Origin of the sequence: Paenibacillus oryziterrae (assembly GCF_042610485.1) — a bacterium.
GTDB lineage: Bacteria > Bacillota > Bacilli > Paenibacillales > Paenibacillaceae > Paenibacillus_AQ.
The window spans coordinates 171815-227950 of sequence record NZ_JBGJZO010000003.1 but is presented as its reverse complement, the minus strand read 5'-3'; the positions used below and the strand labels follow the sequence as shown (position 1 = coordinate 227950).

The 56136-nt window shown below is 49.3% G+C and carries 64 protein-coding genes (1 of these 64 running past the window's edge); 5 read left to right on the top strand and 59 right to left on the bottom strand.

The features are described 5' to 3' along the window. Positions 1-306 precede the first annotated feature (306 nt). Genes proB through proC form a run of 3 tightly spaced genes read left to right on the top strand, consistent with a single transcriptional unit; the run spans position 307 to position 3605 of the window. Positions 307-1410: a glutamate 5-kinase gene (gene proB / locus ACAN55_RS05755; RefSeq protein ID WP_379129336.1), complete on the top strand. Its 1104-nt coding sequence runs from the start codon at positions 307-309 to the stop codon at positions 1408-1410. Positions 1411-1447: 37 nt separating this feature from the next. Beyond that, positions 1448-2695 (top strand): glutamate-5-semialdehyde dehydrogenase, encoded by a 1248-nt coding sequence (locus ACAN55_RS05750; protein WP_379129334.1) that lies wholly within the window; start codon positions 1448-1450, stop codon positions 2693-2695. A 31-nt stretch (positions 2696-2726) separates the two neighbouring features. Continuing rightward, the gene (gene proC, locus ACAN55_RS05745) at positions 2727-3605 is read left to right on the top strand and encodes a pyrroline-5-carboxylate reductase (RefSeq protein WP_379129331.1); all 879 of its coding nucleotides are present in this window, start codon (positions 2727-2729) and stop codon (positions 3603-3605) included. Positions 3606-3663: 58 nt separating this feature from the next. Here proC and ACAN55_RS05740 read toward each other — a convergent pair whose 3' ends face one another. From ACAN55_RS05740 to panB, 18 genes are all read right to left on the bottom strand, one after another. Beyond that, entirely contained in the window at positions 3664-4386 is a 723-nt protein-coding gene (locus ACAN55_RS05740) for a hypothetical protein (RefSeq protein ID WP_379129328.1), read from the bottom strand. Continuing rightward, positions 4383-5489 carry a hypothetical protein gene (locus tag ACAN55_RS05735; RefSeq protein WP_379129326.1) on the bottom strand — a complete coding sequence of 369 codons (1107 nt, stop codon included), beginning with the start codon at positions 5487-5489 and terminating at the stop codon, positions 4383-4385. Before ACAN55_RS05735 ends, ACAN55_RS05740 begins: the two co-directional genes overlap by 4 nt. A gap of 15 nt (positions 5490-5504) precedes the next feature. Further along, complete coding sequence (locus ACAN55_RS05730; RefSeq protein WP_379129324.1) at positions 5505-5996, bottom strand: hypothetical protein; 492 nt, start codon at positions 5994-5996, stop codon at positions 5505-5507. Beyond that, positions 5993-6526, bottom strand: coding sequence for an RNA polymerase sigma factor (locus ACAN55_RS05725; RefSeq protein ID WP_379129321.1), 534 nt, complete (start codon positions 6524-6526; stop codon positions 5993-5995). The genes ACAN55_RS05730 and ACAN55_RS05725 overlap by 4 nt, the downstream gene beginning before the upstream one ends. A 196-nt stretch (positions 6527-6722) precedes the next feature. Further along, on the bottom strand, positions 6723-7478 hold the full coding sequence (locus ACAN55_RS05720) for a DnaD domain protein (RefSeq protein WP_379129318.1): 756 nt from the start codon (positions 7476-7478) through the stop codon (positions 6723-6725). Between the two features lie 13 nt (positions 7479-7491). After that, entirely contained in the window at positions 7492-8787 is a 1296-nt protein-coding gene (gene asnS / locus ACAN55_RS05715) for an asparagine--tRNA ligase (RefSeq protein WP_379129314.1), read from the bottom strand. A gap of 21 nt (positions 8788-8808) precedes the next feature. Continuing rightward, positions 8809-10017 carry an acetate/propionate family kinase gene (locus ACAN55_RS05710; protein WP_379129312.1) on the bottom strand — a complete coding sequence of 403 codons (1209 nt, stop codon included), beginning with the start codon at positions 10015-10017 and terminating at the stop codon, positions 8809-8811. Continuing rightward, positions 10014-10886 carry a 3-hydroxyacyl-CoA dehydrogenase family protein gene (locus tag ACAN55_RS05705; RefSeq protein WP_379129310.1) on the bottom strand — a complete coding sequence of 291 codons (873 nt, stop codon included), beginning with the start codon at positions 10884-10886 and terminating at the stop codon, positions 10014-10016. Before ACAN55_RS05705 ends, ACAN55_RS05710 begins: the two co-directional genes overlap by 4 nt. 128 nt (positions 10887-11014) lie before the next feature. Next, positions 11015-12517 (bottom strand): AAA family ATPase, encoded by a 1503-nt coding sequence (locus tag ACAN55_RS05700; protein WP_379129308.1) that lies wholly within the window; start codon positions 12515-12517, stop codon positions 11015-11017. Continuing rightward, the gene (locus ACAN55_RS05695; protein ID WP_379129305.1) at positions 12510-13043 is read right to left on the bottom strand and encodes a hypothetical protein; all 534 of its coding nucleotides are present in this window, start codon (positions 13041-13043) and stop codon (positions 12510-12512) included. Before ACAN55_RS05695 ends, ACAN55_RS05700 begins: the two co-directional genes overlap by 8 nt. Positions 13044-13385: 342 nt before the next feature. Beyond that, positions 13386-13904, bottom strand: a complete 519-nt coding sequence (locus ACAN55_RS05690) for a cell wall elongation regulator TseB-like domain-containing protein (RefSeq protein WP_379129302.1) — start codon at positions 13902-13904, stop codon at positions 13386-13388. A gap of 36 nt (positions 13905-13940) precedes the next feature. Next, positions 13941-15236, bottom strand: coding sequence for an amidohydrolase (locus ACAN55_RS05685; RefSeq protein ID WP_379129299.1), 1296 nt, complete (start codon positions 15234-15236; stop codon positions 13941-13943). Continuing rightward, a complete protein-coding gene (locus ACAN55_RS05680; RefSeq protein ID WP_379129295.1) occupies positions 15226-15876 on the bottom strand; it encodes a redox-sensing transcriptional repressor Rex in 651 nt (216 codons plus the stop codon). Before ACAN55_RS05680 ends, ACAN55_RS05685 begins: the two co-directional genes overlap by 11 nt. 81 nt (positions 15877-15957) lie before the next feature. Next, a complete protein-coding gene (gene dinG / locus ACAN55_RS05675; protein WP_379129293.1) occupies positions 15958-18819 on the bottom strand; it encodes an ATP-dependent DNA helicase DinG in 2862 nt (953 codons plus the stop codon). Between the two features lie 118 nt (positions 18820-18937). Further along, positions 18938-19579 carry a tetratricopeptide repeat protein gene (locus ACAN55_RS05670; RefSeq protein ID WP_379129291.1) on the bottom strand — a complete coding sequence of 214 codons (642 nt, stop codon included), beginning with the start codon at positions 19577-19579 and terminating at the stop codon, positions 18938-18940. 124 nt (positions 19580-19703) lie between these two features. After that, on the bottom strand, positions 19704-20087 hold the full coding sequence (gene panD / locus ACAN55_RS05665) for an aspartate 1-decarboxylase (protein WP_379129289.1): 384 nt from the start codon (positions 20085-20087) through the stop codon (positions 19704-19706). Further along, a complete protein-coding gene (gene panC / locus ACAN55_RS05660) occupies positions 20080-20970 on the bottom strand; it encodes a pantoate--beta-alanine ligase (protein WP_379129287.1) in 891 nt (296 codons plus the stop codon). Before panC ends, panD begins: the two co-directional genes overlap by 8 nt. Before the next feature lies 1 nt (position 20971). Next, on the bottom strand, positions 20972-21838 hold the full coding sequence (gene panB / locus ACAN55_RS05655) for a 3-methyl-2-oxobutanoate hydroxymethyltransferase (RefSeq protein ID WP_379129285.1): 867 nt from the start codon (positions 21836-21838) through the stop codon (positions 20972-20974). A 67-nt stretch (positions 21839-21905) separates the two neighbouring features. Between panB and ACAN55_RS05650 the strand changes: the two genes are divergently transcribed. Continuing rightward, on the top strand, positions 21906-22052 hold the full coding sequence (locus ACAN55_RS05650) for a hypothetical protein (protein ID WP_379129283.1): 147 nt from the start codon (positions 21906-21908) through the stop codon (positions 22050-22052). A gap of 115 nt (positions 22053-22167) precedes the next feature. Here ACAN55_RS05650 and ACAN55_RS05645 read toward each other — a convergent pair whose 3' ends face one another. The 8 genes from ACAN55_RS05645 to ACAN55_RS05610 are packed head-to-tail and all read right to left on the bottom strand — an operon-like array spanning position 22168 to position 28512. Next, on the bottom strand, positions 22168-22968 hold the full coding sequence (locus ACAN55_RS05645) for a biotin--[acetyl-CoA-carboxylase] ligase (RefSeq protein ID WP_379129281.1): 801 nt from the start codon (positions 22966-22968) through the stop codon (positions 22168-22170). Further along, on the bottom strand, positions 22955-24433 hold the full coding sequence (locus tag ACAN55_RS05640) for a CCA tRNA nucleotidyltransferase (RefSeq protein ID WP_379129279.1): 1479 nt from the start codon (positions 24431-24433) through the stop codon (positions 22955-22957). The genes ACAN55_RS05645 and ACAN55_RS05640 overlap by 14 nt, the downstream gene beginning before the upstream one ends. A gap of 10 nt (positions 24434-24443) precedes the next feature. After that, positions 24444-25607, bottom strand: coding sequence for an N-acetyl-alpha-D-glucosaminyl L-malate synthase BshA (gene bshA, locus ACAN55_RS05635; protein ID WP_379129277.1), 1164 nt, complete (start codon positions 25605-25607; stop codon positions 24444-24446). A gap of 28 nt (positions 25608-25635) precedes the next feature. Next, positions 25636-26331 carry a bacillithiol biosynthesis deacetylase BshB1 gene (gene bshB1 / locus ACAN55_RS05630; protein WP_379129275.1) on the bottom strand — a complete coding sequence of 232 codons (696 nt, stop codon included), beginning with the start codon at positions 26329-26331 and terminating at the stop codon, positions 25636-25638. After that, positions 26328-26750: a methylglyoxal synthase gene (mgsA, locus tag ACAN55_RS05625; RefSeq protein ID WP_379129272.1), complete on the bottom strand. Its 423-nt coding sequence runs from the start codon at positions 26748-26750 to the stop codon at positions 26328-26330. Before mgsA ends, bshB1 begins: the two co-directional genes overlap by 4 nt. A gap of 16 nt (positions 26751-26766) precedes the next feature. Continuing rightward, positions 26767-27570: a 4-hydroxy-tetrahydrodipicolinate reductase gene (dapB, locus tag ACAN55_RS05620; protein WP_379129269.1), complete on the bottom strand. Its 804-nt coding sequence runs from the start codon at positions 27568-27570 to the stop codon at positions 26767-26769. Positions 27571-27603: 33 nt separating this feature from the next. After that, positions 27604-28125, bottom strand: coding sequence for a tetratricopeptide repeat protein (locus tag ACAN55_RS05615; RefSeq protein WP_379129267.1), 522 nt, complete (start codon positions 28123-28125; stop codon positions 27604-27606). Between the two features lie 57 nt (positions 28126-28182). Then, the gene (locus ACAN55_RS05610; protein WP_379129264.1) at positions 28183-28512 is read right to left on the bottom strand and encodes a nucleotide pyrophosphohydrolase; all 330 of its coding nucleotides are present in this window, start codon (positions 28510-28512) and stop codon (positions 28183-28185) included. Positions 28513-28612: 100 nt separating this feature from the next. On the opposite strand from ACAN55_RS05610, the gene ACAN55_RS05605 reads away from it, so the two are divergent. Next, positions 28613-29482, top strand: coding sequence for a YitT family protein (locus ACAN55_RS05605; protein ID WP_379129262.1), 870 nt, complete (start codon positions 28613-28615; stop codon positions 29480-29482). 98 nt (positions 29483-29580) lie between these two features. Here ACAN55_RS05605 and ACAN55_RS05600 read toward each other — a convergent pair whose 3' ends face one another. From ACAN55_RS05600 to ACAN55_RS05440, 33 genes are all read right to left on the bottom strand, one after another. After that, positions 29581-30429 (bottom strand): sporulation protein YpjB, encoded by an 849-nt coding sequence (locus ACAN55_RS05600; protein WP_379129260.1) that lies wholly within the window; start codon positions 30427-30429, stop codon positions 29581-29583. A gap of 85 nt (positions 30430-30514) precedes the next feature. Further along, positions 30515-31132, bottom strand: coding sequence for a DUF1405 domain-containing protein (locus ACAN55_RS05595; RefSeq protein ID WP_379129258.1), 618 nt, complete (start codon positions 31130-31132; stop codon positions 30515-30517). Between the two features lie 88 nt (positions 31133-31220). Continuing rightward, a complete protein-coding gene (locus tag ACAN55_RS05590; RefSeq protein WP_379129256.1) occupies positions 31221-32093 on the bottom strand; it encodes a menaquinol-cytochrome c reductase cytochrome b/c subunit in 873 nt (290 codons plus the stop codon). Between the two features lie 36 nt (positions 32094-32129). Continuing rightward, positions 32130-32801 carry a menaquinol-cytochrome c reductase cytochrome b subunit gene (gene qcrB / locus ACAN55_RS05585; RefSeq protein ID WP_219221168.1) on the bottom strand — a complete coding sequence of 224 codons (672 nt, stop codon included), beginning with the start codon at positions 32799-32801 and terminating at the stop codon, positions 32130-32132. Positions 32802-32807: 6 nt separating this feature from the next. Further along, positions 32808-33365, bottom strand: coding sequence for a Rieske (2Fe-2S) protein (locus ACAN55_RS05580; protein ID WP_379129251.1), 558 nt, complete (start codon positions 33363-33365; stop codon positions 32808-32810). A gap of 274 nt (positions 33366-33639) precedes the next feature. Beyond that, entirely contained in the window at positions 33640-34062 is a 423-nt protein-coding gene (locus ACAN55_RS05575; protein ID WP_379129249.1) for a DUF2487 family protein, read from the bottom strand. A 107-nt stretch (positions 34063-34169) separates the two neighbouring features. Continuing rightward, positions 34170-34349 (bottom strand): IDEAL domain-containing protein, encoded by a 180-nt coding sequence (locus tag ACAN55_RS05570; protein ID WP_036657134.1) that lies wholly within the window; start codon positions 34347-34349, stop codon positions 34170-34172. 18 nt (positions 34350-34367) lie between these two features. Continuing rightward, the gene (locus tag ACAN55_RS05565) at positions 34368-34874 is read right to left on the bottom strand and encodes a gamma carbonic anhydrase family protein (protein ID WP_379129247.1); all 507 of its coding nucleotides are present in this window, start codon (positions 34872-34874) and stop codon (positions 34368-34370) included. 10 nt (positions 34875-34884) lie between these two features. Beyond that, a complete protein-coding gene (locus tag ACAN55_RS05560) occupies positions 34885-35970 on the bottom strand; it encodes a hypothetical protein (protein ID WP_379129245.1) in 1086 nt (361 codons plus the stop codon). 89 nt (positions 35971-36059) lie between these two features. Then, a complete protein-coding gene (locus ACAN55_RS05555) occupies positions 36060-36647 on the bottom strand; it encodes a histidine phosphatase family protein (protein ID WP_379129243.1) in 588 nt (195 codons plus the stop codon). A gap of 216 nt (positions 36648-36863) precedes the next feature. Further along, the gene (locus tag ACAN55_RS05550; protein WP_379129241.1) at positions 36864-37457 is read right to left on the bottom strand and encodes an anti-sigma factor family protein; all 594 of its coding nucleotides are present in this window, start codon (positions 37455-37457) and stop codon (positions 36864-36866) included. A 5-nt stretch (positions 37458-37462) separates the two neighbouring features. Then, on the bottom strand, positions 37463-38050 hold the full coding sequence (locus ACAN55_RS05545; RefSeq protein WP_379129239.1) for an RNA polymerase sigma factor: 588 nt from the start codon (positions 38048-38050) through the stop codon (positions 37463-37465). 268 nt (positions 38051-38318) lie between these two features. Further along, positions 38319-38753: a hypothetical protein gene (locus ACAN55_RS05540; RefSeq protein WP_379129237.1), complete on the bottom strand. Its 435-nt coding sequence runs from the start codon at positions 38751-38753 to the stop codon at positions 38319-38321. Between the two features lie 45 nt (positions 38754-38798). Next, positions 38799-39233, bottom strand: a complete 435-nt coding sequence (locus ACAN55_RS05535; RefSeq protein ID WP_379129234.1) for a hypothetical protein — start codon at positions 39231-39233, stop codon at positions 38799-38801. Next, a complete protein-coding gene (locus ACAN55_RS05530; protein ID WP_379129231.1) occupies positions 39226-39441 on the bottom strand; it encodes a helix-turn-helix transcriptional regulator in 216 nt (71 codons plus the stop codon). The genes ACAN55_RS05535 and ACAN55_RS05530 overlap by 8 nt, the downstream gene beginning before the upstream one ends. Positions 39442-39890: 449 nt before the next feature. Beyond that, positions 39891-40985 (bottom strand): prephenate dehydrogenase, encoded by a 1095-nt coding sequence (locus ACAN55_RS05525; RefSeq protein ID WP_379129228.1) that lies wholly within the window; start codon positions 40983-40985, stop codon positions 39891-39893. 55 nt (positions 40986-41040) lie between these two features. Beyond that, on the bottom strand, positions 41041-42138 hold the full coding sequence (gene hisC, locus ACAN55_RS05520) for a histidinol-phosphate transaminase (RefSeq protein WP_379129226.1): 1098 nt from the start codon (positions 42136-42138) through the stop codon (positions 41041-41043). 55 nt (positions 42139-42193) lie between these two features. Then, positions 42194-43024, bottom strand: coding sequence for a tryptophan synthase subunit alpha (gene trpA, locus ACAN55_RS05515; RefSeq protein ID WP_379129224.1), 831 nt, complete (start codon positions 43022-43024; stop codon positions 42194-42196). Beyond that, a complete protein-coding gene (gene trpB, locus ACAN55_RS05510) occupies positions 43021-44220 on the bottom strand; it encodes a tryptophan synthase subunit beta (RefSeq protein WP_379129221.1) in 1200 nt (399 codons plus the stop codon). Before trpB ends, trpA begins: the two co-directional genes overlap by 4 nt. Next, complete coding sequence (locus ACAN55_RS05505; protein ID WP_379129218.1) at positions 44217-44894, bottom strand: phosphoribosylanthranilate isomerase; 678 nt, start codon at positions 44892-44894, stop codon at positions 44217-44219. The genes trpB and ACAN55_RS05505 overlap by 4 nt, the downstream gene beginning before the upstream one ends. Beyond that, complete coding sequence (gene trpC / locus ACAN55_RS05500; RefSeq protein WP_379129215.1) at positions 44887-45717, bottom strand: indole-3-glycerol phosphate synthase TrpC; 831 nt, start codon at positions 45715-45717, stop codon at positions 44887-44889. The genes ACAN55_RS05505 and trpC overlap by 8 nt, the downstream gene beginning before the upstream one ends. Beyond that, positions 45707-46747 (bottom strand): anthranilate phosphoribosyltransferase, encoded by a 1041-nt coding sequence (gene trpD / locus ACAN55_RS05495; protein ID WP_379129213.1) that lies wholly within the window; start codon positions 46745-46747, stop codon positions 45707-45709. The genes trpC and trpD overlap by 11 nt, the downstream gene beginning before the upstream one ends. Before the next feature lie 52 nt (positions 46748-46799). Continuing rightward, positions 46800-48353 carry an anthranilate synthase component I gene (gene trpE / locus ACAN55_RS05490; protein ID WP_379129211.1) on the bottom strand — a complete coding sequence of 518 codons (1554 nt, stop codon included), beginning with the start codon at positions 48351-48353 and terminating at the stop codon, positions 46800-46802. Positions 48354-48625: 272 nt separating this feature from the next. Further along, a complete protein-coding gene (gene aroH, locus ACAN55_RS05485) occupies positions 48626-49000 on the bottom strand; it encodes a chorismate mutase (protein WP_379129209.1) in 375 nt (124 codons plus the stop codon). Then, positions 48994-50097 carry a 3-dehydroquinate synthase gene (aroB, locus tag ACAN55_RS05480; RefSeq protein ID WP_379129207.1) on the bottom strand — a complete coding sequence of 368 codons (1104 nt, stop codon included), beginning with the start codon at positions 50095-50097 and terminating at the stop codon, positions 48994-48996. Before aroB ends, aroH begins: the two co-directional genes overlap by 7 nt. 1 nt (position 50098) lies before the next feature. Then, on the bottom strand, positions 50099-51268 hold the full coding sequence (aroC, locus tag ACAN55_RS05475) for a chorismate synthase (RefSeq protein ID WP_379129204.1): 1170 nt from the start codon (positions 51266-51268) through the stop codon (positions 50099-50101). 195 nt (positions 51269-51463) lie between these two features. Continuing rightward, positions 51464-51625, bottom strand: a complete 162-nt coding sequence (locus ACAN55_RS05470) for a hypothetical protein (RefSeq protein WP_379129202.1) — start codon at positions 51623-51625, stop codon at positions 51464-51466. A 107-nt stretch (positions 51626-51732) separates the two neighbouring features. Next, a complete protein-coding gene (locus ACAN55_RS05465) occupies positions 51733-52533 on the bottom strand; it encodes a CheR family methyltransferase (RefSeq protein ID WP_379129200.1) in 801 nt (266 codons plus the stop codon). Between the two features lie 27 nt (positions 52534-52560). Beyond that, entirely contained in the window at positions 52561-53004 is a 444-nt protein-coding gene (gene ndk / locus ACAN55_RS05460; RefSeq protein ID WP_379129197.1) for a nucleoside-diphosphate kinase, read from the bottom strand. A 112-nt stretch (positions 53005-53116) separates the two neighbouring features. Further along, positions 53117-54085 (bottom strand): polyprenyl synthetase family protein, encoded by a 969-nt coding sequence (locus ACAN55_RS05455; RefSeq protein WP_379129195.1) that lies wholly within the window; start codon positions 54083-54085, stop codon positions 53117-53119. Next, a complete protein-coding gene (locus ACAN55_RS05450; RefSeq protein ID WP_379129192.1) occupies positions 54082-54942 on the bottom strand; it encodes a menaquinone biosynthetic enzyme MqnA/MqnD family protein in 861 nt (286 codons plus the stop codon). Before ACAN55_RS05450 ends, ACAN55_RS05455 begins: the two co-directional genes overlap by 4 nt. Positions 54943-54946: 4 nt before the next feature. Then, a complete protein-coding gene (locus ACAN55_RS05445; protein WP_379129188.1) occupies positions 54947-55549 on the bottom strand; it encodes a UbiX family flavin prenyltransferase in 603 nt (200 codons plus the stop codon). Continuing rightward, positions 55546-56136: the 3' portion of a UbiA-like polyprenyltransferase gene (locus ACAN55_RS05440; RefSeq protein ID WP_379129185.1), read on the bottom strand. 285 nt of this gene lie beyond the right edge of the window; the window shows 591 of its 876 coding nt (coding positions 286-876); the start codon falls outside the window, past its right edge; the stop codon is at positions 55546-55548. The genes ACAN55_RS05445 and ACAN55_RS05440 overlap by 4 nt, the downstream gene beginning before the upstream one ends.

Genomic DNA, 56136 nt, shown 5'->3' with positions numbered 1-56136 from the left:
CGGTCTCCATGGTATTGTAGAGGACAAATAAGCGAAAAACGTACAGACGGGACCAGTACGAATGAGCACAATCGCGCCAGAGAGTAAATTCCGATAGGCTGGGAGAATTTACAGCGATGTCATTCCGAATCCTACCCCCGAGCGGCCTGCCCTGCAGGACGGCCCCCTCCCGTTATGAGGAATAGAGTCGGATGAACCTCATCAATGAAGGTGGTACCGCGGAAGTTAACCAAGCTTTCGTCCTTTGCTAAGTCTAAGGATGGGGCTTTTTTTGTTTTTTATTAATACTTGAGGAAGTGAAAGACATTGACGACACGTTTAGTGGTTAAAATCGGGAGCAGCTCGCTTACCGGACCTGAAGGAGGACTTAACCGTGAAGCCATTGCCTTCTTCGCCGCTGAAATCGCCGGACTGCGTAAAAGCGGCTGTGAAGTGCTTCTGGTCACCTCCGGGGCTGTGGCCGCTGGTTTCCGAAGTATTGGCTACCCCGTCCGTCCCAAGCTGCTGCATGAGAAGCAGGCGGCCGCCGCCGTAGGACAGGCACTGCTAATGCAGGCTTACCAGGAAGCTTTCGCCGCACATCAGATCACAGCAGCACAGATTCTGCTGACCAGAACCGATTTCTGCAGCCGCCGGGCAATGAACAACGCAGTGATGACTGTAGAAGAGCTTCTCCGTCAGGGCGCTGTCCCCGTGTTTAACGAAAATGATACGGTGTCAGTTGATGAGCTGAAATTCGGAGATAATGATACCTTATCTGCGCTTGTCGCCAATCTGCTCAAAGCATCCAGACTGCTTGTGCTTACTGATATGGACGGTTTGTACAGCGGAGACCCGCGCAAGCATCCGGATGCCGTCCGGTACCAGAGCGTAGAGGAAATCACTCCTGAAATCTATGCGATTGCCGGCGGTGCTGGCAGTAGCGTAGGTACCGGCGGGATGCGTTCCAAAATCGACGCAGCCAAAATCGCCACCAGAGGCGGTGTACCCGTATTTATTGGTAAGGTATCAGAAGCAGGAGACTTGCACCTGGCTGCTGAGGGTTCCGGAAAAGGCACCTATTTTGCCACAACCTTGTCCTCCCTTCCGGTCAAGAAGCAGTGGCTTGGCTTTATGTCTACACCGCTTGGTTCCCTGTACGTGGACGACGGAGCTGCCAATGCACTGCTGCATGGTGGACATAGCCTGCTCCCGGTTGGCGTCAAACGGACAGAAGGAAGCTTTCATGCCGGAGATGTCGTAGAAGTTCTAAGCCTGGATTCTAATCTCATTGGACGGGGCATCGTAAACTATGATGAAGCCCAGCTCAGCAGAATAAAAGGCTTGCCAAGTGCCCGGGTAGTTTCTGAGCTCGGAGAAGTTCACCGGCTGGAAGTCATCCACCGGGATGAATGGATTACACTTAGTTAACCTGCAAATTAACCTATTATGTTCAGGGGGAATGGTCATGAGTGAAGTTGTAACGAAAGCTAAGCTTGCTAAGGAGACAGCAGGCGTGCTCGCCGGATTGACAACCGGGCAGAAGAACGAAGCACTGCTCGTTATGGCAGATGCCTTGCGGAGCCAAGCCTCCAGTATTATCGCCGCCAATGCCGAGGATTTGGAGCGCGGCCGCTCGAATGGAACGCCTGAATCATTACTCGACAGGCTGGCGCTAACCGTTAGCCGAATTGATGACATAGCGGAAGGTCTGCGGCAAATCGCAGTCCTTCCCGATCCGATTGGTGACCGGCTGGAGACCCTCGAACGGCCTAACGGGCTTGCGATCGAGAAGATCCGCGTTCCACTTGGAGTCATAGGTATCATTTATGAGGCGCGTCCGAATGTTACCGTGGATGCTGCCGGCTTATGCTTGAAGACAGGCAATGCTGTAGTACTGCGCGGTGGCTCCTCTGCCCTTTCCTCCAATCGTAAAATTGTTGAAGTGCTGCATGAAGCACTTGCCGGCACGGCGTTGCCGCCAAATGCACTTCAGCTAATTGAGGACCCAAACCGTTCTTCCGTTGATGAAATGTTGAAACTGAATGGACTGCTTGATGTTATCATACCGCGAGGCGGGAGTTCTCTGATTCAGAATGTGGTCCAGAACGCCACTGTTCCTGTCATCGAGACAGGTGCAGGAATCTGTCATACCTATCTCGACGCAAGTGCAGACCCGCAAATGGCAAAGAATATCAGCATGAACGCCAAAGTCCAGCGGCCATCCGTATGCAACTCCATGGAGACCCTGCTTGTACACCGTGACTATGCCGCTCTCCATCTTCAGGCTCTTGCCGAAGTATTCCGCACTGCGAATGTGGAACTGCGTGGCTGTACGGAGACTCTGGCCCTTATTCCATGGGCTGTTCAAGCGACACCAGAGGATTATGCTACAGAATATAACGATTACATTCTTAATGTTAAAATTGTCGGTGGACTGGAAGAAGCCATGCAGCATATCGCCCGCTACGGTACCATGCATTCCGAATGTATTGTGACAGAGAATACAGATCATGCGGCCCGCTTCATGCAGGAAGTGGACGCCGCTGCAGTATTCCATAATGCTTCCACCCGTTTCACAGACGGCTTTGAATTTGGCTTTGGGGCAGAAATCGGCATCAGCACCCAAAAGCTTCATGCCCGTGGACCCATGGGTCTGCCTGCACTTACTTCTACCAAATACAAGATATACGGCCACGGTCAAATCCGGGGTTAAACTAAGCAATCACATAAGGAGGGCTTTATCCATGTGTCAGCAACCTTCAATTCCACTTATTAATCACAACATCGTTTTTTATGGTGCAGGCTCCATGGCAGAAGCCATCGTACGCGGAATGATCGACCGGTCTGTGATCTCCTCCGATAAAATTGTCATGCTGAACCGCAGCAGCACTGATCGACTTGCCGAGCTTCGCGCCCGTTACGGTGTGCTTGCCAGCAATGATCCCGCGCAGCGCGAGGAATACCTCCGGACTGCACCTGTGATTGTACTCGCCATGAAGCCGAAGGATGCTGCTGAAGCACTTCGCGCGCTTGGTCCGGTATTGTCTCCCGGTCAGCTGATCATTTCCGTCATTGCCGGCCTGACAATCCGTACCATTCAGGGACTGCTCGGTACCCCACAGCCTGTAATCCGTACGATGCCTAATACATCAAGCAGTATAGGGCTTGGCGCTACCGGCATTGCCTTCTCCAAAGAAGTGGATGAGACAGGCCGCCGCCTGGCACTTAATATATTTGAAGCGGTAGGGCTGACTAGTGTAATCGATGAAGAACGCATGGAGACATTAACGGGGATTTCAGGAAGCGGCCCGGCTTATATTTACTACATGATGGAAGCTATGATCGCCGGGGGTATACGCGGCGGGTTATCCGCGGAGCAAAGTGCCGAACTCACAGTCCAGACGGTTCTGGGAGCGGCCAGAATGGTTCAGCAGACTGGCGAGGACCCGGCATCGCTCCGGAAGAAAGTGACGTCTCCAAACGGCTCTACACAGGCAGCACTTGAAGTGCTGGATAAAGGAGAATTTTTCGAGACGGTCATCTCTGCCGTTAACCGGTGTGCCGAACGTTCCAGAGAAATGGGAGCAGCCTTAGAGAAGGAATTGATGCAGTCTACTGATTAATATAAAAGGCCTTGCCCCGCAGCAGATCTATCGCGGGCAAGGCCTTTTATATGTGACATTAGGGTTCAACCAAATTCCCGTTGCTATCTCTTACTATCACTTTGACTTGTGCTGGAGCGGATACAGTTACCTTAAGGCCATATCGGGCATGCTCCAAGAAGGACTCCGGGGGGTCTCCCAGCAGAATATACAGTTTATCGCCCGATCGCTTTGTACGCAGCAGTTGATCCTCTTCGCTTGCTTCAAGAGCCTGGCTGGTCCGGTAGGTTCCGAAGACACTCAACTCGGTACCTCCATTCTGATCCACCGTTACCCCGTAAGGATCGTTCCCCTGAACAATCACCTGCTTGACTCCCTGCGGAACCGTTCCATTCCATTCCGGCAGCGGATAATCCTGAATCTCGGATGACACCATACTCCGGAACTCCTGGGTTAGCCCTAGAGAGCTGATTGCGGCAAACATAAGGCAGCATACCGATAGAAATCCGACGAAGAAAATACTAAGCACATCATAATACATCTTCGCCTTACCTTTGAACCATAACGAGTAGATCACTACTTCCAGGCCAAGCATGATGAAGATGAGCGGCCACCAAGCTAGAGCTGTCTCGAATACATCGGCCCCCTTCCATTGTGAGGTCATGATTAGCGCTCCAAGGAACAGCAGGCTAAGTCCCATAGATAATGTCCCTACGCGCCAACGGCGTACAGCTTCATCTTTGACCGGTATTAACCCGGCAGAAACAGCCTGCGGCTGAATTTCCAATCTGCTGTCTATCATTTGCTTCCCGCCCCCTTCTTCACAGACGTCCGGCTGCCGCTAAGAAGTTTAATTCCGCCGCCAATCAGCAGCACCGACACGATGATTGTTTTGAAATACGTGCTTACTCTGTATTCCAGCCGCCACTCCGGAAACCGCACATCCAGTGCAGGCACTGCCACATTGGCAAAAATGTAGTATAGTCCCAGAGCCAGCAAAGCCGCTCCCAGCCAGCCCTGATGATTCATAAAACCTTCGATAACCGGTTTGTCCTCCAGCGGCTCGCGGCCATACCTGCTTACCAGCTGAAGTCCGTCGAACAAGCTGTAGAACCAGATCACCGGGATCAAGAAGAACAGTACGGACAACCGCAGTAAATCCATAACATAGATCCCTCCAAGGAACAGGAGCATCATTTGCAATCCTCTTTTTTGCAGGCCCAGATACATTTGACCCGCACCTGGAAACGCTGATAGCAAGGTCGCGAGTACTTTGCTGCGCCGTCCATCCTCACGTCCTGCTTCAATATCCTCGAATAATGTACGGTCAGTAAGTACTTCACCCGCCAGCTTGCGGTGGATATGCTGCACAGCATCAAACATGCAGTACAGCCAGATCACTGGCAAGGCCCCGAATAACAGGAGGAATGCTGAACTGGAAGTGATGCCCGTCAGGAACAGCATGACCGTCATATATCCGAAGAACGAAATCAGGAACGATAACCCCCGCTGCATCAGCCCCATATGGAAATGCCCTAGCCCGGGAATGAACGATAGCAGGATCACATGGAACCGCTCGCTCTCCCCGCTGCGTACAGGGGGCAAGGACTGGGTCTGACCTCCTTCTTCCATTGGGCTTACGGGTGGATAGTAGTCAGGTGTTTTCAGCAGGACGATCAACATATGCAGCATGCTTATGCACCAAACGATTACAAAACCTACCGCTCCGATGGCGGCAAATCCCTCTTCACTTGAAGCAACCGCAAGCAGGAAGGACATGAACAACCCTCCAAAGCTGATCAGAAAATATATGATTCCGCGGATTTTGCTGCCGGCATAATAATGTCCTGCACCTGGAATGATATTTAGAAAAAACGCCCTTAATTTGTTCAACTGGTATTTCATCTCGTTCTCTCCTTTCTATTTGTCCCCGTCATTCATCAGCTGGTCCAGCCATCCGCTAGCCGTCTGCATCGCCTTCTCACTATAGGAAGGAGCGTGGATACTCTGCTGTACAACCACATCCATGTTTCCGCTTAACAGCTTGTCGAACACACCGGAAGACAGGAACAGCAGCGTCAGGGAAGCAGCCACAACATAATGGACAATCGGCTTGTCATACCAACGACTGCGGCGCGGTTGTTCCAAACCTGACTTACCTTCAGTGGCTACTTGAGTTGGGGTTCGATCCTGTTGCAAACGGTCCATAACCCCTGTGGCAAAAGAAACCGTGTCTCCGAGTGCCGGAAGCTCATCCTCGAGCTCATCTAGAGCCTCCATATATAATGCAAGTGCTTCCTCATCTTCAAGCAGCGTATGTTCCAGATCGTTTCTTTCTATTTCTGATCCCTTTCCGGATAGGTAAGCCTTATACACATCTTTATTGTTCAGGTACTGGCCGTTCTCTTTCACAGCCATTCCTCCTCCTTCCAATGGGCTCGAATCCACTGTCTGGCCCGGTATAATCTGGATTCCACCGTTTTCAGGGTAATCCCCTTCTCTGCTGCAATTTGCTCGTAGTTCTTGTTCTCCAGATAAAATGCTATGACAACCTCACGGTGCGCAGAGGGAAGATTGTCCACCTCGTTCCATAACCTGATCTTCCGGTCCCGCCGGACCACACCGGACAGAACATCCTCATCACCCGCGGGTGTCTGATCAAGCATGTATTCATAGTCTGCGGATTGCTCTCTCTGCCTTCCACGCCTGCGCCTTGCGTCAATGGCTTTGTGCAGGGCAATTCGGGTGATCCATGTCTTCAATCCCTGGAAGCGGTACTCGGGGAGAGCTTTATAGATCTGCAGGAACGTCTCCTGTGCGGCATCTTCGGCTTCCTTCGTATCACGAAGCACCGAATAGGTCACCTTATAAACCTGCTCACTGTATATTTCGACAAATTGCCGGAAGGCACTTCCATCTCCCTGGCAAATGGCTTTGATCATGATCTCTTCCTCAATGACTCTCCCCTCCTTCCCACAGCAATAGACGCCAACAGACTCGGCTGCCCCTGCATGAATTGATAAATTATTTCCGATCAAAAAAAGACCGTGCCGCCAAAGCTGAAATCAAGCTCTGGCGAAACGGTCTTTACTATGCGGGTATTCCATTCATATTCGTCTTGTCCAGCAGGACATACACTTATCTGCCACCGCCACGGAATTTCTGCGAATACGCTTTGACATCCTGGGCGTTCTTTACCCGATTACGGCTCCACTCCAGCAATATCCGATCGATATAGCGGAAATGAAGTTTGCCGGCGAATACAGATTCCTTCAGTGCGAGCAGAATCAGCTCCTCCGGGTAGTGGTCCTGATCCACCCAACCGGATATCGTCTCGCATTCCATCGGAGATAACGGGCGGCCAAATTCCTTCTCGAAAATACTGAACAAGCTTCGGCTTTCGCCATCACTTTCTTTACCCGGGATAGAAGGCGGGATTCTACCGCTTCCTCCACCGTTAGACCGGCCATATTCTGAGTTGGATACTTGTGCTGAGCTGTCACTTCCATCCTGAAGACGAGCCTTTGCTTCCGAAGCCAGATAAGCCCCGAGTTTGCGGTATAGCCCTGAAAAATTATAACGCTCATAATGAATATCCCGGAGCTCATCGTTGTCTCCATCAATACTGATGAAGCCATCTTTCATGAGCTTCTGCAGCTCACCAGCGAGAACAGGAATGCTCCGGCCTGTTACGGCTTGAAGCTCTTCAAGTGAAGGGAAATCAATACCCTCCACCTGCCGGAAAGAGAGCAAATGGATGAGCAGCAGTGTCTCACTGCCGCTCAAATTCAGCTTGCGGTAGTGCTTCAGCAGTGCGTAAGGAATGATGGCCATCCCGTTCTCCAGACCGTAGGACACGCCCTCGCCCCATGTGTTCCATCCATTGCTATCCATATTCGCAACCCTCTTACGGGTAGAGACGATACAGTGTACGCGGGAATGGAATGGTCTCACGAACGTGGTCAAGACCGCAGATCCAGGCAACAGTGCGTTCCAGACCTAGGCCGAAGCCGGAGTGAGGCACCGATCCGTACTTACGCAGATCCATATACCATTGATAAGTATCCATGGAAAGGTTATGTTCCTTGAAACGTTGCTCCATGAGCGCTGGATCATCAATCCGCTGTGAACCCCCGATAATCTCGCCATAGCCCTCAGGCGCGATCATATCAGCACAGAGTACGACTTCCGGACGGTTCGGATCCGGCTTCATGTAGAAGGCCTTGAAGGATGCCGGATAATGCGTGATGAATACCGGTTTGTCGTTCTGCTCGGCAATTGCCGTTTCATGCGGTGCTCCAAAATCATCGCCCCAGGCAATTTCATGACCATTGTCATTAAGGAACTTAATGGCATCATCATAAGTGATCCGCGGGAACGGTGCTTTGATGTTCTCCAGCTTAGAGATATCGCGGCCGATGGCTTCCAACTCAGCACGGCAGTTCGTCACTACGGACTGAACAACATAGCTGATAAATTGCTCTTGAACCTTCAAGCTTTCTTCATGATCCGTGAAAGCCATTTCCGGCTCAATCATCCAGAACTCAATCAAGTGACGGCGGGTTTTGGATTTCTCGGCACGGAAGGTAGGTCCGAACGAATATACCTTTCCCAGCGCCATAGCTGCGGCTTCCATGTATAGCTGTCCGCTTTGGGTCAAATAAGCATCTTCCTCAAAATACTTGGTATGGAAGAGGTTGGTTGTGCCTTCTGCGGAAGTAGGCGTCAAAATCGGCGGATCCACAAGCGTGAAGCCGTTGTTATCAAAGAACTGCTGCACTGCACGGATAATCTCTGCACGAATCACCAGAACCGCCCGCTGCTTTGCGGAGCGAAGCCATAGATGGCGATGATCCATCAGGTAATCCACACCATGTTCCTTCGGAGTAATCGGATAGTTCTCGGTAAGATGCAATATTTCAATCCCGGTCACGGTCATTTCATAACCGGATTGACTGCGCGGTTCTTCACGGATAATTCCGGTTACATATAACGAGCTTTCTTGAGTGAGGCTTTTCGCGTCCTCCCATACTTGCTCAGGGACTTCCGATTTCACCACAACACCTTGAATATATCCAGTTCCATCGCGAAGCTGAAGGAATTGGATTTTGCCGCTGGAACGCTTGTTGTTCACCCAACAACCGATTACAACGCTTTGTTCGACATGTTCATTCACTGTTTTGATTACTGTCTTGTTAGCCATGCCTTTACTCTCTCCTCTGAATTAGCCGTTAATTCCTTGCACAATACGGTGTGTATCGCGTGCAATAACAAGCTCCTCATTTGTCGGAACCACAAGCACCTGTACCTTAGAATCTACCGTAGAGATACGGCGCGGATTGCCAGAGCGGATTTTGTTCGCTTCGGTATCCACTTCAATGCCAAGGAACGTCAGATTGCTCAGTACTTTTTCACGAAGCAATGAAGAGTTCTCGCCGACACCGGCAGTAAATACGATAATATCTACACCGTTCATAGCAGCAGCGTATGATCCAATGTATTTCCGTAGACGGTATTCGTACATATCAAGAGCAAGAATACAGTTCGGGTCACCTTTTTCATAACCATTCTCAATATCACGCATGTCACTGCTAACGCCAGAAATAGCCAAGACGCCACTATGCTTGTTAAGCATAGAGTTAACCTCGCCTACGGACAGTTCTTCCTTATTCATGACATAAGGCACGATCGCCGGGTCCAAATCTCCGCTGCGCGTACCCATCATCAGACCTTCAAGCGGTGTCATACCCATGGAGGTGTCCACGGAAATACCACCTTGTACTGCGGTTACGCTGCCGCCATTACCGATATGGCAAGTAATAATCTTCAGGTCTTCAAGCGGACGCTCCAAATATTCCGCAGCAGCCTTGCTTACGAAATCATGGGACGTACCGTGTGCGCCATAACGGCGAACTTTGTATTTATTGTACAGTACTCTCGGAATAGCATACATATAAGATTTCTCAGGCATTGTCTGGTGGAACGCGGTATCAAATACAACGACCTGCGGAACACCTGGCATATTAACCTCAGTTGCAGTAATACCCATCATTGCTGCGGGGTTATGCAGTGGAGCAAGGTCAAACAATTGACGGATTTTAGCTTTGGCATCGCCATCAACCAGTGCAGAAGCTTTGAAGAACTCGCCACCGTGCACTACACGGTGCCCAACTGCATTAATCTCATCAATCGATCCAATAACACCATGTACCGCATCAGTAAGACATGCAAGAACCTTACGGATCGCTGTGTTGTGTTCCAGGATTTCACTAACTTCTGTTACTTCCTGTTTGCCGGTTGGCTTGTGCGTCAGTATGGAGGAATCCATCCCGATGCGTTCTACCAAACCTTTAGCCAGAACTGATTCATCAATCATATTGTAAAGTTGATATTTTAAAGAAGAACTACCGGAGTTAATTACTAGAACGTTCATGCACGGTCACCATCCTTGTCATACTTGAAGAAGCCCTCGCCTGATTTCATACCCAGCTGTCCCGCACGCACCATCTTTTTCAGAATCGTGGACGGACGGTATTTCAACTCGCCATATTCACGGAACATACGCTCCAGTGCGGCAAGTACGGAATCCAAACCGAAACGGTCAGCCATCTCAAGCGGTCCATATTGGAATTGGTAGCCGATACGCATAGCATCATCGATATCCTGCGCCGAAGCTACACCTTCCTGCAGAACATGCATAGCTTCATTAATGAACAGGCAAATGAGGCGTGAAGTTACAAATCCCGGGGATTCATAAATCATTACGCCTTTTTTCTCTACAACATCATCAACAAAAGCTTTGGTTTCCTCAAATGTGGAATCGGATGTCTTCAAACCGCGAACGATTTCGACCAGATCCACTTTGGCAACAGGGTATATGAAATGCATTCCGATTACGCGCTCAGGATACATTGTCGTGCTGGCAAGCTCTGTTAAGCTTAGGGTAGAAGTGTTGCTGGCAAGAATAATGTGACTCGGACATACTTGGTCCAGCTGATTGAGCACTTTTTTCTTAGCTTCAAGGTCTTCTACGATCGTTTCGATGACCATATCGCAAGAGCTAAGCTCTGCAAAATGTGTTACTTTTTGAATCCGGCTAAGGATCAGCTTCTTCTCGGCTTGGGTAATTGCCCATTTCTCCAATTGTTTGTCCAAGCTTGTCTCGATCATTTCATAGGAATAATCCAGTCTTTCAGGGGTTTTCTCCACCAGCATAACATCCAGGCCCTTGGCTGCCAGCATTTCGGCAATCCCTTGTCCCATCGTGCCACCGCCAATGACACCAATTTTCTTAAAATTCATCAAAACTCCATCCTTTCAGGTATCTATACTTACTAATGTACCTTTTCTGTCGTTGAAAAAAATAAGCCCGACATATAATGATATCTTAGCATGCCTGAAAAGTAAAAAAAAATAACCGGCATAAAGAATTATGCCGGTAAAAGGACACTGTCACGAAATTGACAACGAAATTGCTCTCCAGAGAGTACTTCTTCCTTCATCAGGATATCCAGGGAATAATTGAAAACATTTCGTTGATTATTCAGGATCTCATGCGTGCGCGCCATCAAATCGTCCAATATTTTACTATTCTCTTTCATAAGCTCCTCAGTCGTAACCATTTCAAGTCTGGCAATCCCGAGGGATGTCAGCCCCGATTTCATCATCGTCTCTACAATTCCGAGGGCCTGATCGAAATCTCCCCGTGAGCCAGTACTTCTTCCACCATAAAAAATGACTTCAGCAGCGGCACCGCCGAGTGCGATCATGATCTGTTCTTCCAGATAGTCTTTAGTATACAGGTATTGTTCGGATTGCGGATTATGCCGCACATAACCGAGTGCCTGACCCCGTGGTGTCAATGTAACCTGACTCACACTTCCAGGCCGCAGCAATTCAGCCATAATAGCATGTCCAAGTTCATGAATGGCAACACGTTTCTTCTCTTCCTGATTGGTCTCACGGTCTGTCTTTTCACCCATCATGACCTTATCAATGGCCATCGACAAATGCCGCTGCTCCACTACCGTAAGATTCTCGCGCATCATATAAATAGCCGCTTCATTCATGACACTTTCAAGCTGGGCTCCAGAGAACCCATAAGCTTCCTCGGCGATCCTATCGAGGTCGACCTCATCATGCAGAGGTTTGTTTTTGGCATGAAGATCAAGAATTGACTTGCGGCCCTTTTTATCAGGCATATCCACTTGTATATGTCTGTCGAACCGGCCAGGGCGCAGCAATGCCGAATCTAGCATCTCCTTGCGGTTAGTCGCCGCTACAAGCAGTATACGCGGAGTATCATTGTTATAAATTCCGTCCATCTCGGTAAGCAGCTGATTTAATGTCTGGTCATACTCGCGCTGTTGGCCGCCTTCCCGTTTGCCGCCGATGACGTCAATTTCATCAATAAAGATAATAGCACTTTGCTTATTCTCTTTGATGGCCCGTGTACGGGCATCCTTAAACAGATCACGTACCCGCCCGGCACCTACACCGACATACATTTCAACAAATTCACTACCCGATGCAGCTACAAACACAGAATTGGTATAATGGGCTGCTGCTTTTGCCATCAGGGTCTTACCTGTTCCCGGAGGACCTGTCAGCAGAATACCCTTTAAGGGACGAATCCCGAATTTGCTGATTTCTTCGTGACGAATCAGAAAATCCAAAGCTTCACGCAGCTCCTGCTTAGCGTTATCCTGGCCGCCGATTTCTTCAAACGTAAGTTTGGAGGGTCCGCTTTTCTTGCGCTTCTTATCCGCACCGGCATTCACTGTAAGTCCACCCCGCAGATGAGCGATGAGGAGAAAGGCGCCTAGCATAGCAGCAGCTACGAGCACAGGTACAATATTAATCCCCAGAAAAGCCATAAAAACCAAAAGTATAGGAATGAATCCGGCTAATATTTCTTTTGTATATTTAGGCATTATTCCATACCCCCATTGTCTCTGGCTGCCGCGGCAGAATAATATATTTGCTCTCCTTGCCGTTCGTCAAACTTACATACACATTCGTTTCATCCATTTCCGTAGTGGCTGTTACACCTTCATATTCTGACTTTAATTCATTCAAAGTAGCGGGAATCAAAGTATATTTCCGGCTTTCCATCGCTTCGGCTACAGAAAACATTGCTTTGTCCCATAGCTCATCAAGCACAGCATTCGAATGCTGTTCAATATCAAGTGCCAGGGAACGGCTTCCAATGGCCGATTTACCTTCAGTCGTAATAAATTGCACTAGTTCACGTAATTTCGTTCCTGGCTCCAAATCAAGTTTCAAAGCTACCTGATTGCGGTTAATAGTTATTTGTGAATCGTTGACACCTTCATAGCTGTCCACGATCTTTTGCAGCGGCTCCTGAATAGCATATTGGCGATACAGAAACCACCCGCCGAACAAAAGCGCGGCTGATAGCAGCGAGGTCAGTAATACAGGCACAAGACGCAGTTTCAAGTAACGTCCTCCTCTCCATATTGGCAAATCCATAACACTCTATACCAACGGTGAACAATAAGGGCTGATTTCTCTATATCATCTGTCCAGACCCTAGATACAAATAGTAGTATATCACAGCTATATATACTAGAAGAAAAGAAAGTGTGAATTTATTTAAAATTTTTACAACTAATTTCTGCCTTCTCCGGCCAACTTTACCTTTATATCGACAAAAAAGACCGAATCGTTAGCGATTCGGTCTTTTTTCTGTATCATAATCATAAAAAACATGTCGTCCAAACCCGAAATATATTCTCCCAAGTATATACTTAGCGTATACACCCGAAACCACATCATTATCTATCGGTTAGGCAGCTTGTATCCGTCACCGATAGATGTTCCATCTGAGAAACGATAGAAGCGGTAATAATAGCGGCCGCCCTTTTTATAAAAAAGCTGCCATGCGTACTCACCGTTATAGGCTCCCGGCAGCAGTCGTTCAATGGATATTCCGGGAAGATCTTGTGCAATAATTGATCTAATCTTTTTCTCCGAGGTACCGCTGCTTACCGGCATTCCATATACCGCACCGTTCCCTTCAGCTACCTTGCCATCGACAGTAAAGCGGACCCAGACCATCATGCCCGTCCCTGCCTTGTCCTTGCCTGTCAGCACCCAAAAGATCGAGTTCTCATCCCAAACGGATTTTTGCACCTTATCGACCTCAGTCAGATCCGTCAAGCTGTAGGCGGCTTTCATCGCTAGGCTCTGCTCCTCCCATTGGTCATCCATAATGAAGGCATAGAAACGGCTTAGTACAAACAGAAGGAGCAGCGCCACGCCAAACCCCAGCAGGATCCATTTTCTCCTCTTCCTCAAGGTTCAGCTTCCTTTCTCGTTAAAATTACACGTATCTTACCGCTTCAGCAGGCCCTCGAACGATTCCTGGGCTTTCCGGCGGATCATTTCCTCATCAAGAGTCAGGCAAGCACCGTTCTTCACAACCTGGCGGCCGTTCACCCACACATGCGCAACATCCTTTGCACTTGCTGAATATACCGCATGAGACAGCAGATCGGTATGCGGAAGCAGATGGGGCTGATCAATATCAATTGCTATAAAGTCAGCTTTCATTCCGGGAGCAAGTCTTCCCACATTGTTCAAGAAAAGCGAACTCGCGCCATACTCGGTAGCAAGCTGCAATGCCTGCGGAGCAGGGACAGCGGTAGGATCACCGCTAATTCCTTTATGAATCAACGCAGCCAGGCGCATTTCCTCGAACATGTCCAGGTTATTGTTGCTTGCCGCTCCATCCGTTCCAAGCGATACAGGCACACCTGCACGAAGCAAGTCGGTTACACGCGCAATGCCGCTTGCAAGCTTCAGGTTGCTGCCGGGATTGTGGGACACTCCCACCTTGTAACGGGCGAGAATTTCAATCTCCTCATCTTCGAGGTGAACACCATGCGCTACCAGTGATGGGCGAGTGAACATGCCAAGGCTCTCCAGGTGAGCTACGGGACGCAGGCCATAGTCTGCCACGTTCTGCTCGACTTCACGACGGGTCTCCGACATGTGGGTATGCATCGGGAGGTCCAGATCATGAGCAGCCTGAACAAATTTCACGAAAAATTCCGGAGGGCAGGTATATGGTGCATGTGGCGAAATCATCGACGTGATCCGGCCATCTGCTTTGCCATGCCAGGTACGGGCGAACTCGATAGCTTCCGCTAGCTTGTGGTTCTGTACATCCTCAGGGCAGAGTCCGATTACACCGCGCATCAGAACGGCACGGATTCCGGATGTTGAGACCGCTTCCGCGACACGATCCATATGGTCATACATATCGAGGAATGTCGTAGTCCCGCCTTTAAGCATCTCTAAGATCGACAATGAAGATCCCCAATACACATCGTCACCCGTAAATTTTTCTTCCATCGGCCACATTTTCTCCTGCAGCCATACCTGCAATGCAAGATCGTCCCCATAGCCTCTCAGCAATGACATTGCTGCATGTCCATGTGTATTTACCAGGCCCGGCATAAAGAGCAGGCGGCTACCGTCTACTACTTCAGCACCTTCATGATCAGGTTCTTCTTCGCCTATGTAAGTGATCAGATCATTTTCTATAATCATATATCCGCTTAGGACAGGTTTGTCTGTTCCGGGAACCGTAAATCTTCCGTTCCGGATAAAGGTTTTATTCGCCATGTTCAACTTCTTCCTTTCCATCTTGTAAATAATAAGCCAAGCTCTGCAAATCTGTAGTGAAATCTGCTGCATGAATCCGGATAGACGCTGGGGTCTTCAGAATAACAGGTGCGAAGTTCAGAATAGCTTCAATGCCTGAATCCACGAGGATATCCGCCACATTCTGCGCCTCTGATTCAGGAACAGTGATAATACCAATCCGTATGCCTTGCGCACGTATGGTACTTCCCAGTTCTTCCATTGGCTGTACAGTCAAATTATTAATCTTCTCGCCAATCTTCGGCTCGTAGGAATCGAACACTGCTGTAATTTTCATGGTGTCCTTCAAATAGGCATTATAGTTAGATAACGCATGCCCCAGATTACCGGCTCCAACCAATGCCACGTTGATTTGCTGGTCCAGCTTGAGGATATGCCGAATTTTTTCAATAAGGTAGCTGACATCATAACCAATGCCTTTTCTTCCGAAATCACCGAAATAGGCTAAATCCTTACGGATTTGCGCTGGATTAAGATCCAGCTTTTGTCCAAGCTCCTGAGAAGAGACGGTTGCGATTTCACGTTTGTGGAGATCGTTAAGAAAACGCAGGTAGATTGGCAACCTGCGGACAACAGCCTCCGATATTTTATCCGATTTCATATTTTCTCCTCCTATAAGGTTATATTCTGCATAAACGGAGATTCAAGTTCCGCGAGTAATTTTATTGTGTAAATCGGGCGTTTAGGAGACGCCCCCCTCCTCCAGCCATTCGGCAATACGCGGGACCATCTGGTCAGTCCGCATATGTTCCATTTTAGGTCCTGGCAAGGAATAAAGGAAATACTTACCGTAATAAGACTCAATTACCCGGGTATCATACACAATTACAATCCCCCGGTCTTTCGCAGTTCTCACGAGACGGCCAAAACCCTGCTTAAAGCGTATGACCGCCTGCGGAACCGACAGCTTCATAAATGGATTCTTCTTCTGTGCCTGCAGCAGTTCCGATTTCGCCTCTGCAAGCGGATGGTTAGGCGGTTGAAACGGCAGTCTGACAATCGCGAGACACGTCAGTGCTTCCCCGGGGATATCGACTCCCTCCCAGAAGCTGCTGGTACCCAGAAGTACGGAAGCACTGCTGTCTTGAAAACGGCGGATCAGCTTGCTTCTGCTTCCCCCTTCCACGCCCTGTCCCAGCACGGTGATGTCCTGCAGAGACAACGCTTCCTTCAAAGGATCATACACCTGCCGGAGCATACGGTACGAGGTGAACAACACCAGCATTCTTCCCTTCGTGGTTACCGCAGCTTCTGCGAGCGATTGCACCAGTGTATCAACAAAGCGTGCATCACCAATACTGCCTTTTACACTTGGGAAGTCTCTTGGGATTACTAATAACGCTTGCTCCCGGTAATGAAACGGCGAGGGAAGCTGAACCGTCATAAGGCGGCCTTCTTCCGCAGCTTCATTCAGACCCAGGTTATCGATCATAAATTGAAAAGATTTATCAACAGATAGTGTGGCCGAGGTCAGAACAATACTCTTTTTCTTATCAAAAAATAATTCCTTTAGCTGGGAGCTGACGTCTACGGGAACTGCATAGATCTGCAGCGACTTGCTGCGGTAATTTCCGTTCGCTTCCAGCCAATATACTACACTTTCATCGTTCAAGCCCATAAAAAACCGCACTTGATCCCTAATGGCTGCCAAGTCTTTAAATAAGCCGCCAATATCCGTTATCAGGCTGTCGGAAGAGGACTGGCCATCCTGATCCTTCATTTCATTCAGCATTCGTTCGCCATTCCGCAGAACATCGCTGAGTGTGGTAACCATACCATTCTCAAGCGCGGCAAGCTCTGCCCAATTGGCGGGCTTTTTACCAGGAAGCAGGCGCAGAATCAATTGACCCGCTTCACCCGCTCCGGCATCGCTTCGATCCGGAAGAAGACTAAAAAGCTTCTCGCTCAGGGCATCCCAGGTCTCTTTCACGGTGATCAGATCCGTATATATGCGGTCGATAATCGCACTCCATTCTCCTGCCTGTTCACTTCCCGCAGTTTGAAGCTGCTGCCGGAGTACAGGAAGCTGCCCATTGCGGCTGTCTTTAAAGAGACGGGAGAGTGTGTGCGTAACCGTAAAATGCTTCATGTGCATACCCAAATGCTTACCTGCTACATCCTCCAGGTGATGGGCCTCATCAATGACCAGGTGCTCGTAAGCTGGCAGCAATTGATGGCCCGCCTTCACATCTGCGAACAATTTGGAATGATTCGTAACCACAACGTCCGCAATTCCAGCGGAATGTTTCGCCCGGTGATAATAACACTTGCGGAACCAAGGGCAGGAACGGCCAAGACAGGAATCAGTATCACTAGCTACAGACTCCCAGAAATCACCGCCACGGTTACCCATATTTAACTCTTCGTCATCACCCGACTCCGTCTGTGTGAGCCAGACGATCATTTGCGCTGCCGTAAGAACATCTTCTCTTGGACTTACAAAGTCTTTCCGGTTTATTTTATGTTCAAATTTGCGCAGACACAAATAATGGCCTCTGCCTTTAAAAATCGCCGCCTTGAACGGGAAGGGTACTACTTGTGTCAGCAGCGGAATATCTCTCTCGCGTAACTGATCCTGGAGATTGATCGTATGCGTGCTGACCATGACCTTCTGCTCCGTTTTGACACTCTGATAAATCGCCGGAAGCAGATAACCCAGAGATTTGCCGGTTCCGGTACCGGCTTCGATTAATAGATGTTTCTCTTCTTCGAGCGCCGTCATTACCTCACCGAACATAATTTCCTGAGCTTCCCGGCTTTCATAGTGCGGAAGCGTTTCTTTCAGGCGCCGGGTCACTTCAGCCAAATAATCGGTGAAGGACAAGTTATCCAACGGATTGCTGCCGATATCTTCGCGGGGAGGTGTCAGTTCAGACCAGTCTCCCACTTGAAGCGCAAGCTGCCGGTAGAAGGTCAGCTCACCTTCGGGCTGAAAGGCCTCCATCTCCCGTTCACGAAGCAGACCGTCAAAATACCATCCGAGGTCCCCATCTCCATCCGCGAACAGCTCTGCGAGCCGCTGAATGGTTAGCAGCGGAAGGCTGTACAGTTCCTCCAGACACTTCAGCAGCACTAGAGCTGTAGCAAGTGCATCGCTGTCCGCCTGATGAGGACGTTCATGTGTGATCCCGAAATGATTACTTACGGCTCCAAGCTGATAGGTCGTCAGCGAGGGAAAGCTAATCTTCAGAAAATCAATTGTATCGAGAATACGACCCTGGAAAGGCAAATATCCGCACCGGTCCAAGGCATTCTGCAAAAAATGAAAATCAAAAGAGACGTTGTGTCCTACGAGCACAACATCATCCAATAACGGAACCAGCTCCATCATCATTTCTTCCAGCTCAGGCGCATCCTGCACATCGCTGTCCGTTATACCCGTCAGGCCCGTAATAAAAGGAGGAATCGGTGTTCCGGGCTTGACATAGGAACCGTATACACGGGAGATGGACAGGTCTTCTTCTATAATGGCAAGGCCAACCTGTATGATTTCACCCACAGATTGGGTTCCCGTCGTTTCAAAATCAAGCACGGCAAATTTCATTGTAAGTTCTATTCCCTTTCACTTGAGACTCCTTATCAGCATAACAGAAGTTACGAAAAAAGGCGATGCACACCGACTTGTACAGTGGATGCATCGCTTGGATTATAACGGCTTATGATTACAAAAGCGAAACAAGCTGGCTTCCATACTGAAGGACGCCTCCCTTGCGGTGGCAGACCTCCAGATTCACCTTCGGCTCCGGCAGTTGAGGATCATGCTGGAGTGCTAAACTAAACAATTCACGGGCCTCGGCATATCGTTCCTCAGAAGCCCTGATGCAGCCCATGACATTATAGATCAGGGCCATAAGTTGCCTATTTCGAACAAGACGCAGCATATGCTCCAGATGTTGCCACGTCGACTCATTTTGTCCCAGGTATAGATGGGACATAGCTAAATATAGCCGGCCGGACAAACTGTCGGGATATGCTGAAATAACATTGTTGAACTGCTCGACGCATTTGGCATACATTAGCAGCTTGTAATACCCTTGACCCCGGGCGAAGGATTCCATCGCAAGCTCCGGGGCTTCCCGGCGGACTGAAATATCATCATGATCCACAGATAAATCCGCCGTCAAGCTAAAGTTGCCCATCTTCTCTGCGAAAACCAGCCATTCATCCATAACGTCATCGCTTAACCGGCGAAGCATGTGGTATTTGCCCAGAAGATCTTCCCGGCGGGCGCCTTCCGCTGTAGGGTAATCAAGGATGATTTCCTGAAGCATCTCGTTCATTTCAGCAAATAAATGTTGAAACATGGGACATCCCACCCTCACTGATAATGAAATCAGATCGACTTGCCTGACTTCATTTTTTGCCGGGAGCGGCTCTTTCATCCCTTCCATTGATTACATGACCCGGTTAATCTGTATTCTTGGTAAATTATGCTATCGTCGCGTGTATTTCATGGTCCGCCAGTTTGACAGCCTTGTTGTTGTCGTCTACAAAAACTACAGTTGGCTTATGGTTTGCCAGCTCTTCCTGCGACAACATCGCATAAGAGATAATAATTACGGTATCCCCCGGATGTACCATCCGGGCTGCAGCACCATTCAGACAAATGACGCCGCTGCCGCGTGGTCCAGGAATGACGTAAGTTTCCAGACGTGAGCCGTTGTTATTATCGACAATCTGCACCTTCTCATTCTCCAACAGATCCGCGGCTTCCATCAAATCTTCGTCAATGGTGATACTTCCCACGTAGTTCAAGTTGGCTTCCGTCACGGTTGCCCGGTGTATTTTGGACTTCATCATTTGTCTAAACAAGGGCTGGTACCTCCTTAGGAATAAATACGACGTTATCGATCAGACGTGTTCTGCCAAACTTAACAGCCAGTGCCATGATAACCTCTCCGCCCGTTTGTGCCAGGTATGCTGCCGAATCCAAAGATTCGAGACCCGAGAAGGTCAATACTTCAGCATAATCAATAACAGCAAGCGGCGACTCGGCAATAATTGAAGACAATATCTCTTTAACTTCCAGAACCGTTGTCGCCCGGCCTTCATCAACCGCTGCACGAGCTTCCCGCAGGGAACGGGACAATACCAGAGCCTGACGACGCTCCTCTTCGGACAGATAGACATTCCGGGAGCTCAGCGCAAGACCATCCTCTTCACGGACGATCGGGCAGGCAATAATGGTAACGTTCATGTTCAGATCGGCAACCATCTGGCGCAATACCGCAACCTGCTGGGCATCCTTCAAACCAAAGAAGGCATAATCCGGCTGAACCATGTTGAACAGCTTATTGACAACCGTAGTCACGCCGTCAAAATGTCCGGGACGGGATGCTCCGCACAGCTGTGTAGTCAGTCCGGATACCATTACCTTGGTACGGGTTGGCGTCGGGTACATTACCTCTACCGAAGGAATAAAGACGATATCCGCGCCTTCACGTTCTGCAAGTTCCAAATCACGTTGTTCATCACGCGGATACGAAGCAAAATCCTCGTTAGGGCCAAACTGGAGCGGATTAACAAAAATACTCATAACGACCGTTCCGCACATTTCCCCGGCACGTCTCAGCAGGCTTGCATGTCCCTCATGCAAATACCCCATTGTCGGTACAAGTCCGATAGGGCCGTGACCCCCGTCCCGCATATATTCAATCGCTTCGCGAAGCTGTTCTATTGTTCTAACTACTCTCATCTTACTTCACTCCTTTGCCGGCGTGGCCGTATAAAGATTCAAGAACACTCTCATCTGCGGAGAACACATGGCTTTCATCCGGAAAAGCGCGCTGCTTCACGTCTTGCACATATCCGCTGATCCCTTCGCGGATCAAGCTACCGATGTCTGCATATGTCTTGACGAAACGCTTCTCCCGGTAAGCCGGAGTATAACGGAGCAGATCGTGGAAGACGAGCACCTGCCCGTCGCAGTTGCGTCCGGCACCGATTCCGATGGTAGGAATGCTGAGCTCACGGGATATAGCAGCTGCAACTTCCTCCGTAACCAGTTCCAGAACGACGCCAAACGCGCCAGCTGCCTCCAGAGCCTTAGCCTCATCCATTAACCGCTGCGCATCCTTGGCATCCTTGCCCTGAACCCGGTAACCGCCGATCATATTCACGGATTGTGGCGTAAGTCCGATATGACCGAGTACTGGCACACCGGCAGCAACCACCGAAGCCACTGTTCCGCAGATTTCCAGACCCCCTTCCATCTTCACGGCATGGGCACGGCCTTCCTGCATTAATCTCCGCACACTGCGCAGAGTCTCATCTATTCCGCCGTGATAGGTCATAAAAGGCATATCCGCGACGATAAAGGTATGCTCCGCCCCACGTGTTACTGCACGTGTGTGGTATACCATGTCTTCAATCGTAACCGGCAGTGTGGAATCATATCCAAGCACCACATTGCCCAGCGAGTCCCCAACAAGAATGAGGTCAATCCCCGCTTCCTCAGCTAGACGGGCCGAAGGGTAATCATATGCAGTCAGCATGCTCAGAGGTACGCCGTCCTGCTTCATTTTTTTCATCCTCACAATGTTTAAAGCCTGTTTCTCAGCCATTTCTCTTCATTCCCCTTTTCGAATAAGGATGATAGCCATATCCGTGCAAACTAAAAAACCCTTTAGCATGTCCGCTAAAAAGGTCCGAAGGGCAGTAGAAGAGTCACTCGCGATCGTCCCTTCTGTCTCGGTCCTTACGGCTCAGAGCAGAATCCAACGTAACCGTCATTACAGTTATGAAGGCAATTCCAAAATCCTGTTCATCCTGATGTAGTTCAGCCAAAGAGTGCAGTTCGAATAAAAGGATACCACCTCTAGCCATAGTATACCAAATCTCAAATAGAAATACACGTCAAAAATATGACAAGGGATGATACCCTTGCCATAGCTTAGATCATTTCGATTTCTCCTGAACACACGCTGAATAGTTGTTCCTGATTATCCTTAAGCAGCAGGCCGCCTTCATCATCCAGTCCTACCGCTGTACCTTCTCTGCGTCCTTGTGCCGTATTTAACCCGATCTGACGGCCAAGCGTCACAGATAAGGCTTCCCACAGCTTTCCGATGGGACTGAAGCCTTCGTCCAGATAAAGCTCATATAATGACTGCAGCTCCGCGAGAACGAGCCCGGCAAGCTCCATCCGGTCCACTGGAACACCCGCACGTTCAATCAGAAGAGAGGTTGCGATTTCTTTCAACCCGTCCGGATAATCGTTCTCGGTCAAGTTAGCGTCGATTCCGATACCTGCAATACAGTACTGCAATTGACCTTCGCTTAAGCTGGATTCGAGTAGAATCCCGCATACCTTACGACCTGCCACCAGCAGATCATTCGGCCACTTAATCCCTGCTTCCACGCCGGTTCCCTTGCGGATGGCCCGGCATACCGCAACGCCCGCCAGCAATGTAAGCTGCGGGGTCGCTATGAGCGGGAGCTTCGGGCGCAGAACCACACTCATCCAAATCCCTTTGCCTTTGGGGGAATGCCATTTCCGGCCCATTCTGCCTCGGCCACCTGTCTGTTCTTCAGCGATTACCGCCGTCCCTTCAGGAGCGCCGCTCTCCGCCAATTTCTTAGCCTCTTCCTGGGTGGACAGGGTAGTCTCCAGATGCTGCACCTGACCATTCCAGCCGTAAGCGGATGTTCCGCGATCCAGACCGAAAGAGTATCGGGTATCAAAGTTGCTCATGTCCAACCATCCTTTTTGCTTCCTCCAGCAATAATTGCCTGTCGTTAATAATATCACCGGCTGCTACTGCCAGCAGCAGTTCGTGTAGTAAGGCGCCAAGCCATGGGCCTGGACGCCTGTCTAAAGATTTCGTCAATTCCTTCCCGTCTACGGCAAGGTCCGCCAAAGAGTTCACAGGCATCTGCTCCATCCACTTGTGTGCCAGCGACAGGAGGTTCTCCGATACTGGTGTATCAGCATCAGGTGTACAGGCCAGTGCAACGGTATCAATGTCGGGTTCACCGGGTGTACGGGCCGGTGTATCGGCATCTAGGCCGGATGCAACGGGTGTAGGGGCCGGTTTAACGGCATCAATGCCGGGTGCATCGGGTGCATCGGGACTGTAAGCCGATACACTTGCTCCAGGCTGACCTGGAGCGCCCGCAGGCAGCTGAGCAAGCAGCGCAAGCCACCCGCAGGCGGCTTCCGTGCCATGCGCCAGCACGGCGGCGATCCAGCGCCGCCGCAGCTTCTCCGTGCCGCCCGGGGAACCCGGCGGCACTTCGTCCAGGGCAGCGGTCCACGCGTCGCGGACCCGCAGCACCCCGGCGACGGCGGACCGCGTCGCCCCGGAGAACGTCCATGCCCGCAGCAGCTCATCGGCCTCTACGGCCGACTGCCCCAGGGCATGCAGGAGCAGCGCCCACCGCAGGCGGGCGCTCTCCAGTTCCCCGATCCCGGACGACAAGGCGGCTGCTGCCGCCAGGTCGTCTCCGGTCCAGGGGAACGGGGCCTTACCGCGCGGCAGCAGCCCGCTGCGGACAAGCAGCCCCAGGCCGCGCCTAGGATGCGGCCCTTCCACGATGCGCTCCAGCTCTGCGCGGAGCCGCTCCACGGCGATATACGCCAGTTTGTCCCGCTGGCGAAGCAGTCCGCGCCACGTATTCTTGGCGATGGAGAAATCAAGAACCGAAGCGAATCTGACACAGCGGAGCATACGCAGCGCATCTTCTTCAAATCGCTCTTCCGCATCACCGACGCAGCGTATGACTCGGCGGCCCAGATCATCCGCACCTTCGAAAGGGTCAATCAGCCCGCCAGCTATGCTGCGGGCCATTGCATTGATCGTGAAGTCACGCCTCCGAAGATCCTCCTTCATATCCGTAACATACACAACCTGTTCCGGCCTGCGGTAATCCGCATATCCGCTTTCAGTCCGGTATGTCGTGACCTCGAAGTTCTCACCGTCCTGCAGCACCGTAATTGTCCCGTGCTGCAGTCCTGTAGGTATACATCTCGGAAACAGCGTCATAACCTGCTCCGGCACAGCAGAAGTGGCAATATCCATATCATGTACAGGCCGGCGGAGTAGCTCGTCCCGGATACAGCCCCCAACCCAATAAGCCTCATATCCGTTGTCTATCAGTTTGGCAATCACCTTGCCAGCGGCTTCAGCCATTCCGGGATGTGCCATTGTCCATTCCATATTTAACTCCTTATCTGCACCGTACAGCATTCATTCCCGAGAGTTTGCGGCCCAGCACACGGTAATAAATATCCTCATACTGGCCTGTTATTTTATCACGGTTGAAATCCTCACAGGCGCGCTGCAGGCAGGCTTTGCGGAACTGCTCTGTCATTGCCTCATCAGTCAGTAATTGAACAGCATATTCAGCCATTACTGCTGTATCGCCAACCGGAGCAAGAAATCCGGTCTCGCCATGACGGATAAGTTCAGGTATGCCCCCGGTATTCGAACCAATGGTCGGTACACCACAGGCCATCGCTTCAAGAGCGACCAGTCCAAAGCTCTCCTTCTCCGAAGGAAGCAGCAGCAGATCCGCCATGGAGATCACCTGGGCAATTTCATCCTGTTTGCCGAGAAAGCGTACTTTCTCATCCAGTCCCAGCTCATTAATCTTCGCCTGGATCTTAGGCAGCTCCGGACCCTCACCAACAAGCAGGAGGCGGGAAGGAACCTTGGCACTAACTTTAGCGAAAATATCCACCACATCACCCACCCGTTTGACCGGGCGGAAATTGGAGATATGCATCAGAATTTTCTCGTCAGGCGAAGCGAAATCCTCACGAAGATCTGCAACCTCACGGGGATAATACACACGTTTGTCGACAAAGTTATAGGTTAAGTCAATATCCCGTGTAATATCCAGTACACGGCGTGTCTCCTGAATTAGATCCTCCGATACCGCCGTCACTGCATCACTTTCATTTATTCCGAGGCGGATCAGGTCCTTCAGCGATTCATCCTGGCCGAGTACGGTAATATCAGTACCGTGCAGAGTCGTGACAACCTTCATCTCGTTCCCCAGCATCTGTTTCGCCAGAAATGCGCATACCGCATGTGGAACAGCATAATGCACATGAAGCAGATCCAGCTTCTGCATCTTGGCAACCTGAGCCATTTTGGTTGCGAGAGCCAGGTCATAAGGCGGATAACGGAACACATAGTAATCGTTAACCTCAACCTCATGATAAAATATATTCTTCTGAAACGTTCCAAGCCGGAACGGGACACTATGGGTAATAAAATGAACTTCGTGGCCTTTCTCGGCCAGCAGCTTGCCCAGTTCAGTCGCAACCACGCCCGAACCGCCCAGAGACGGATAACAGGTAATGCCTATTTTTAATAACCGGTCCATGAACTCCGTCCCTTTCTATAACTTATGATTAGTTCTTAAACAGATCTACGACATGAGGAAGTTTCGTCGCGAAGCCTTCTGCGTATGGAATAAGCTTCCGTTGTCCCAATAAACTGTCTCTGGCACGGACACGTTCGATGTAGCCGTCATTCAGCGGTGTCGAAACGAAATCCTCCCCAGGAGATTTCTGGAATTGCGAACGATAACAGAGCAGCGACTTTTCCTTGATATCATAATACTGTGAAACATCAACAATCAAATCTGTACGACCCAGGTCATTGATAAAATAGAAATAAAGCTGGGGCGCAGGAATCGCCGGAAGCTCAGGCATATATTTGCGGAGCTTCGCATTAAATACAGCCTCCTCCACAAGCTTACTGCAAGCGATATGGTCAGGATGGCGGTCTTCCCAATAAGGAGCAAACACTATAGCAGGAGCAGCCTTACGAATTTCAGCTGTTACTGCCGCTAAATGCTGTTCTGTCAGATACAACCCGCGGTCAGGCAGACCCAGATTGCTGCGCATGGCGACACCCAGCACTTCAGCCGCCAAACGCGCTTCTTCCTTACGTCCTTCTACTGTACCGTTAGATGACATTTCTGCCGCAGTCAAATCGCAGATGCCAACCTTATAGCCCGAAGCGGAATGCTTGGCAATGGTCCCTGCCATTCCAATCTCCGCGTCATCCGCATGAGCGCCAAAGACAAGAATATCGAGCTTCATTCCTCTATACCCGGTTTGTATTTATGTACCAGATCACGCCAGCCGAAATCTCCCCGGTCAATGGCTTTGACCAGAATTTCAGCAGTTGCAATATTCGTTGCCACCGGAATACCATACACATCGCAAAGACGTAGCAGCGCCGTAATATCGGGTTCATGCGGCTGCGCCATCAGCGGATCGCGCAAAAAGATAATCAGATCCAGCTCGTCCTGTGCAACCAAAGCGCCAATCTGCTGGTCGCCACCAAGAGGTCCGGACATAAATCTGTTGATTTTAAGGTTCGTTGCATCCATAATCCGCTGGCCGGTTGTGCCTGTAGAATACATCTGATGCCCCTCAAATACGTGCTCATAGGCGATCACGAAATTAACCATTTCATCCTTTTTGCGGTCATGGGCAATAAAAGCTATCTTCATCATATTTTTTCTCTCCCGTCTAATCGATAAAATGATCAAACCCATAGATCATGCCGGTATACTCCATGACCTTCTGCACTCCCATTTTGACGCCAGGCATATAACCAGCGCGTTCATAGGAATCATGTCTGATCTTCAGTGTCTGACCAAAACCTCCGAATACCACTTCTTCCTGGGCAAAAACACCTGGCAAGCGCACACTGTGAATACGGAATCCGTTGTAATAGGCGCCCCGGGCTCCCTCAATTACCTCTTCTTCTTTCGGATTGCCTTGACGGAGCTCTGCTCTGGCCTCTGAGATCATTTCAGCAGTCTTAATCGCCGTTCCTGAGGGCGCATCCAGCTTCTGGTCGCCATGGTATTCGATAATTTCCAAGTGAGGAAAATATTTAGCAGCCTGTGCTGCGAATTTCATCATCAGAATAGCACCGATAGAGAAGTTTGGAGCGATCAAACCGCCAATTCCCTGCTCCTTGCACTGCTCGTCCAATTCACTTATCTGCTGCGGTGTGAACCCTGTGGTTCCAATCACCGGACGAACTCCATATTTAATAGCAAGTGCAGTATTAGCATAAGCGGATTGTGGTGTTGTGAAGTCCACCAGAACATCTGCAGTAACGGATTCAAGGACCGATTCCAGATCCGGGGAGACCTCGATGCCCGAAACCTCCAGGCCTACAAGCTGTCCAGCATCCAGACCCTGGGAACTGCGATCCACCGCTGCCGCCAGTTCCAGCTCTTCATCCTGAAGCACCAGCTTTACGACTTCTTTCCCCATTCTACCGCCGGCTCCAGCCACAATAACTCTGATTCTGCTACTCATATCCATCAACCCCGCTTTCTCTGATTTCTATAGCTACTTCATATATTTTTTCAAAGATTTCTGAAGATCCTTCATCATCTGCTGCAAGCCGGCATCATCCGGATGCAGTAGAATTACTTCTTTTAATGCGGAGATAGCCTGCAGATGCTCATTCATCCGGCTATGCGCCAATGCCAGCCATACATAGGCATCGCCATTCAGCGGATCTAAGCTGATCGCTTCTTTGAGCAAAGTAATAGGACGGTATGGATTCCTATCAGCTTTCTCCTCTGCCTCCAGCAGCCCTTTAGCTTCCTGCACAAGCGCCAAAGCCTGCAAATGCTGCAAATGCAGTTTGTATTCGGGCTTGCCCCCGTCCAGTGTTACTGCGGCAAGAGCGTGTTCAATAGCTTTATCCAGCCGGCCATTTCGCCCGTAGGTAATCGAGCAGCGGTACCGAACCTCTGCATCACTGGGACTTTCGGAGATCGCTGCCTCAAAGCAGACAATCGCTTCGGCGAAGTCACTGCGCAATATCGCACGATATGCCTGTCTAACATAATCTTCTGGACTCATATGCACCATCCTCACGGCTAAACGCCGATCGTTTGGTACAGCATATGTAATAACTGCCTAATCGGTGTTAATTTTCGTCCATCGCTCAGCATCTCTGGTGTTAAATTTATGCATCACTTTATTATGGGCTTCGGTAAGATCAATACCCAGTGAATTGGCGAAACAAATCGTAATAAACAGTATATCACCAAGCTCCAGCTCGATGGAATTTTCAGCTTCATCTTTCCGCTTAGGTTTCTCGCCAAACTGGTGATTAACCTCGCGGGCAAGCTCACCGACTTCCTCGGACATCCGGGCCAGCATAGATAAGGGGCTGAAATAGCCTTCTTTGAATTGGGATATATAAGCGTCTACTTCACGCTGGATTTCAGTTAAGCTTTTTTCCATATAATACTGATCCTCCTCCTAGCAGCATCTTGCCTTCTGTTTGCCCCTATGTTATCGTAAAGACGTTTTGAAGACAAATCTTTTTTAAATGAGGGATTCCATGAATTCATCCAAAGCCGTCGCTATTTCCAAAACAGTAGCCCCCATTATGCTGGGCACAGCAATTTATGCCTTCGGTCTGCTGTACTTCATTATCCCGAACCAGCTTATGGAAGGCGGGGTTACCGGGATAACCATCCTGCTTAATTATGCCTTTAGTATCCCGATCTTTCTGACCACCCTGCTCATTAATCTTCCATTGTTTTTCTTGGGCTGGAAAATGCTTGGATCCCATCAAATCGTATATACAGGTATTGGTATCGGCTCATTGACTTTCTTCCTGTGGCTGTTTGAATGGATGATCAATTCCGGCTGGATTGAGCCTTTCCGCACAGAGCATGATTTTATTCTTGCTTCATTATATGCCGGCGTCACATTAGGGATGGGATTAGGGATTGTTTTTCGTTTTGGCGGAACTACAGGCGGAGTGGATATCGTCGCCAGAATCCTTGGCAGAAGCTTTGGCTGGAGTATGGGCCAGGTGATTCTTGCCATTGATATCGTCATTATCGGCACTTCACTGCTGTATATTCCGAAAGAACAAATTTTGTATACTCTTGTAGCTGTCTTTATTTCATCAAGAGTGATTGACTTTATCCAAGAAGGTGCTTACGCCGCTAAAGCTTTTACCATCATTAGTGATCACGCCCCGGCAATCGCTGATCTGATCACAGTAGAGCTTGAACGCGGGGTAACTCTAATTCCTGCAATCGGCGCTTATTCCAAGCAGGCAAAGCATATGGTGTATTGCGTAGTTTCAAGACAAGAGATTCGCAGGCTCAGTCAGCTTGTGAAATCCGTGGATCCGCGGGCCTTTGTGATTATCAGTGATGTTCACGATGTACACGGAGAAGGCTTTAAGGAAACTTAGGAACGAAATGGATACTGTCAGCCGAATATACAAAAGCCGCAAATCTCCCTGTACAAGAGATCTGCGGCTTATTTGTTGTTTCGTATGATTTCTGAAGCCTATACCGGCCGCCAATTCTCGTTCTCGGCACGATATTTCCGGTAACCGGCATATCCGAGCACCGCAAGAATAAATCCTGCAGCCAGCATCCCCCAAGCCCCGTATTGTTCAGGTGCCATAGGAAGTGATAACACGGGCTCCTCCCGCTCCTTACCGAATAATACTCGCAGCGCCTCCTGCCCATAAGACACAATCTCCAGAAGCCGCGCCCGATCTGGTGCAGTGGAGAGCGATGGTATTCCCGCAGCATAGGATAGCCATGAATCAAAGGCATTCACCGCCTCTGGGGATCGTGAGATAATCACGGCTGGCCGTATGTTATCATATCTGTTCTGCAGCGATTGCACGGACGCCTTCCAGCCTGCCAAATCTCTTACCGATGCACTTTTCTCTAATTGGTTCATATCTTCACGGAAAAGCTTATAATATTGCTCCCACATCGGCTGTCGTGGATGAGCCAGACTATTAGCCGCTAGTCGCAGCCTCACTGCAGCAGTCTCCCATCGTTCCTGTGATATTTCTGCAGCAGCTACAGCAGCCTTTAAATCCAAGATTACGCCAGAGAGAGCATTGATTCCCTCAACTGTGGTCAGTCCTTCAAATGATGACGAGACAAACAGCCGGGAGATCGCCTCCGTCTCCTGCCTCACCTTCATGACATCGCCTTTTAGTACATTACCATATAAAGACTCCGCTGCTTGCTCCAGTTGGAGCGCCCGGCTCTGGGCAGTGGCCTGTCCGGAATCTCCACTGCTTCCGGAAGCAGAATCCACTGTTCCCGCGGATGACATGAACAGCAGACAGCAAAGGATCAAACCTATAACAAATTTATGCCTCTCAAGCGGCATGAGACATCCCCCCTGTCTTATAGTTATGACAGGGGGGACAAGGGTTAGAACAGCTGCAGATAGATTATTGAAGATCTCTTGAACACTAGTCTGCCTTCTTACGCTTTACAGTCAACCACGCTGCTGCCGCGCTGCATAAGGTAAGGGTGAACGTGAATAGTTGAACGCTCGTCACATCATCTTCAAGAACCGAAGGCAGCCACGGATATACACCATATGAATAATCAACGGTATCATTAAAAAGAGTCCATAGCAGCGCTAACGGCAGCATTTTCCGGCAGGAGAAAAAACGGGCAAACAGCAAAGCTTCAACCGCCATTCCCGTGTGGGAAATGATTAGCATCCAATCCTTCCAGCTGACGAAATCTCCCTGATATCCTCCAGCTGCAATCATACTGACGGCCCATACCCCATATTTCACGGAGGTAATCACAGCAAGTGCTTCAATGACTCCGCGGACTGTATACCCTGTAATACTTTTGGGAGGATAGAGCATCATCAACAGCGCCACGGTAAAGAATAGACTCGCCGTCGGGCTATCAGGTACAAGCGGCAGCAGCCAGAGCGGATAATTAGCGGCTGTAAACTCTAACTGATTCCCGTACCAGATATAACCATAAATCGTGCCTAGAAAATTGATGACGAACAGCAGCCATAATACTGCCCGCTGTTTAAGTATGATTTCACTCCATTTACCTAACATAGAAACGGTTAACCTCCCGGATATGTATGTCTTTACTCATGCAAAAAACCTGACCGCGTATACGATCAGGCTGCGTCATAACCTTATTCTACTGTTCACTTTTTTGTTTCGCAAGCCATCCCGCAAGATCATCAACGTCCTGGTCGGTCAAGCCGGCACTGATGGCGACATCATACATCTTAGGCATGTCCTCATAACCTTCTTTGATGATCGTAAGAATCTCTTCTTTACTATGCTTATCCCCCACACCCCGGAGCGAAGGTCCTGCGCCACCCTTGAGGTCGGTCGCATGGCACGAAACACAAGTTGCCTGCTTAAAGAGCGCCATTGCCGGATCATCCTTATCCACTATGGCCACCGATTCATTCTTAATTGCACTTGAAGTAGGCAGTCCTTTGGCTTTGTTCTCTGCCGCCTTCTCCTCACGCTGTACATCTTCGGGAATCTGTCCGGTTACTGCCATCTCATGTTTGTATTCGGTCCAGGCTGTATTTGTAAGATAAATAATCGCTGCCAACGATAGAAACATCAGCGATGAAGCAATCGGACGTCGGTAGAATCGCCGTTCTCTCCCAGTGTCAATAAACGGTGCTAAGAGAAGTGATCCGAAAGCAACACCCGTAACTCCGAGTGTTCCCAGAACAATATAACTTCCCGAAGCATAAGGAAGCTTCAGATATTGATAGAGAAAGAGAAAATACCAGTCCGGAATAGGAATAACCGTTGCGGTCGCCGAAGCAGGAAATCCAAGCGGTGCAGGTTCAGAAATGGTAAGCACCAGAATTCCCACCAGCACAACCACCCCAACCATCCACTCTTTCAACAGAAAATTGGGTATAAAAGCTTCAGATTTACCAGGATAAGCACTGTAGTCCGGAGGAGAGATAAATCCGCTGCCTCTACGTACGCGCGAATCACCGACAAATACTACTTTTTCTTTAGACTTGTCACTGTGTGCCATTGTATTCCTCCCTCTCTAAGGTTGCTCTGCCTTGGTTTATAACGGACCGGATATCCCTTGTCTGCGGATCATTATAAAGTGTCCAACGAGCAGTATAAGCAGGACCGCCGGGAGGAAGAATACATGGAGGGCAAAGAACCGCGTCAACGTTTCAGCACCTACGATAGAACCGCCCTGCATCAGTTCCTTAAGCACCGGTCCCATCACCGGTACGGAGTTGGCAATCTCCAATGTAACTTTTGTTGCGAAATAAGCTTTATTGTCCCATGGCAGCAGGTAACCGGTGAGTCCTAGGCCCAGCATCACAAAAAAGATCAGCATGCCTACAACCCAGTTCATCTCGCGGGGCGCCTTATACGAACCTGTGAAGAAGACCCGCATCGTGTGCAAAAACATCATAACTATAACAAGACTTGCTCCCCAGTGATGCATACCTCGTACAATCTGCCCGAATGCAACCTTCGTCTGCAAATATTCGACGCTTGCATAGGCATTAATAATATCAGGAACATAATACATGGTGAGGAACATACCCGATAAAATCTGAATAACAGTGATAAAAAAAGTAAGTCCGCCGAAACAATAGACAAAAGCTGAGAAGTGATGCGCCGGATTCACATGCTCAGGCACCTCATGGTCGGCTACGTCTCTCCAGATGGGCGTGATGTCCAGACGCTCGTCAATCCAGTTATAGACATTTTTAAACATCAGAATCTACGCCTCCTTCTTGGCCTCGGAATTTGGAACAATGTCGCCCAGCAGAACCCAACCGTTCTCAATTTTCACTGTATATTGATCCAGTGGCTTTGGTGCAACCGCCAGATTTTTCCCTGATTTGGTATAACGTGCACCATGGCAAGGACAGTGGTATTCATCAGGCGTACTTTGGTTATTGTTCCATCCGACCGTGCAGCCTAGATGCTTACATACCGGTGAAAGCGCATAAATTTCTCCCTGATCGTTTTTTCGAATCCAAGCGGTAAGGGTCGCCGTACTTGAATACCATCCGTCCTGCTGCGGCAGCTCAAAGGTGAACTCCTGTGGCTGAATGGTTATCATTTTTGTCTCCGCCACTTTCGTGAAATCCCCCGCACCCTTTTTATGTAGTATCGGGTCCACGGCAAAACGGACCATAGGGAGAATCGCACCTGCTCCCATAAAAGCGGTAGCACCGCCAAGCGTATACGTCAGGAATTGTCTGCGTGACATTTCTTTACGGCTGGGTGGTTTACCTTGCAAGGAATCCTGTTGCTCATTATGGCTGCTGCTCATATTGTTATAACCCCCTCTTTAAAGTATCAAGCACCTCGCGGTGTACCTTCAAAGATGCCGTTATCCCCTAATAAATCCCCTTGCTTCCGAAGATCATGGCAATGTCAATTAATATAAATAATGCGTTTTCAATGATAATAATCACATTCATATTAGTTCAACCTAATCATATCTTATGGCTCTAAAAACCGTCAAGAATATTGTCTGTTTTGTGACAAGCAGATAAATAATCAACAAAACAATTGTCATTATTTAGACACATTTAAATCTTGCCTTATTTTTTTTGCCACAACTCCTGTATCTTCTCGTTTATAAATTTCTTTGTTTGAAAGGGCGTCATGCTTTCAAGCAGACTCCGGGAAAAAATCACGTCACTTAAGGGGATTTCATCTTCCGAAATCACTATATCCGCACTCACCACAACCACATAACGAAAATATGTTGACTTCACTATCCGGCACAGCTCATTAATCTGTTCAAGTGAATTCCCGCCAGCATATTGAACAACGGGATATGATACTACCCGTCCACGAAACAGGTTCTCAAATATTTCCATGAAATCGCGTAGTCTTTCGAGTGCCCCTACTGCCTCTGGAGGGCTTTCTGTACCCGTTAATCCTGTATATGGAAGAAGGCAGGTATCATAAAAGTGCTTGTTCTCTTCCCAGGCAGCCGCGTCAAAATCACTGAATTTCATAGGTGTGCCCCCTCTTGAATTCATATAGTTTAACTTATACAACACGAAGAAACGGAAGCTCTGTTTCTTTTGAACAGATTCCGTTTCCCGAATACAATTGAGCTTTTTTATGCCAAGCTTTTAAGTTCTTCTGTGAGGTTTCGAAAAGCCGCCTCATCCCCTGCTGCCAGCGCTGTGTCAATCTCCCGGTACAAGATGTCGCTGCGGCGCTTTCGCAGCGCTTCGTCCCACACCATTTCCGCCGCCAAACCCAGCATCACTTCATAGGTAGCCTTCATTTTGTCCATTCGATACACCTCCGCTGTTTAAAAATTCCCGTATTCCATTCCCTTGTTCACGTAACTTTGTGTTGTATGTGCCATTCTGCGCAAATCGTCTTCCGTCAATTCTCGTATTACTTTGGCAGGGGAGCCTATGGAGAGTGTATAGGGTGGGATTTTTTTGTTCTCGGTTACAATCGATCCCGCTCCTATTAAAGCATATTCACCAATCTCCGCTCCGTTCAAGACAATTGCGCCCATTCCAATTAATGTGCCTTTACCTATGCGGCAGCCATGAATAATGGCCGAATGTCCTACTGAAATGTCGTCCCCCAGTATAAGCGGCAATCTTTCCCCTACATGCCCGACTGCATTATCCTGAATATTGCAGCGTTTCCCGATAACGACCGGTGCCAGATCTCCCCGAAGCACGGTATTAAACCATATGCTGGAGTGATCTCCCACTTCTACGTCACCCACCAGCTTCGCGCCTTCTGCAACGTATACAGAACCGCCAAGCCGGGGTATGTAAGCCCCATATGGAATCTGCATTCTCCCCCCCTTACTGCTGCAACCTGGGATTTCCCGCCTCCATTCCCCATGGAGTTGCTTTTACGACAAGCCCCCCAGGGGTCTCACCTATCCGCAGCAATCCCAAATGCAGCATCATGCCTAAGATCCGCTTCTCCAAAACCGTGCCGGCATCGTCGTAGTAGAAAGGTTTAATCAGCCAGCCCACTGCAGCATCCAAGGATGAAGCCGTTGTCCATTCCCATGTACAAGTACTGATCCAGTAGACGAGTGATGGAAGGTTTGGAATTGCGCCTTTATACAGTCTTAACCAAAAGGAGTATAACTGCATCAGGCTGTCTGATTTTCCTCCATCAAGAACGGTGTTCCCGGTTAACGTCAATTTCAGTCTGGAGCCTTCTTCTGCAATCCAGCGCCGGTGCCGTGCATAATCATAAAGCAAGGCGAGTCTCGGCGGATAATGTTGAGATGCTCTGCCATATCCAAAGGTCCACCCCCCTTTAACCAGCAGCGGTTCCGGTATATTCAGGGCATTCATCAAGCCTTGCTGAACCCTTTTATACAGTGCTCCCTCAAGATTCAGCTCAGGCTCGTTGTCCCTGATATATTGCAGCATAAGCATTAGATCCTGCAGGGTCAAATCCCCTTCATCCCTATACACATCAGGTTCACCGCTACGAATGATCTTCTCCTTGATATGCTCACCCAGATGCTCTCGGAAGCGTTTCTTAAGATCTTGGGGTACCTGATACATAAACCGGGTTTGCTGCGAAGAACCGTTAAAGATCCAGCCAGAGTTCTTGAAACGGGCTACCGCTTCACGGTAACTGTTATTGGATTCCGCAGGAGCATCAAAATAAGCCTGCCTGGCTGTGGCCAGCAAATCTTCAAGACTGAAGCTGTTCCTTTCATCGAACATCAACGTATTCATAAAACGTAAGTCTCTCGGAGAGCAACCCCGGATTTGCTCTTTCATGAACTCTTTACTGCCAGTCGCTATCAATATGCTTTGAATCAGGTCGTGCTTGGAATTTTGTTTGCATTCACACTGGTAACGGCCCGCGATTGCCGTCAATTGCCCAATATCTGCATAGCTAAGCATATCCGCCAGATTCATCATTTATCGCCTCGCCGTTTTACTACCATTATGGGAAAACCTGCTCGTTTTATTCTCTTTCGGCAAAAAAAATAACCCGAAAGGTCGGGTCAGTGCTGATTCTGCAAAAGATGCCGCGAACAGTTATACAGTAGCGGGCTCCACTCAAATTCAGTTTTCTCCAGAATCGTAAGGGAGAGATTGCCGATTCGTTCAGAATACTTATCTTTATAAAGGGCATTGTAGAGCTGCGCCAGAAATCCGCCGTGGGACACGATTAACACATTATGATTGGAATGCTCCGCAGCCAGTTCCTCCAGAAAATCCAAAGCCCGTATCTGCAGCTGCTCATCATTTTCTTGCCCCAGATTAAGCGAATTCCAATCCTTACCCCATTTCGCTTCACGTTCCTGTGCTGTAAGGCCTTCAACTTGTCCATAGGCCCGTTCCCGGATCCGGCTGTCGGGAGATAACATGGGGATGCCCAGCTTACCGGCAATGATCACTCCAGTTTCTTCAGCCCGCGAAAGGTTGCTGGTAATGCAATAATCCCAGTGGTAACTCTCTTGTCCGAGCCGGTCCGCCAGCATTCCAGCCTGTCTTCGGCCTTCATTATTGAGCGGAATATCGCTTTGTCCCTGTATCTTTCCTGCAGCATTCCAATCCGTCAGTCCATGGCGTATTAAGCCAATCAGCATGCAGCAACCCTTCCTCTCGCTTATTTGTCTCTTAATGTACCACGGATGAAAGTAAATGTCTTCTTTTTGAAATATTAAAAAGTAACGGCTGTGCTGTCTTACAGGGACCACAACTGTTTCTCATAGAAATATACGGCTAATCTATAGAGTGAAGCATATAAATTCTTATATAATAAAACAGCCTAAAAAGCCCCTTTTCCATAGGAAAGGGACTTTTCAGGATCTCCGGTAACGATTCAGACGTGTTAGTGAAACCACTGAGAGTACAATACCCAGTGCAGATAGTACCATCCAATATTGCGGGTGCGAAGGGCCCATACTAACGACAAAAGGTTCAATCACTCCGCTCTCAGGCGCCGTCTCCGGGTAAGCAGAAGTCCAGTTAACCTCTATTCCGGCAACACCGGTATCCACAATACCGCTTTCTGAAATCATCATATTGCCCGGAGCTTTAAACATGGTGAAGTATAAGAAGCTGCATAGAAATACGGCCAAAAAACATGCTATCCATAAACTGATACGTCGCCGGAAAATGGCAGAGTTGCCAGCAGTTTTCCCGTCACCCGGCATGAGCCAAGGGCTCTCCAGATATATTCTCTCCATAACTCTTGCATTAACAGCTTCAGCGCGTTCAAAGCTGATCTCTTCTTTCATATCTTGCATAAGCAAACTGCTTTCCTGCCATACTTCCCATTCAGCGGCACAGTACGGACAACCCGCAATATGCCTCTCAAGTATGATCCGCTTCGCATGGGTGGGGGGAGCGTCCCACAAAAGCGGAATGGAGTCTTGCGCTTCCCTGCAATTCATAGGCCTTACACCCTCTCAACCTGCTCATCAAATACAGGTTCATAAAAATAGGATTCAAGCTGGAGCTTCACGCTGCTCCTGGCACGGAACAGCAAGGATTTGACGGAGCTAACGCTCTGGTCCAAAATCACTGCAATTTCCTGATAATCCATTTGGTCGTATTCACGCAGAATCAGCGCTGAGCGTTGCTTCTCCGGCAGATTGTTGATTGCTTCACGTACCAGGTTCATTCGTTCCTTGCGGAGTGCTGCCTGCTCAGGAGCCACCTCAAGCGGCGCTACCGGGACATAACCGCTTTCCTCAAGGGAAACATTGCCTGCACGGTTCTTCCGCAGCTCACTGAGCACCGTATTGCGGGCGATTGTATATAACCAGGTGGAGAAGGATGCATCTACTTCGCGGAACGAATGCAGACTGCGGAACGCCTTGTAGAACGTCTCCGAACAGAGATCCTCCGCAATCAGCTCCATGTGGGAGTTCTTGAGCATATGATAGACAAACGCCAAGATCTTACGTTGGTACCGGCGCATTAATTCAGAATAAAGTTCCGTATCGCCTTGTTTAATCAGCTGGATTAACTGGGAATCCGTCATGTTGGGTTCGGCCCTCCTCGCCCTTGCACGTCTATCCCGTCCGGACCTATTCATTATTACCGGACAGGTGAAAAAAAGTTGCGGTGTTACCATACAAATATACGAAATACTCCTATGTATATTCACATACCCAAAAATTAAGGCATGCCTCAGATTTGACGTCCAAATTAAAATGTTCTGTAAAAAGACCTTCTTTATTGTAGCATACATCCCTATCAGATTTCATCAATAGACCTAAGTTTAGTAGAATTGCACAGAAGGTTCTGCTTTATTTGACATGATATTTGTTAATCGTCAGCCAATAGACGAGCACCTGGCCAAGCCCGAGACTTCCAAGCACGATTACAACAAGCATCCGGGTGAGCGGGAATAATAACGTGAGTAAGAAAGCCACCGGGAGGGCAAAACTGAAAAAGACATATACATTACGGCAGGCTTTATGAGTAATCCACCGCTTTCCCTCATCCTGCTCATTAAAATGCCAGGGCAACCATCTGTTGTTGGCGATCGGATGCTCAGGATTGTTCTTGTTGTAAATGCTTCTGGACAAATTCCAGGTCATCTGGATGGCAAGATTCAGTAGTAATATCCAAGGCAATACATGGATAGTAAGTTTATCAGCAGCATACATAATGCTTATTATAATCAGTAAACACCAGGTAATCATCGTATATAACGGGGAACGCAGTATTCGTTCTAGCATATAAATGGCTCCTTTTTATAAGAATCCTGTAAATGCATCCACAAACTATTTGGCAGAATATTTGCGGGTAGTTATCCAGTACGTCAATAATTGTCCCGCTCCGAGCAGAAAAAGCACAACTATAGGAACAAACGGTGAATAAATAGTACACACACACGCGAATATCCCAAAGGGGATTCCTACGGAGAAGAAGATATATACGTTCCTGCACGCTTTATAGGTAACCCACTGCTGACCTTCATCCAACTCCTTAAACTCTCTTGGCATCCATAATTTTCGGATATTAGACTTAGCAGGATTTTTACGTTCAAACTTCCCTTCAAGAACGATCCACACAATCCAAAGAATGAAATAAACGGTTCCGGGTGTAAACCATAATTTATTGATGTCAATATTAGTCAAAGCTAATATGGCTGACGTAGTAACCCACAACATTGTGAAAATTGCAAACAGCGGCGAACGAACCAAACGCTCAAGCATTGTATTGGCCTCCCTTGATTAAATAAAATACTTCCTCAACAGTAACCTCGAAAGCTGCAGCAATCTTCAAAGCCATCGCTACTGATGGGGCGTAGTCGCCCTTCTCGATTAATCCGATGGTCTGCCTCGTTACGCCGATAGCATCCGCCAGTTCCTGCTGCGTCAAATCATAACGTGCACGCAATTCCTTAACCCGGTTCCCCAGCATCCCTAGCCGGCCCCTTTCCTTATCATGGAATTAATTGTAATATGCTCCGCTTTTAATGTAAAGGATCATTTGCATTTTGACAATAATCCATTGCAAATAATCTCAATCTCTATATTGGATCCCTGGACCTGGCAAATAGTTTGAATTAACTGTTGACAGAATGTAAACGTATACATATAATAAAAGTACAGTATGGTTTCTCTCCACTCCTATCCAAAACTGCTGCTCTATATGAGCAAAGGCCGCTTTTTGTAAGCGGTCTTTTTTTTTGTCTATTTTTAGAACGTCATATCGGTAGACTGAAGTAGTTGGATATAGAGTGTTTACATGGAATAACATGCTATAATTTTGCATCCAGGCAGCATTTTGAAGAATTACATGGAAAATCAGGCGTTAATTAGATTTTATTAATGACAGCCAACTAAAAGCCGGGGCTGAGGCCCCGGCTTCTAAACGTACACCATATAATCTTTGTGCTGCAAGAGCGCTCTGGCCCGCTCCATATCGTTCTCTTGTCGGAACGACAGACGCATGATGCCCGGCACATCTTCCCGGCTCTCAATAATCTGGATATTGCTAAGATTGATGCCTTGATCTCCAAGCTCTGTGGCAATCCGCCCGATAATACCCGGATGGTCAGGAACATCAATATGAAGATCAAACAGGGGTGCAATCATCCCTTTTCGCCGCTCAGGCAGCTGGTTGCGGAATCCATTCGCTTCGCTAAAGGCATCCTCGATCCCTTCCCCATCCTCATTCTCAAGCAGCTGTACAAAGGTAGATACCTCCTGATTCCAGTCCTTCAGCAGCTTCAGCATCACCTCGCGGTTATTCAGCAGAATATCACGCCAGATCACGGGGTCACTGGAAGCGATCCGCGTAATGTCACGGAAACCGCCCGCCGCGAGTGTGCTGTACAAGGAATCTGAATCATCGTAGGTATGAATTTGATTCACGAGTGCAACTGCGATAATATGCGGCAAATGGCTGATCGCGCCAACAATTTCATCATGCCGTTCCGGATCCAGACGGACGATCTGAGCCCGGGTATGTAACAACAGAGATTCCAGAGAATGAGTAGCTTCCTCCGGAACTCCCGGTGGCGGTGTAAGCACATAATAAGCATTCTCAAACAACAACGAAGATGCAGCCTCCACACCAGAACGTTCTGACCCGGCCATCGGGTGACCTCCGATAAAATGGACACCGGGAAGATCCAGTGTAAGCGCACAGGCGGCAATACTGGCTTTGGTGCTGCCTACGTCTGTAATAATACAACCCGGCTTCAATGGAAGCCCGCTTAGCTGACGAAGGTAACCTTCAAGCAAACTCACAGGTACGCATAAAAAAATATAATCCGCATCGTGCGCAGCTTCCGCAAGGGAAGTAGTAGCATTGTCCACCACACCTCGACTGACATACTTGGCAGCTAATTCAGGACGGTGGGCGTAGCCGGTTACATGAAGCCCTTTCTTGCCTTTAAAGCAAAGGGCCAGAGAGCCGCCGATCAGTCCGACTCCAACAATCGTTATTTTTGTCGTCATGTCTTTGAACAACCTGCCTTCTCTATGGTCTGCATTGTGCAGGGTAGCTGGTAGCTTACGCGTTAACGCCTTGTTCGCTCAGAACCTGCTCCAGCGCGGTAATAAAAGCCTGGTTCTGCTCGATTGAGCCAACCGTAACCCGGATGCAGGAAGGATACAGACGATGCCCGGCTCTGACTATGATCCCTTTGCGGAGCAACGAATCAAATACATCAACTGCAGGTTTACGCACATCGACCATAATGAAGTTGCCGTGAGCCGGATAAGCCTTAAGTCCCAGCCTTTGGAATTCCCCCATCAACTGAATAATCCCTGCACTGTTGAGCCTCCGGCATTCCTGAACATATTCCTGATCATGAAGTGCCGCCAGCGCTGCTGCCTGGGCCAGACGTGAAGTATTAAACGGTTCGCGGACCTGATTAATCAGCTTGATTACCTCCGGACTACCAACTCCATATCCGATCCGGAGGGCAGCGAGGCCATAAATTTTGGAGAACGTGCGAAGTACAACAAGATTAGGGTAAGTCTCAAGCAGCTTTATTCCATCCGTATAGGACAGATCTGTTACGTATTCGGCATAAGCCTCATCCAGGACAACCATAACTTTTGAAGGTACAGCCTTCAGAAAAGTCGTCAAGGCATCATGCGATACGATGGTTCCTGTCGGGTTGTTGGGATTGCATACCCAAATTACCTTAGTCCGATCATTGATTTGTGCCAGCATACCATCCAGATCATGGGTTCCGGATACCAAGGGTACTTCTACTGTTACCGCATTTTCAATATCGGCATTGCTCTTATATACGGAGAAGGTCTGATCCGCCATAATCGTTTCGTCCCCCGGCAGAAAAAACGCGCGGGCAATCAAAGCGATAATCTCATCTGACCCGCAGCCAAAAATAATTTGCTCATTCCTCACGCCGAGATGCTCCGCCAGTGCTGTTGTTAAATCTGCAGCAGATCCATCGGGATACAAGCTGAGATTATCCAGCTCCGCCATAATAGCTGCTTTTGTCTTGGGGGAGGAGCCGTATGGATTTTCATTGGAAGCGAGTTTGATTACATCATCAAGTCCCAGCTCCATCTTCACTTCTTCTATAGGCTTCCCGGGTTTATAAACCGGCAGATCCACAATATTAGGCTTTGGATTCATTCAGAGGCCCCTCTCTTTCTGTACGTTATCTTAATAAAATATTGCAGCTGTAGTACTATTTATCAGGTTTCAATTGTGCCACAAATTCACGGATTTGCAAAAGTCCCTCTTCACGGGACTCTTTCAGCCCAAGCAGCGGAATGACTTCTTCGATCTTCCGGACGATGGCGCTGCCGACAACGACACCATCACATATGCGGGCAAAACGCGCAGCTTGCTCACCCGTCGATATACCAAAACCAACGGCAACCGGCAGATCTGTGGCCTCCCGTACAGACTGGATGAATTCCTCTACTCCGGCATGAAAGGAAGATCTCTCCCCCGTTACACCGAGTGAAGAAACACAGTATACAAACCCGCTCGCAGAAGACACGATTCTGGCGATCCGTTCACTGGAGGTTGGAGCGACAAGCGGAATAAGATGAACTCCGGCCTCACGGCTGCGGAGTGACATTTCCCCTGATTCCTCAACCGGCAGGTCAGGAATAATCAGTCCGCTGATCTCATGTCTTACCACTTCAGCGAAGAAAGTATCCAGCCCCATTTGCAGGATTGGGTTATAGTACGTGAACAGGATAAAGGGCAGATTACTGCCGGCCTCACGCGCCTTAAGTGCAGTTTCCATGCAAGTGCGCAGATGGACGCTTCTTCCCTTTAATGCCCGTTCGGAAGCCCGTTGAATGACGGGTCCATCCGCAAGCGGATCGGAATAAGGAACTCCAAGTTCAAGAATGTCTGCGCCAGCCGCCTCCAGCTCGTGGATGATTGCAAGCGTTGTTTCAAGGTCGGGGTCCCCCACGGTCAGAAAGGGAATCAAAGCCGTCTTCCCCTGATCCTTAAGTTGCCGGAACACCACGTCCATCCGGTTGATTGTGTCGGTTGTCATGCGTGCTTGCCCCCTTCGGTATAGGCCATAATGGACTCTACATCTTTATCTCCGCGTCCGGACAAACAGATGACCACGATATCGTTCTCTCCAAGGTCCGGGGCAATTTTGGCCACATGCGCGATCGCATGAGCCGATTCCAAAGCAGGTATGATGCCTTCCGTCACACATAAGAGCTTTAATGCGTCAAGTGCTTCCGCATCTGTAATCGGTACGTATTTTGCCCGCTTAATATCATTCAGATAGGAGTGCTCAGGACCCACACCTGGATAATCCAGCCCTGCGGAAATCGAATGGGCCTCCTGTACTTGCCCGTATTCGTCCTGCAGCAAATAACTCATCGAACCCTGGAATACGCCATGGCTTCCTTTACTCATTGTGGCAGCGTGAAACGGTGTATCGATCCCTTTGCCCGCAGCTTCCACACCAATCATGCCTACACTTACATCCTCAACGAACGGATAGAACATTCCGATCGCATTACTGCCTCCGCCTACAGCGGCAACGAGCAGATCCGGGAGCCTCCCTTCAGCCTCAAGGATCTGGCGCCGTGTTTCATCCCCGATAATCCGCTGGAAATTGCGTACCATCATTGGGTACGGATGCGGTCCAACCGCTGAGCCCAGTACATAGAAGGTGTCCTCTACGTTGCTAACCCAGTAGCGCAGTGCCTCATTGCCGGCATCCTTTAACGTGCGCGTGCCTGAGGTAACCGGAATAACCTCAGCACCCAGCAGTTTCATACGGAACACATTCAGCGCCTGGCGGCGGGTATCCTCTTCGCCCATGAACACCTTGCATTCCATACCGAGCAAAGCTGCGACAGTCGCCGTTGCAACACCGTGCTGACCTGCCCCTGTCTCCGCGATTACTTTGGTTTTACCCATCATTTTAGCCAAAATGCCTTGGCCGATCGCATTGTTAATCTTGTGGGCTCCCGTGTGATTCAGGTCTTCACGCTTCAGATATATTTTAGCTTTACCCAGTTGCTTACTCAGTCGCTCTGCATAATACAGCGGAGTTTCCCGTCCGGAATATTGTTTGAGAAGATAATCAATCTCCTGTTGAAACGCAGGATCCGCGGAATATTTCCGGTAGGCCTCCTCCAGTTCAATCAACGCATTCATTAAAGTTTCAGGAACATACCGTCCCCCGAAGGCACCGAAACGTCCATATTGATCAGGTACTTGAATCATGATAATTTCACCCTTTCCACGAATGCTGCTATTTTTGCCAGATCCTTCACGCCGTCAGTCTCTACTCCGCTGGATACATCCACTCCATCCGGGGCATAGCCTTCCAGCAGTGCTCCTACATTCCCGGGATGAAGACCCCCGGCAATAAAGAGCGGTAGTCCCATTTCAGCTGCCATCGCCTGATACGCGGGAATTTCTTCCCAAGCGAAGGTACGCCCGGAGCCGCCTCGCTGCTGTGGGTCGTAGGCATCCAGAAGCAGTGCATGTACAGTATCTTTATAAGCTTTAATTCTATCATAACTGTTGCCAGTCATCTTCTCATTGTCAGCGACGGACAGGGCCTTCCAGACCTGCACCTTCGGGAAAGCTAATGTAACCTCAAGACAGAATTCCGGACTCTCATGCCCATGCAGTTGAATAATCTGCAGTGGAACCTTGGAGAGCAGTTCTGTTAAATCATCCATGGACGGATTTACAAACACGCCTGCAGCCTGGGGCAGCACGTCCGTCTTCCACTCGCCAAGTATCGCAGTCAGCTCTGCCGCCTTCTCCTGAGAGACCAGACGCCGGCTCGGCGCAAATACAAAACCCACATAATCCAGTGGCAAGTGCACCATAGATTTTAGCACTTCAACGTCCTGAAGTCCACAGATTTTTACTTTCGTTTCACCCATTGCGGACACTGTCCCTTCCGGTAGGAAGCGGGCCGAGCAGTCCGGCAATAGCCGCTTCGACATCAGGCTGGCGCATCAGATACTCTCCAACCAGAATGCCGGTTGATGATGTCTTTTTGAGAAATTCAATATCTGCGGGACCGGCAATTCCGCTCTCACTGATCACAGGAACGCCTTGAGGAATAAGCTCTGCCAGTTCTGCCGTTGTTTGGAGGGAAGTCTCGAATGTACGAAGATTACGGTTATTGATCCCAAGCAGCACATGGCTATGTATTGCTGCACCTGTATTCAGAACATCCTCTAATTCACTGCGGTCATGCACCTCGATAAGCACATCCATGCCCAATTCTCCGGCTTTATTCGCGTATGCCGCAAGCACCGATGGTTCCAGAATTGCCGCGATCAGCAGAATCGCATCTGCGCCCAGCAGGCGCGCTTCGTATATTTGCTTCTCGTCGATAATGAAATCCTTACGCAGCAGCGGAAGGGCTACCGCATTGCGAACCTGGCCTAAATAAGATCCGCTGCCCTGAAAATAATCCACATCAGTCAGCACGGACAGACAATCCGCACCTCCGGCTTCATACCCTTTGGCAATAGCTACCGGATCAAAGTCCGCCCGGATTAATCCCTTCGAAGGTGAAGCTTTTTTAACTTCCGCAATCAGTCCAAGCTCCCGCTTTCTGCGGTTAACAATAGCATCCCGGAATCCGCGGGTTGCGGATAAACCTGATATATTACGTTCTGCTTCAGAAAGCGAGAACGTCCGGCTGAGCATTTCAACCTCTTTACGTTTGGTGGCAACGATCCGGTCAAGATACATAAGTCAGCTCCTCTGTCATAGCTCTCAATTGCGTCAACTTATTCAATGCTTGGCCTGAGTCTACTGTGTCTCTGGCCCGCGTAACCCCTTCAGCTAGTGTACTTGAAAGACCCGCAACATAAATACATGCCCCTGCATTTGCGAGTACGATATCACGGTAAGGGGAAATCTCCCCCTGTAGAACAGATGTGATGATCTTGGCATTCTCCGCCGCATCCCCTCCTAAAACACTTTCCAGAGGATGGCTATCCAGACCAAGATCAAACGGTGTCACTTCGTACGTTGATACTGTCCCGTCCCGCAGCTCCGAAACCTGAGTAGGCGCGGAGATACTGATTTCGTCCAGCCCGTCCAGGCTGCTGACTACCATGGCCCGTTTTGATCCGAGTTCTTTCAGTACCGTAGCTACCGTCTCCGTCTTATCACGGTCATAGATTCCCAGCAACTGGCGGTCAGCCCCGGCCGGATTCGTCAGCGGACCCAGCATATTGAATATCGTCCGGACCCCAAGCTCCCGGCGCGGCGCGGCAGCATGCCTCATGGACGGATGATAAATTTGTGCGAACAGAAAGCATATTCCGATACTGTCCAGACACTGGCGGGCCTGTTCGGCGTTGAGATGAATGTTGACGCCTAGTGCCTCCAGAACATCCGCGCTTCCCGCTCTTCCTGAAGCAGACCGGTTACCATGCTTAGCCACACGTACGGAGGCAGCGGAAGAAATAATTGCAGAAGCCGTGGAAATATTAAACTTATGGATGCCCGAACCGCCAGTCCCGCAGGTATCCAGAAGTCTTGAAGACTCAGTGGTTACATGCGTGCCGAACCCACGCATAGCCTCAGCAAATCCGGTAATCTCCTCAACAGTCTCCCCTTTGATCCGCAGCGCGGTCAACAGGGAGCCGATTTGCGCAGGGGAGGCACTGCCTTCCATAATGACTCTCATAATGTCACGCGCCTGCACGCGCGTCAGATCCTTACCCTCGATCAGTCCCTTAATTCCGGCCTGTATAATTTGCGCTGCCTCCATAGTTCTCTTCCTCCCGGCTTTAATGAATAATGTGCTGACAATCTATTTTCACTCAAGGTGTATATTCGTACATGTAGTCTTGATTGATTACTCCACCCGGTTTCACTTCAGAGGGGAACATCGCTTCCGCCATACGGATAGCTTTAAGCATGCCCTTAGCCTTGTTCACGGTCTCCTCGTATTCCTTCTCAGGAACGGAGTCCCAGACAATTCCTGCCCCGGCTTGAACATAAGCACGGCCTTTGCGGAAAATGATTGTCCGAATCGTAATGCAGGAATCCATGTTACCCGAGAAGCCAAGATAACCGATCGCTCCGGCATATGCTCCTCTTGCTTCTTTCTCCAGCTCGGCTATAATCTCCATCGCCCGCAGCTTGGGTGCACCGGATACCGTGCCGGCCGGAAGGCAAGAGAGGAAAGCATCAAAGAAGTCCTTATCCTCACGCAGCGTACCCGATACATTGGATACCATATGCATAACGTGAGAATACTTCTCGATCTCCATAAAGGAATCGCATTTCACACTGCCGAATTTAGATACCCGGCCCAGGTCATTGCGTCCCAGGTCCACCAGCATCAGATGTTCCGCGCGTTCTTTCTCGTCCTCCAGGAGCTCAGCGGCAAGTGCGCGGTCCAGCGCTTCGTTCTCGCCCCGGGGCCTTGTACCGGCAATCGGGCGGGTCTCCAGCCGGTCACCGTCCACTTTAACCAGCGCTTCCGGCGAGGTGCCTACGATGATTTCCTCATCCATTTTTAAATAATACATATAGGGTGAAGGATTCAAGGTACGGAGCATCCGGTATACATGGAGCGGGGATATTTCGGTCTCAATATGAAAACGCTGGGATAATACGACCTGAAAAATATCTCCTGCGCGAATGTACTCTTTTGCCGCCTCCACATTCCCGATGTACTGCTCTTTGGTCAGATTGGAGCGGATCTCTCCAAGTTCTATGTCCTGCGGGATGCTCCGACGGTTGACATTCTCCTTCGGGCCTTCCTTTTGCAGCTCTTCGGCCATAGCCGAAAGTTTATCTCTAAGCAGCTCATAATTCTCCCGGATTTGCGAATCAGTGTCTCCATCGTTGATGTGCAGATTGCCGACCAGCAGGATTTGCTGTTTCACATGATCGAATACAATGATGCGGTCACAGAACATGAAGCGTATATCGTCCATTTGAAGATCATCCGCAGCGTGTGCCGGAAGCTTCTCGTAGTATTGCAACAGATCATATCCAAAAAAGCCGATCGCTCCGCCTGTGAAAGGAGGCATTTCTGCCAGCTTCGGACTGCGGTAGCAGCGTAGCAGGGCTTTCAGCTCTTCAATCGGCTTGCCCTTCAATAACTTGGTCTCACCGCCGACCTCCACGTTGATAACACCCTTTTTACCGGAGATCATCAGAAACGGATCACTGCCGATAAAGGAATACCGGGCCCATTGAATGCCGCCCTCAACACTTTCAAGCAAAAACGCACGGTCGCGTCCTGCAAAACGCTGAAAAATACGGATAGGCGTCTCCATATCTGCAAGCAGCCGGATTGCTACAGGAATCAGATTGTACTGACTGGACAGGGATACCACTTCTTCAACACTTGGGTACGTCATTATATGCCCTCCTTAGGGGTGTATTTATAACAGAAAAACCTCTACCGAAGTAGAGGTTTATGTAAATAAGTATATGAAAAAGAGCATAGGACCGGCAGACTGTCTCAGGGTACTCCTTCTACGGATACACCAAATAAACAGCAACCGATTATACTTCAATCCTTTGCACTCTGCTCAGCTATACTCATCTCATCTATACTCTGCTTCACTCGTCTGATTACACTATACACGATGGCGGCCCTGAATGACAACCCCGTGTCTTGCTTTGCTCTTTAGGACTTGCTTTCGGAAAGGTCGGGACGCAGTCTCTGCGCTTCGTTCAAATACACGTGTCTGATGTCCCGCTGGCTTCTATCTGTGTTCACCTGCACCATCAGCCGAATACACCGCGGGAGACTGCCCTTGACCGGAATCTCAACGGAGCACATCAGCGGGACCAGTTCCCAGCCTTCCATCTCCCGGATCGCGCGTGCCGGAAACGTTGCATCCAAATCAGCAGTCATTGTAATCCAGACACTGCAAATATCTTCGGCAATCACATCGTTACGTTCTACAATCTCGCGCAGCAGCACTACGGTTTCCTGCAGAATTTCATTCTCTTCGTTGTTGGTTACGGTCGTTGCTCCGCGTATCCCCCGGTTTACCATGGGCTTTCCTCCTTCTTGAGCTGTGCCAGCACCTCACGAACTGCGGATTCAGGCACATCGTTCACAATACTGACTGAGCCTATAGAGTCAGGCACCACGAACGTCATTTTGCCTTCCTTGAACTTTTTGTCGTGCATCATGGCTTCCATCAGCTCATCCGCCTCATACTCCTCCGGAAGAGTCACCGGAAGGGACAGGGCTTTAAGCATGGACACCGTCTCTTCATAAATTGACCGGTCGCGTCCCAGCTTGGCTGCAAGCAGTGCAGAGCCAGCCATTCCGATGGAGATGGCTTCTCCATGCAGGATGACACCATACCCGGCAACCGCCTCGATGGCATGCCCGATCGTATGCCCGAGGTTAAGGATGGCCCGAAGTCCCTGCTCACGCTCATCAACACCAATAACCTTGGCCTTAATCTCACAACCGCGCGATAGGGCGTAGCCGAGCGCTTCAGGATTAAGAGAAAGGAGACTTGAAGCCTGCTCACGGCACCAATAGGCGAAATCGCGGTCCATAATCAGTCCATGCTTCACGACCTCGGCTAGTCCGGAAGAGACTTGCCGGGGCGGTAGTGAGGCTAGTGTATCCAGATCATACAGAACCATTGAAGGCTGATAGAACGCACCAATCATATTTTTAGCCAGCGGATGATTGACGGCAACCTTGCCACCAACACTGCTGTCATGCGCTAGAATAGTAGTCGGAATCTGAAGAAAACCGATACCCCGCATATAAGTAGCAGCAACAAAACCAGCCAGATCCCCAACGACACCGCCACCTAGGGCGAGCACGGCAGAACTGCGGTCCAAGCCAGCCTTAATCGCGGTGGTCATGATCTCCTCATATGAGTTCAGTGATTTCGAAGCCTCTCCGGCAGGAATCACATGGCTGACAACGGTATAACCATACTCCTGTAGAGCCGACTCCAAATCGTCCAAATAGAGCGGTGCAACCGAGCTGTCGCTGACGAGCAGCAGCGGGCTGCGTACCGGAAATCCGGCCTCCGCACAACGTGCACCTATATTCTGCAGTAGTCCGCTACCGATATGAATGGGATACGAACGTTCTCCAAGATCCACTGTTATGCTCCGCATCCTAGTAACTCTCCAATTGCTGTAAGTAGTTATTGTAATTAGCTTTAATCTCTTTCATGGAGTCTCCGCCGAATTTGTCCAGGAAGGATTTAGCGATTTCCCAGGCCACAACATTCTCCAGCACGACACAGGCTGCCGGAACTGCACATGCATCCGAACGCTCCACCTGTGCGGTAAAAGGCTCCTTCGTATCGATATCCACACTTTGCAGCGGCTTGTACAGTGTAGGTATCGGCTTCATTACGCCGCGTACCACCACCGGCATTCCGTTTGTCATGCCGCCTTCGAAACCGCCCAGACGATTGCTTGCCCGATGGTACCCTAATTCAGCAGTATACAGAATTTCGTCATGCACCTGCGAGCCGCGAAGCTTGCCCGCCTCAAACCCGATGCCGATTTCAACTCCCTTGAAAGCGTTGATAGACATGACCGCTCCGGCAATGGCGCCGTCCAGCTTACGGTCAGATTGGACATGGCTGCCAAGACCTACCGGCAAGCCCTCCACAATACACTCTACAATGCCGCCGATGGAATCGCCTTCCTCTTTGATCTTGTCTATGTAAGCCTCCATCTTGAGCTCTGTTTCTTTATCGAAAACTCGAACGGAAGATTGCTCTGTAACCTCAATGAGTTCATCGACAGATAACTGATTGGCAGGTGCTTCGATTTCACCAATTCGGATAACCTGACCTGCAATCTTGACACCAAAAGCGGCCAGAAACTGACGGGCGATGGCACCGCATGCCACTCTGGCTGCTGTTTCGCGCGCACTGGACCGTTCCAGAACATTACGCAGATCGGTCAAATTGTATTTCAGTCCGCCGTTTAGATCCGCATGTCCCGGACGTGGACGGTTCACCCGGCGCTTCTCTTCATCGCTGCCCGGTATCGGTTCAATATTCATAATATTCTTCCAGTGGGTCCAGTCCTTGTTCTCCACAACCAGTGCTACAGGAGCGCCAGTAGTGAAGCCATGGCGTACACCGCCCACAATTTGGGCTGTATCCTGTTCAATCTGCATCCGGCGTCCGCGGCCGTAGCCCTTCTGCCTCCGTTGCAGCTGAAAATTAAGTTCCTCAAAATCAAGCGTCAAGTTGCTGGGTAAACCTTCGATAATAGCTGTAAGCTGGGGGCCGTGCGTTTCCCCCGCCGTTAAATAGCGTAAACTCATGCTGCGTTCCCCCTTCGCGCTTTTAAACTGTAAACCACTAAAATGTGTATGATCTTTGCTCATTATAGTATAGGGAACCTTCTTTGACAAGAAATCTGCCTTTCTTAACTTAAGAGCCAGTTCTATGGAAACAGCAACGCCGCCATCCCCCGAAGGGAATGACGGCGCTACTTGATACCAGGGATGCTCCGGTCATCAGCTGCCGGTAGGCTGGCTTCGCGGCGGATAAGCCTGTTTATACTCCTCCAGTTGGAGAAGGCGCTTTAACTGCATTTCTTCAACGCCGAGAATCTGCCCGCACTCCCGGTGCGTAATAAAACCGCGCCTGTAGGCATCAATCACCTTACTCTTATCCATTGTGTTGTTTACGACCTTTCACTTGGCATACTGAACCTAATTCCAGTATCAGTTTGAATAAGCGAAAGTATACGTGAAACAGCAATCTTCGAAAATAAAGCTGGAACTTATTTTTTGCGGTAGAAGAATGTCTCCGTCGATTCAAAACCGTATTGGGAAGGGGTAAATATCTGCTCCGTGCTTCCTACGAACAGATAACCTCCCGGACGCAAGCTGTCTGCAAACTTTTGATACAGCTTGCTCTTCGCCTCTTCGGTGAAATAGATCATTACATTGCGGCAAATAATGAGATCAAAACCATCATCAAACTTATCCAGCAGCAAATTTTGCTTGCGGAAATCAATATTCTTCTTCAAGCCTTCGCTAACTTTGAAAACTGGACCTTCCGGTGTAAAATAACGGGCTGCGACATCTTTTGGCACATCCTTTAAGGAACGCTCCAAGTAAATGCCCTGTTTGGCTTTGGCCAAAGCACCATCATCAATATCGGTTGCCAGAATTCCGGTCTGCGACAAAATATCTTTATCCGATAGAATCATTGCCAGGGTGTAAGGCTCTTCACCGGTAGAGCAAGCGGCACTCCACAGTTTCAATCTGCGGCCTCCACGCTGAAGCTCGGGCAGAATAACATCCCTTAGCACTTCCCAACGGTTAGGATTACGCCAGAACTCGGAGACGTTAATGGTCATGCGGTCCAGGAACTCATAGAACAGTGCTTTATCTTTCATCATCGCGGCAAAAAAATCGTTAAAGCTCTGATAACCGTTCTTCATCCGAAGGGTAGTCAGTCGCCGCTTCATCTGTGCTTCCTTGTACTGGGCAAGGTCGATTCCGGTACTCTGTTTCACATTGTTGATAAATCCGATGTAATCCGGGTCCATGGTCATTACAACTTCACGTTCAGACATTATTATCTCCTGCCTCTCGCCCGGAACTTACATCCAGGTTGCGATGTCTTTTTGATACTGTAAGAGCTCCTCGGGGGTAAAGAAATTAGCAATTTCCCTTGCTGCACTCACTGGTGAATCCGAACCATGAATCAGGTTGAGTGGTGTATGGCTGGCGAAATCCCCGCGGATCGTACCCGGGAGCGCTTCACCTACCTTGGTTTTGCCGATGAGCATTCTGGACAAACTCACGACATCATCGCCTTCCCACACCATAGCAAATACAGGGCCCGAGGTGATAAAAGATACCAGTTCATCAAAAAAGTCTTTGCCTACATGCTCTGCATAATGTCTTTCCGCCTGTTCTTTACTTACCTTAGTCAGCTTAGCAGCCACTAATTTAAAACCTTTGTCTTCCAGGCGGGAGACGATTCGGCCGATTAACCCGCGCTGCACACCATCCGGTTTGATCATAAGATACGTTTGCTCCATATATTCCACTCTCCAGTTCGTTGTAGGAATGATGTGTTTGTACGATATCTTAACAGATACATCGGCATCTGTGAACGATTATTGTAGGTCATTTTAACCATAAGTTGTAATTTTAATAGGCTCTTCCCGTAACAAAGAAAGCGATATCACGCAAACTGCGTGTAGTCTTGTTCTTTGGCAGCAGGTCCAGTGCAGCCAACGCTTTATTTATATAGCGTGTAGCCAATTCTTCAGCTCGGGAAATCCCTTCGCCTGTAAGTATCAGATCAATCGCCCGTCCGCCCTCGCTCCGCCCGCTGCGGATGAGTTCAAGCTCCTCAAGCAACCTGTCGCGAAGACGTTCATCCTCCAAAGTATAAAGAACTGGAAGGGTAATATTGCCCTGGCGCATATCACTGCCCGGAGGTTTACCGATTTGCTTCTCCGTTCCAGAGAGATCCAGGAGATCATCACGGATTTGAAAAGCCATGCCTACATTGTACCCGTAATTGTACAGCAGCCTGGCTGATTCCGGATCTGCCTCAGCTGCAAGCGCGCCCAGCTGACAGCTGATGGCAATCAGCAGTGCCGTTTTGCGGCGGATACGCCGCAGGTAATGACGCACGGTCTGTTCACTGTTGAAGAAGTCGCGGATCTGCTCCATTTCGCCAATCGACATCTCTACCATTGCTTTAGAAAGAATCTGGTGTATCTTCGGATTCTTTAATTGACTGGTCATGACGAGTGCTTTGGCGTAGATATAGTCCCCTGTATACATAGCGATTTTGTCGCCCCATTTAGCTTTTACCGTAGGCTCTCCGCGCCGCAACTCCGCATCATCTATCACATCGTCATGTACAAGCGAAGCGCTATGTATCAGCTCCAGCGGAACAGCAATGCATTTCAGTTTCTCCAGATCATAGTGGCCGAATTTGCCTCCCATGAGTACGAACACAGGACGCAGTCGTTTGCCGCCGGCTTTTAGCAGATGTAATGAGGTCTCCGTCAACAACTCATCATCACCTTGAACACTGCGGTACAGTTCTTGTTCGATATGATCCATATCCTTATTCAGCATACCGAATATTTGAAGTCGTCTCATTCCTTCACCCTAGTCAGCAGATTATGATTCCATAGCTCCATCTTCACTTCACGCGGCAGCAGGCCGAGCTCGTAAGCATAACGGAAGTAAAGGCTCAGGCCCTCCTGCTGTCTTTCACCAAAATCATAACATAAATTACGGAAATATCCGTACCAGTATGCCTCGTCTCCACCGATAAGCTCACAGGCATCGCGGACTACTGGCGACAGATCTCTCAGACTCAGAAACTTACTTGCCGCAAAAGCATCAGCGATCTCTGTAATTGCCTCCTGTTTCACAACAGCAGCTTCCCTATTCACGGCCCACACAGCAAACGTCATGCCAAGTCCGGTCCATTCCTTCCAGAGCGCTCCAAGATCCGTTACGATATATCCCTGATCCTTCCATGTCGCTTTGATCGCATGGTCGCCGATCAGAAGGCAGGCGTCAGCCACTTCCATCATATCGTCCAGATCGGGATCCACAGTGATATACTGCGGCTTTCCTCCAAATGCTTTCTCCATCAGTATCTTCAGCAGATTCACCGAAGTGGCCGAAGTATTCGTCAAGGCAATCGTCCCGTTTGCTACGGAAGACAGTGGTGCCCTGGAGAACAGCATAATAGACTTCACCGGCCCGTCTGAACTTACGGATAAATCTGGCAGGAGCAGTAGCCGATCACTGGCTTCCGCATAAGCAAATGAGGATAATGCCCCTACGTGAATACTGCCCTTGTTCATTCCCCTGTTCAGGACAGCCGGGACTTCTGTGACCATTTCGGCCGGATATTTCAGAGAAGAAGGATGAAAATGATGAAATACCGGCCATGAATTGGTATAACTGATTTTGCCGATGACTGTAAGATCCTTAGACCTCATAGCCTCATCCCTCCCATCTTTTAAATAAAGCATGCTCAATATTAAAACTGTCCAGCACCTTACCGACCATAAAATTCACGAGGTCGTCTACAGTTTGCGGAACATGATAAAAAGCAGGCATTGCGGGTATAATTTTCACTCCCAAACGGGACAGCTTAAGCATATTTTCAAGATGAATCGCATGCAGTGGTGTTTCACGGGGGACCAGTACGAGCTGGCGCCCTTCCTTCAGCATAACATCCGCTGCGCGGGACATCAGATTATCCGAGCTTCCATGTGCAACAGCGGACAAGGTCCCCATTGAGCAGGGCATGATAATCATCCCTTCAACCCGGAAGGAACCGCTGGCAATCGATGCACCAATATTACTGACAGGGTGATACAGCAGAGAACCGGGGCAGCTTTTGAACATTTCGTTCAGGAAGCCGTCCCGGTCTGTCGTATTAATGCCGAGTTCCTCTTTAATTACACGCCAGCCCGCATTGCTTATAACCAGATGCACGGTATATCCCATGGACAACAATGTTTCGGTCAGACGAATTCCATAAATTGCACCACTTGCGCCAGTGATCCCGATAACATAGCTTTTGGGTGTAGTGTTGGTCATTTGTAGAACTGCACCACCAAGTCGATCAAAGTAAACGAGAAGACCACGATACTAAGTACTCCATTCATCGTAAAGAAAGCCGTCTGCAGACGACTGAGGTCGCTCGGAGATACAATATGATGTTCGTAGAACAGTATAATATACGCGATTAGCATGCCGGCCACATACCACCAGCTTAAATCCGTAATAAACAATAACGATATAAACCCTACACCGGTAAGAATATGAAACACACGGGCAATTACAAGCGCTCGTGCAACTCCGAATCTCACAGGAATGGAGTAAAGCCCTTCTTTAGCATCAAAATCAACGTCCTGGCAGGAATAAATAATGTCAAATCCGGCAGTCCAGAAAACAATGGTGAAATAAAACACCATGGATGTCCAATCTACTTCGCCTGTTACAGCAACCCATCCGCCCAATGGTGCCAGGGCAATGGTCAAACCGAGTATCAAATGGCAAGCCCACGTGAACCGTTTGGTAAAGGAATAAAAGACCAGGAAAAATACGGCCACCGGCAACAGCTTCGCCGATAAAGGATTCAGTTTGAAAGCAGCCCAGAACAGCAGGAAAAATGAGACCGCGAT

Excerpts from the sequence above, each read along its gene's own strand:
- ACAN55_RS05455 (WP_379129195.1), bottom strand. The coding sequence starts at position 54,085 with ATGAGACGACTTCAAATATTCGGTATGCTGAATAAGGATATGGATCAT.
- ACAN55_RS05640 (WP_379129279.1), bottom strand. The coding sequence starts at position 24,433 with ATGGAATGGACAATGGCACATCCCGGAATGGCTGAAGCCGCTGGCAAG.
- ACAN55_RS05725 (WP_379129321.1), bottom strand. The coding sequence starts at position 6,526 with ATGATCAAAGCCATTTGCCAGGGAGATGGAAGTGCCTTCCGGCAATTT.
- ACAN55_RS05530 (WP_379129231.1), bottom strand. The coding sequence starts at position 39,441 with ATGCTGGGGAACCGGGTTAAGGAATTGCGTGCACGTTATGATTTGACG.
- ACAN55_RS05535 (WP_379129234.1), bottom strand. The coding sequence starts at position 39,233 with ATGCTTGAGCGTTTGGTTCGTTCGCCGCTGTTTGCAATTTTCACAATG.
- mgsA (WP_379129272.1), bottom strand. The coding sequence starts at position 26,750 with ATGATGAAGATAGCTTTTATTGCCCATGACCGCAAAAAGGATGAAATG.
- ACAN55_RS05615 (WP_379129267.1), bottom strand. The coding sequence starts at position 28,125 with ATGAGTCCAGAAGATTATGTTAGACAGGCATATCGTGCGATATTGCGC.
- ACAN55_RS05450 (WP_379129192.1), bottom strand. The coding sequence starts at position 54,942 with ATGAGGTCTAAGGATCTTACAGTCATCGGCAAAATCAGTTATACCAAT.
- aroB (WP_379129207.1), bottom strand. The coding sequence starts at position 50,097 with ATGCGGAGCATAACAGTGGATCTTGGAGAACGTTCGTATCCCATTCAT.
- ACAN55_RS05555 (WP_379129243.1), bottom strand. The coding sequence starts at position 36,647 with ATGCTGATTGGCTTAATACGCCATGGACTGACGGATTGGAATGCTGCA.
- bshA (WP_379129277.1), bottom strand. The coding sequence starts at position 25,607 with ATGGACCGGTTATTAAAAATAGGCATTACCTGTTATCCGTCTCTGGGC.
- ACAN55_RS05680 (WP_379129295.1), bottom strand. The coding sequence starts at position 15,876 with ATGAAATCGGATAAAATATCGGAGGCTGTTGTCCGCAGGTTGCCAATC.
- bshB1 (WP_379129275.1), bottom strand. The coding sequence starts at position 26,331 with ATGAAGCTCGATATTCTTGTCTTTGGCGCTCATGCGGATGACGCGGAG.
- ACAN55_RS05710 (WP_379129312.1), bottom strand. The coding sequence starts at position 10,017 with ATGAACGTTCTAGTAATTAACTCCGGTAGTTCTTCTTTAAAATATCAA.
- ACAN55_RS05705 (WP_379129310.1), bottom strand. The coding sequence starts at position 10,886 with ATGAATTTTAAGAAAATTGGTGTCATTGGCGGTGGCACGATGGGACAA.
- ACAN55_RS05735 (WP_379129326.1), bottom strand. The coding sequence starts at position 5,489 with ATGAAATACCAGTTGAACAAATTAAGGGCGTTTTTTCTAAATATCATT.
- ACAN55_RS05605 (WP_379129262.1), top strand. The coding sequence starts at position 28,613 with ATGAATTCATCCAAAGCCGTCGCTATTTCCAAAACAGTAGCCCCCATT.
- ACAN55_RS05465 (WP_379129200.1), bottom strand. The coding sequence starts at position 52,533 with ATGTCTGAACGTGAAGTTGTAATGACCATGGACCCGGATTACATCGGA.
- panC (WP_379129287.1), bottom strand. The coding sequence starts at position 20,970 with ATGAGAGTAGTTAGAACAATAGAACAGCTTCGCGAAGCGATTGAATAT.
- asnS (WP_379129314.1), bottom strand. The coding sequence starts at position 8,787 with ATGGCTAACAAGACAGTAATCAAAACAGTGAATGAACATGTCGAACAA.
- ACAN55_RS05610 (WP_379129264.1), bottom strand. The coding sequence starts at position 28,512 with ATGGAAAAAAGCTTAACTGAAATCCAGCGTGAAGTAGACGCTTATATA.
- ACAN55_RS05685 (WP_379129299.1), bottom strand. The coding sequence starts at position 15,236 with ATGGCGAATAAAACCTTTATCCGGAACGGAAGATTTACGGTTCCCGGA.
- trpC (WP_379129215.1), bottom strand. The coding sequence starts at position 45,717 with ATGTATCTTGACCGGATCGTTGCCACCAAACGTAAAGAGGTTGAAATG.
- dapB (WP_379129269.1), bottom strand. The coding sequence starts at position 27,570 with ATGAGTAGCAGAATCAGAGTTATTGTGGCTGGAGCCGGCGGTAGAATG.
- proC (WP_379129331.1), top strand. The coding sequence starts at position 2,727 with ATGTGTCAGCAACCTTCAATTCCACTTATTAATCACAACATCGTTTTT.
- trpA (WP_379129224.1), bottom strand. The coding sequence starts at position 43,024 with ATGACAACCGACACAATCAACCGGATGGACGTGGTGTTCCGGCAACTT.
- trpB (WP_379129221.1), bottom strand. The coding sequence starts at position 44,220 with ATGATTCAAGTACCTGATCAATATGGACGTTTCGGTGCCTTCGGGGGA.
- dinG (WP_379129293.1), bottom strand. The coding sequence starts at position 18,819 with ATGAAATTTGCCGTGCTTGATTTTGAAACGACGGGAACCCAATCTGTG.
- ACAN55_RS05670 (WP_379129291.1), bottom strand. The coding sequence starts at position 19,579 with ATGTTTCAACATTTATTTGCTGAAATGAACGAGATGCTTCAGGAAATC.
- aroC (WP_379129204.1), bottom strand. The coding sequence starts at position 51,268 with ATGAGTTTACGCTATTTAACGGCGGGGGAAACGCACGGCCCCCAGCTT.
- ACAN55_RS05470 (WP_379129202.1), bottom strand. The coding sequence starts at position 51,625 with ATGGATAAGAGTAAGGTGATTGATGCCTACAGGCGCGGTTTTATTACG.
- ACAN55_RS05560 (WP_379129245.1), bottom strand. The coding sequence starts at position 35,970 with ATGAATCTGGCGGATATGCTTAGCTATGCAGATATTGGGCAATTGACG.
- ACAN55_RS05580 (WP_379129251.1), bottom strand. The coding sequence starts at position 33,365 with ATGAGCAGCAGCCATAATGAGCAACAGGATTCCTTGCAAGGTAAACCA.
- ACAN55_RS05720 (WP_379129318.1), bottom strand. The coding sequence starts at position 7,478 with ATGGATAGCAATGGATGGAACACATGGGGCGAGGGCGTGTCCTACGGT.
- ACAN55_RS05740 (WP_379129328.1), bottom strand. The coding sequence starts at position 4,386 with ATGATAGACAGCAGATTGGAAATTCAGCCGCAGGCTGTTTCTGCCGGG.
- aroH (WP_379129209.1), bottom strand. The coding sequence starts at position 49,000 with ATGGTAAACCGGGGGATACGCGGAGCAACGACCGTAACCAACAACGAA.
- ACAN55_RS05595 (WP_379129258.1), bottom strand. The coding sequence starts at position 31,132 with ATGTTAGGTAAATGGAGTGAAATCATACTTAAACAGCGGGCAGTATTA.
- ACAN55_RS05570 (WP_036657134.1), bottom strand. The coding sequence starts at position 34,349 with ATGGACAAAATGAAGGCTACCTATGAAGTGATGCTGGGTTTGGCGGCG.
- ACAN55_RS05525 (WP_379129228.1), bottom strand. The coding sequence starts at position 40,985 with ATGACGACAAAAATAACGATTGTTGGAGTCGGACTGATCGGCGGCTCT.
- hisC (WP_379129226.1), bottom strand. The coding sequence starts at position 42,138 with ATGAATCCAAAGCCTAATATTGTGGATCTGCCGGTTTATAAACCCGGG.
- ACAN55_RS05575 (WP_379129249.1), bottom strand. The coding sequence starts at position 34,062 with ATGAAATTCAGTGATTTTGACGCGGCTGCCTGGGAAGAGAACAAGCAC.
- ACAN55_RS05445 (WP_379129188.1), bottom strand. The coding sequence starts at position 55,549 with ATGACCAACACTACACCCAAAAGCTATGTTATCGGGATCACTGGCGCA.
- ACAN55_RS05600 (WP_379129260.1), bottom strand. The coding sequence starts at position 30,429 with ATGCCGCTTGAGAGGCATAAATTTGTTATAGGTTTGATCCTTTGCTGT.
- ACAN55_RS05650 (WP_379129283.1), top strand. The coding sequence starts at position 21,906 with ATGTCCGCTAAAAAGGTCCGAAGGGCAGTAGAAGAGTCACTCGCGATC.
- ndk (WP_379129197.1), bottom strand. The coding sequence starts at position 53,004 with ATGGAGCAAACGTATCTTATGATCAAACCGGATGGTGTGCAGCGCGGG.
- trpD (WP_379129213.1), bottom strand. The coding sequence starts at position 46,747 with ATGGAGGCAGCGCAAATTATACAGGCCGGAATTAAGGGACTGATCGAG.
- ACAN55_RS05540 (WP_379129237.1), bottom strand. The coding sequence starts at position 38,753 with ATGCTAGAACGAATACTGCGTTCCCCGTTATATACGATGATTACCTGG.
- ACAN55_RS05550 (WP_379129241.1), bottom strand. The coding sequence starts at position 37,457 with ATGAATTGCAGGGAAGCGCAAGACTCCATTCCGCTTTTGTGGGACGCT.
- ACAN55_RS05700 (WP_379129308.1), bottom strand. The coding sequence starts at position 12,517 with ATGCCTAAATATACAAAAGAAATATTAGCCGGATTCATTCCTATACTT.
- ACAN55_RS05590 (WP_379129256.1), bottom strand. The coding sequence starts at position 32,093 with ATGGCACACAGTGACAAGTCTAAAGAAAAAGTAGTATTTGTCGGTGAT.
- qcrB (WP_219221168.1), bottom strand. The coding sequence starts at position 32,801 with ATGTTTAAAAATGTCTATAACTGGATTGACGAGCGTCTGGACATCACG.
- ACAN55_RS05645 (WP_379129281.1), bottom strand. The coding sequence starts at position 22,968 with ATGAGCAACTTTGATACCCGATACTCTTTCGGTCTGGATCGCGGAACA.
- panB (WP_379129285.1), bottom strand. The coding sequence starts at position 21,838 with ATGGCTGAGAAACAGGCTTTAAACATTGTGAGGATGAAAAAAATGAAG.
- ACAN55_RS05750 (WP_379129334.1), top strand. The coding sequence starts at position 1,448 with ATGAGTGAAGTTGTAACGAAAGCTAAGCTTGCTAAGGAGACAGCAGGC.
- trpE (WP_379129211.1), bottom strand. The coding sequence starts at position 48,353 with ATGACGTACCCAAGTGTTGAAGAAGTGGTATCCCTGTCCAGTCAGTAC.
- ACAN55_RS05545 (WP_379129239.1), bottom strand. The coding sequence starts at position 38,050 with ATGACGGATTCCCAGTTAATCCAGCTGATTAAACAAGGCGATACGGAA.
- ACAN55_RS05505 (WP_379129218.1), bottom strand. The coding sequence starts at position 44,894 with ATGGGTGAAACGAAAGTAAAAATCTGTGGACTTCAGGACGTTGAAGTG.
- ACAN55_RS05565 (WP_379129247.1), bottom strand. The coding sequence starts at position 34,874 with ATGCAGATTCCATATGGGGCTTACATACCCCGGCTTGGCGGTTCTGTA.